A 45,673-nucleotide genomic window follows, 5' to 3' on the forward strand; every position below is an offset into this window, starting at 1 on the left:
CGGAAGAGCGGTCACGCTCCGCGCGTTTTCTCGACGCCCCGTGGCGCCGGCCGGCTCTGCTCGGCGCCGCGTGCGCGGCTTTTCTGCTGCTCTTCAGCACCTTCGTCATGCAGCCCTTCCTCATCCCCAGTGGCTCGATGCAGCCCACCCTGGAGATCGGCGACCGGGTGCTCGTCAACAAGTTGGCGTACCGTTTCGATTCCGTACCGCAGCGCGGTGATGTGGTCGTCTTCGACGGCACGGGGTCCTTCGTCCGAGAGGCGCCCGCCGGGAATCCGGTCACCGGGCTGGTGCGGTGGGCGGCCGCGGCCGTGGGACTGGCCGAGCCCGCCGAGACCGACTACATCAAGCGCGTGGTGGGCGTGGGGGGCGACCGGGTCGTGTGCTGCGACAAGCGGGGGAGGGCCGAGGTGAACGGCCGGCCGGTGGACGAGGAGTACCTGTATCCGGGCGACGCCCCGTCGCGGGTCCCGTTCGACGTCGTCGTACCGCAGGGGACGCTGTGGGTCATGGGTGACCACAGATCGCGCTCCCGCGACTCCCGGGACCATCTGGGTGAGCCGGGCGGAGGCATGGTGCCCGTCGAGAAGGTCGTGGGGCGGGCGGACTGGATCGGCTGGCCGGCGGGCCGCTGGGGCTCGCTGGAGCGGCCGGACGCCTATACGGACGTACGCGCGCCGGGGCCGGTCGGGTCCCATGGGTAACCGGGGGCGGGCACGGGCGAGCCACCGTGCGGACACCCGGCTGCCCACGGGTACGCGGCCGACGAGCGGGCCCGCGCTGCCGGGGCGGGCGGACCGGCGCAAGCTGGCGCGGCGGGTCAAGCGGCGGCGGCAGAGGTCGGCCGTCAAAGAGATACCGATCCTGATAACGGTGGCGCTGCTGATCGCGCTCGTACTCAAGACCTTCCTGGTGCAGGCCTTCGTGATCCCGTCGGGCTCGATGGAGCAGACGATCCGGATCGGCGACCGGGTGCTGGTCGACAAGTTGACACCGTGGTTCGGATCCAAGCCGGAGCGCGGTGATGTCGTGGTTTTCAAGGACCCCGGCGGCTGGCTGAAGGAAGAGAAGACCGACATCAAGGACGACCCGGTCGTCGTCAAGCAGATCAAGGACGGCCTGACCTTCATCGGGCTGCTGCCGTCCGAGGACGAACAGGACCTCATCAAGCGAGTGGTCGCGGTCGGTGGGGACACCGTCAAGTGCTGCGACAAGGACCGGCGGGTCACCGTCAACGGCGTACCGCTCGCGGAGCCGTATCTGAATCCGGGCGACCGTCCTTCTGACCTGGCGTTCGATGTGAAGGTGCCCGCCGGGCGGCTGTTCGTGATGGGGGACCACCGGTCGAACTCGGCCGATTCCCGTTTCCACTTGGACGAGAAGTTCGAGGGCACGGTCGGGGAGGAGGAGGTCGTCGGGCGGGCCGTCGTCATCGCGTGGCCGTTCAGCCACTGGCGGAAGCTGGAGGAGCCCGAGACGTACGCGAGCGTTCCTGATCCGCGCGGCGGGGCGACGTCCGCCACCGGCCCGTCGAATAGGGTGTCGTCCCAGGATCCGAACGCGATGATCCTGCTCCCGACCCCTGCGGAACTCCCGCTCGTTATGGGAGTGGTGGGCCTGCGTCAGGTTTGGCGTGGGCGGTGGAACGGAGTAAGGAGTGGATGTGGGGGATTTGGCGGTCGGCGCACGATCCGAACGCGACGAGCCCGAGGAACGACCGGAGTCACCCGCAGCCGTGAGCGATGACGTACGGGGTGAAGACCCGAGCAGCAGCGACAGCAGTGGCGAGGGCGCGGGGCCGAAGAAGCCGCGCTCGTTCTGGAAGGAGCTGCCGCTGCTGATCGGCATCGCGCTCCTGCTCGCGTTGCTGATCAAGACCTTCCTGGTGCAGGCGTTCTCGATCCCCTCGGACTCGATGCAGGACACCTTGCAGCGGGGCGACCGAGTGCTGGTCGACAAACTGACACCGTGGTTCGGCTCCGAGCCGGAGCGGGGCGAGGTCGTGGTGTTCCACGACCCGGGCGGCTGGCTCGAGACCACCGCGGCACCGGACCCGAACGTCGTACAGAAGTTCCTCAGCTTCATCGGCCTGATGCCGTCCGCGGAGGAGAAGGACCTGATCAAGCGGGTCATCGCGGTCGGCGGGGACACGGTCGAGTGCAAGAAGAACGGGCCGGTCAAGGTCAACGGGAAGGCGCTCGACGAGAAGTCGTACATCTTCCCCGGTGACACTCCGTGCAACGACGAGCCCTTCGGGCCGCTCAAGGTGCCGGACGGCCGGATCTGGGTGATGGGCGACCACCGCCAGAACTCGCTGGACTCGCGTTACCACCAGGAGCTGCCGGGTCACGGCACGGTCGCGAACGACGAGGTCGTCGGGCGCGCCATCGTGGTGGCGTGGCCGGTCAACCGCTGGTCCACGCTGCCGGTTCCGGGCACGTTCGACCAGCAGGGTCTCAACGCCGCCGGTGTCGCCATGGCGGCGCCCGGGGCGATGGGGCTCGCGGGAGCGGTGCCGCTGGTGCTGTGGCGCAGGCGGAGGCTGACCGGCGGGCGTACCGCCGGGTAGGGTGCCGCTCGGATCAGCGATTTTCGATCTCCGAGGTGGGGAGCGCTGCGATGGGCGGAACAGGACGTAGAGAAGGCGGCCGCGGCCGGCTCGGCAACGCGTTGTCCGGGCTGGCCGTGGCCGTCGGCTGTGTGCTCTTCCTCGGCGGCTTCGCCTGGGGAGCTGTGCAGTACAAGCCGTACACGGTGCCGACCGATTCGATGACGCCCTCCATCAAGGCGGGGGACCGGGTGCTCGCGCAGCGAATAGACGGCGGCGAGGTGCGGCGCGGAGACGTGGTGATCTTCACCGACTCCGTGTGGGGCGATCTGCCGATGGTCAAGCGCGTGGTCGGCATCGGCGGCGACAAGGTCGCCTGCTGCGGCAAGGACGGCCGGCTGACGCTGAACGGCAAGCCCCTCGATGAGCCGTACCTGGCGGGCGGGGAGCCGGCGTCGACCACTCCCTTCACCTCCGAGGTGCCCGAGGGGCATCTGTTCCTGCTGGGTGACGAGCGGCGTACGTCAGTGGACTCGCGGGGGCACATCGAGGACGCCGGGAAGGGAACGGTCCCGGTGGGCAAGGTGGACGCGCGCGTCGATGCCGTTGCCTGGCCGTGGGGCGGGATTCTCGACCGGCCGGACTCCTTTGAGGCACTGCCCGGCGGGGTTTCCCAGCCCGGACCGGTCGCTCAGGTGCTGGCGGCTGTCGCCGCCGGTGTGGTGCTGATCTTCGGCGGGGCGGCGTACGGACCTGTCGCGAAGCGGGTCGGGCGGCGGAAGGCGGGTACCGGTGGACGGTGAGGCGACTGTGGAATCGGAAACAGCGGCGCGGGAGCCGGTACAGCTTCGGAAGGTCGCGCGGGTGATCCTGCTCGACCCGGACGACCGCGTCCTGCTGATGCACGGGTACGAGCCGGAGGACCCTGCGGTGACCTGGTGGTTCACGCCGGGCGGCGGGCTGGAGGGCGACGAGACGCGCGCCGAGGCCGCGCTGCGCGAGCTCGCGGAGGAGACGGGGATCACAGAGGTCGAGCTCGGCCCGGTGATCTGGCAGCGGCACTGCTCGTTCGTGTTCGACGGGCGGCGCTGGGACCAGGACGAATGGTTCTACCTGGCCCGTACGACGCGGACCGAGACGGTGCTGGACGGGCTGACCGGACTGGAGCTGCGGAGCGTCGCGGGGCTGAGGTGGTGGACCTCCGCCGAACTGTCCGCGACGCGTGAGACGGTGTACCCCATCAAGCTCGCCGGGCTGCTGCGTACGCTGCTCGACGAGGGTCCTCCTGGTACGCCGATGGTCTTGGCCCCGGAAGTCGCATAGGGGCGCACGGGGCTGGCGCACAATAGGGGGACGCAAGGCTGAAGGGGAACATGCCATGAGCGCCGAGGACCTCGAGAAGTACGAGACCGAGATGGAGCTGAAGCTCTACCGGGAGTACCGCGATGTCGTCGGTCTGTTCAAATACGTGATCGAGACCGAGCGGCGTTTCTACCTCACGAATGACTACGAGATGCAGGTGCACTCGGTCCAGGGTGAGGTCTTCTTCGAAGTTTCCATGGCGGACGCCTGGGTCTGGGACATGTACAGGCCGGCCAGGTTCGTCAAGCAGGTGCGGGTACTGACGTTCAAGGACGTAAATATCGAGGAGCTCAACAAGAGCGATCTCGAGCTTCCGAGTGGCTGACTTGTCCACAACTGGCGGGTTGTCCACCAAGATCCACTAGTTGGCGGTGATCGCGGCACATTCGGTTCCGGAGGTGGAACCGATGAACGCGAAGAATGCCACAGGAGCACTCGGCCGGTACGGCGAGGATCTCGCGGTACGCAGGCTGGTCGAGGCCGGAATGACCGTCCTGGAGCGCAACTGGCGCTGCCGGGCGGGAGAGATCGACATCGTCGCCCGGGACGGCGATTCACTGGTCATCTGCGAGGTCAAGACCCGCAGAGCCGGACCGTTCGAGCACCCGATGCAGGCCGTCAGGACCACGAAGGCCGAGCGTCTGCGCCGCCTCGCCGAGCGCTGGACGCACGAGCACGGAGGACCGCCGCCGGGCGGGGTGCGTATCGACCTTGTCGGGGTGGTGCTGCCCCGGCGCGGGGCACCCGTCGTCGAGCATGCGCGGGGGGTGGCGTGATGGGGTTCGCGCGCACGTGCTCGGTGGCCCTGGTCGGGGTCGAGGGTGTGGTGGTGGAGGTCCAGGCGGACCTGGAGCCGGGAGTGGCCGCCTTCACGCTGGTGGGGCTGCCGGACAAAAGCCTGGTCGAGAGCCGGGACCGGGTGCGGGCGGCGGTGGTCAACTCCGGCGCCGACTGGCCGCAGAAGAAGCTCACTGTGGGGCTCAGCCCGGCCTTCGTACCCAAGAGCGGCAGCGGGTTTGATCTCGCCGTCGCCGTGGCCGTGCTGGGGGCGGCGGAGCGTATCGATCCCAGAGAGATCGCCGATCTGGTGATGATCGGGGAGCTGGGACTTGACGGGCGGGTCCGGCCGGTGCGCGGCATCCTGCCTGCCGTCCTCGCCGCGGCCGAAGCCGGGTACCGGCAGGTCGTCGTACCGGAACTGACGGCGGCGGAGGCCGGGTTGGTGCCCGGAGTCTCGGTTCTCGGCGTGCGGAGCCTGCGCCAGCTCATCGCCGTACTGACCGGGGCCGAAGTGCCGGAGGAGGCGGGGGACGAGGAAGGGCGGCCCGACGCCATGCTGGCGGGGCTGATGGTGCCGGGCGCCGGGGTGGGTACCGGGCTGGCCATCGGTGACCGAGGGGGCGGGGGTGACGGCGGCCCGGACCTCGCGGATGTCGCGGGGCAGCACGCGGCTCGTACCGCCCTTGAAGTCGCTGCCGCGGGAGGCCACCATCTGCTGCTCCACGGGCCGCCGGGCGCGGGCAAGACGATGCTGGCGGAGCGGATGCCGGCCGTCCTGCCGCCGCTGACCAGGCAGGAGTCGCTGGAGGTGACCGCCGTGCACTCGGTGGCGGGCATCCTGCCGCCCGGCGAGCCGCTGGTCAGGACAGCGCCGTACTGCGCCCCGCACCATTCGGCGACGATGCAGTCGCTGGTGGGCGGCGGCAACGGACTGCCGAGGCCGGGGGCCGTCTCGCTGGCGCACCGCGGGATTCTCTTTCTGGACGAGGCTCCAGAATTCAGCGGGCGGGCCCTGGACTCCTTGCGTCAGCCGCTGGAGTCCGGGCATGTGGTGGTGGCGCGCAGCGGGGGTGTGGTGCGGCTGCCCGCCCGGTTCCTCATGGTCCTGGCGGCCAATCCGTGCCCGTGCGGACGGCACACCCTGAACGGCTCGGGGTGCGAGTGCCCGCCGTCGGTGATCCGCAAGTACCAGGCGCGGCTGTCGGGGCCGCTGCTGGACCGGGTCGACCTGCGGGTGGGCGTGGAGCCGGTACAGCGGGCCGATCTGCTGGGCCAGGGCGGCCGGGGCGAGCCGACGGCGGTGGTCGCGGAACGGGTGCGGGAAGCGCGGGCGCGGGCGGCTGCGCGGCTGGAAGGCACCCCGTGGAACACCAACAGTGACGTGCCGGGGTATGAGCTGCGTACGCGCTGGCAGCCGGTGGCCGGCGCCCTCGGCGCGGCCGAGCGGGACATGGAGCGCGGGCTGCTGACGGCCCGTGGTCTCGACCGGGTGTTGCGGGTGGCCTGGACCGTCGCCGACCTGGCGGGCAGCGACCGGCCCGACGCACGCCATGTCGACCTGGCGCTGGAGCTGCGTACGGGGATCGCGCGGGGCGCGCCTGCGCTGATGGGAGGCGCGGGGTGAGCGGGGGCGCGGGCGAGCAGACGGTCGGGGAATCCGGTGCGGGAACGGTCGAGGGGGCGGTTGCTGGCGTGGGTCAGGGAGCCGGCCAGGCAGTGGGGGATCTGGAGCGGCTGGCGCGGGCGGCGTTGACGCGGGTCGTTGAGCCCGGGGACGAGGTCGGCGGGCGGTGGCTTCGGGAGTGTGGGCCGGTGGAGCTGATGCGCAGGCTCACCTCGCTCGATTTCGACGAAGCGGCCGAGGTGCTCACCGGCGTGACGGGGAAGCGGCTCGGCGGCTACCGGATGCGGGCGGCGGCCGCCGACCCCGCGCGTGACCTGGCGGCAGTGGCGGAGGTCGGCGGCCGCTTCGTCTGCCCCGGCGACGAGGAGTGGCCCGGGCAACTCGACGACCTGGGTGACGGCAGACCGGTCGGGCTGTGGGTGCGGGGGCGGCCGCATCTGCGGATGTGGGCGCTGCGGTCCGTCGCCCTCGTCGGGGCCCGGGCCTGCACGTCGTACGGCGCACACATGGCGGCGTCAATGGGCGCCGGGCTCGCGGAGCGCGGCTGGGTCGTGGTGTCCGGGGCGGCGTTCGGCGTTGACGGCGCCGCCCATCGGGGGGTGCTGGCCGCTGGGGGCGCCACCGTGGCGGTGCTGGCGTGCGGGGTCGACGTGGTGTATCCGCGCGGACATGCGGAGTTGATCGGGCGTATCGCGGAACAGGGCCTGGTGGTCGGGGAGTTGCCGCCCGGAGGGCATCCCACGCCCAGCCGGTTCATCCTCAGGAACCGGGTGATCGCGGCCCTTACCCGGGGCACCGTCGTCGTGGAGGCGGAGTACCGCAGTGGCTCGCTCGTCACGGCGCGCAGCGCGCAGCGGCTCGGGCGTTTCACGATGGGCGTGCCGGGCCCCGCCACCAGTGGACTCTCGGCGGGCGTGCACGAACTCCTGCGGGGCGAGGGCGTGCTGGTCACGGACGCCGCGGAGGTGGTGGAGCTGGTCGGTGACATCGGCGATCTGGCCCCGGCGCGCCGGGGGCCCGTACTGCCCAGGGATCTGCTGGATCCGGTCGCGGCACTCGTACTGGAGTCCCTGCCGGCCCGGGGCTCCGTCGACGCGCGCGGCGTCGCCCGGTCAGCGGGGACCACCCCCGACGACGCGCTCGGCAAGCTGTACGAACTGCACTCCTTGGGGTTCGTTGAACGGCGGGGTGACGGCTGGCAGTTGACGCCCGGAGCCATGCACCATGCGAATGTGGGGCGAGGCGGTACTTGACCAGCGGCATTCGGGTGAAAAGGTACTGCTCATGACCTTCTCAGCCCTCCCGGACCGCTTCCCGGGGCTGTCGTACACGTTGACGGCCCCGGGGAGGGGCGTGCCTGACGGCATTCAACTTGAAGGGGGGCATCCCATATCCTGCGCGGACTGCGACACCTCAGTCACGCTACGCTCACGAGGTTCCCGCCCAGACGCACCATTCCCCCGACGTCACAGCAGAACGGCTCAAGGCAACGCATGCCCCAGCACACCTCCGGGTCTGACCGCGCGGCAGTGCCACACGCGGCGCGTGGCAGCGTGCGGCCCGCCGCACCCTCGTCGGTCGACGAGTTGTGGCGGTCGTACAAGACCACGGGCGACGAGAGGCTGCGGGAGCAGCTGATCCTGCACTACTCGCCGCTGGTGAAGTACGTCGCGGGGCGGGTGAGCGTCGGGTTGCCGCCCAATGTCGAGCAGGCCGACTTCGTCTCCTCCGGAGTCTTCGGGCTCATCGACGCCATTGAGAAGTTCGACATCGAGCGGTCGATCAAGTTCGAGACGTACGCGATCACGCGCATCCGCGGCGCCATGATCGACGAACTGCGGGCGCTGGACTGGATCCCCCGTTCGGTGCGGCAGAAGGCCAAGGCGGTCGAGCGCGCTTACACGACGCTGGAGGCGCAGTTGCGCCGTACGCCCTCCGAGAGCGAAGTCGCCTCGGAGATGGGCATCCTGCTGGAAGAACTGCACGCTGTTTTCAGCCAGTTGTCGCTGGCGAACGTCGTCGCCCTGGAGGAGCTGCTGCACGCCGGGGGTGAGGGCGGTGACCGGCTGAGTCTCATGGACACGCTGGAGGACACGCACGCCGACAACCCGGTCGAGGTGGCCGAGGACCGTGAGTTGCGCCGGCTGCTGGCCCGGGCGATCAATACGCTGCCCGAGCGGGAGAAGACTGTGGTCACGCTGTACTACTACGAAGGCCTCACGCTGGCTGAGATCGGCAATGTGCTGGGCGTTACCGAGAGCCGGGTCAGCCAGATCCACACGAAATCGGTCCTCCAGCTGAGGGCGAAGCTGGCCGACGCGGGGCGTTGACTCCGGCGCTGAATCGTCCCTGCCGCGCTCGTTGAGTCGTCCGTTACGTCGTCGGTTACGTCGTCATCGCGGCGGCTCATCCGTAGAGTGGGACCGTGCCAAGGATTCGAGCGGCCTCGGTGGCCGAGCACCGGACAATGCAGCGCGGCGCCCTGCTGGACGCCGCCCGCTCCCTGCTGTCCGAAGGCGGTACGGAAGCGCTGACCTTCCCCGCCCTCGCTGAGCGCACCGGGCTCGCCCGGTCGTCCGTGTACGAGTACTTCCGATCGCGGGCCTCTGTGGTCGAGGAGCTGTGTGCGGTCGACTTCCCGGTTTGGGCTGCGGAGGTCGAGAACGCCATGGAGTCGGCGGATACGCCGGCGGGCAAGGTCGAGGCGTATGTGCGGGCGCAGCTGGTTCTGGTTGGCGACCGGCGTCACCGGGCCGTCGTCGCGATCTCGGCGAGTGAGCTCGATGCGGGTGCGCGGGAGAAGATCCGCGCTGCGCACGGTGGGCTGGTGACGATGATCGTCGCGGCGCTGGGGGAGCTGGGGCACGAGCAGCCTCGGCTGGCGGCGATGATGCTGCAGGGCGTTGTTGACGCTGCCGTGCGGCGTATTGAGCTTGGTGCGGCCGAGGATCCGGGCGTGATCGCGGATACGGCTGTGGCTATGGCGCTGCGGGGCGTCCAGGGCTGACCCTCGGCTCGCGTCCGCGGCCACCCCGCCCCTTCCCGCTGTGACATTTGCGGCTCCGCCGCGTGAGGGGCTCCGTCCCGGACCCCGGGCCCCGGGCGTCCTCCGGGTGTGTCCACAAACGCCGGACGGGCTGCTTTTGCCCGGCTGGCGCTGTCGTGTGCAGCTCATCAGTCGTTCCTGTGGCTTCCGGTACGCCGAAGACCGGCAGGAGGCGTGGCGGACCCCGGTGGAGCGAATGGGGTGGGAGCAGCGTCAATGGGTTCAGGTAGGTCTTGGCTCGGAGTAGGCCCCAGTGGAGGCAGGCGGACGGGCAGTGGAACGGGCCCGGCTGGAGTACGGCCACCACTTGGCCCGCGGTTACCTCGTCGCCCTTCGCCACCAGCGCGCGCACCGGTTCGTACGTCGTGCGCAGGGGTGGGTCGCCCGTGTCCGGCAGGGTGATGGACAGGACTCCGCGTCCGGCTACCGGCCCCGCGAACGAGACCCGGCCGGAGGATGACGCCCGTACCAGGTCCCCTGGTCCCGCCGCCAGGTCCGCGCCGCGGTGGCCTGCCGCGTACGGGGACGGGGGTGGCTCCCAGGCGCGTACGACCAAGGGGCGCTCGCCCACCGGCCACACCGCCGCCGCCGGGAGTCGGGTGGACATCGCGGTCATGAGGATCAGTACCAGCGCAGTCATGGGGTGCATGACCGAACCGTCGCGCGATGGGGCAATTCGTGGGGATCATGGCCCCGATCTGTGGATTGGCGGCTGGTTGTGGACATCGCCGTCACCCGGCACTGCGTAGGTCCCGTACACTTCTTGTGGCGATCCGGGTCACCGGGTCGACTTCGCACGCCCCGCCACCACACCCTCTCTGCGGTCGGTGGCCGCGCCGCTCGGTCCCTCGTGGCACGGCGCATGGGGCGTCAGGCGTGACCGCAATCCTGCGGTCGCGGCAAACCGAGTAACTCAAGGAGTACGGCCATGGCCGTCGTCACGATGCGGGAGCTGCTGGAAAGCGGCGTCCACTTCGGTCACCAGACCCGTCGTTGGAACCCGAAGATGAAGCGATTCATCTTCACGGAGCGCAACGGCATCTACATCATCGACCTGCTCCAGTCGCTGTCGTACATCGACCGCGCCTACGAGTTCGTCAAGGAGACCGTCGCCCACGGCGGCTCCATCATGTTCGTCGGCACCAAGAAGCAGGCGCAGGAAGCGATCGCCGAGCAGGCGACGCGCGTGGGCATGCCCTACGTCAACCAGCGCTGGCTCGGCGGCATGCTGACCAACTTCTCCACCGTCTACAAGCGCCTTCAGCGTCTGAAGGAGCTTGAGCAGATCGACTTCGAGGATGTGGCCGCGTCCGGCCTCACCAAGAAGGAGCTCCTGGTCCTCTCCCGCGAGAAGACCAAGCTGGAGAAGACCCTTGGCGGTATCCGCGAGATGTCCAAGGTGCCCAGCGCCGTCTGGATCGTGGACACCAAGAAGGAGCACATCGCCGTCGGTGAGGCGCGCAAGCTCCACATCCCGGTCGTCGCGATCCTCGACACCAACTGTGACCCCGACGAGGTCGACTACAAGATCCCGGGCAACGACGACGCGATCCGCTCCGTCACCCTGCTCACCCGCGTGATCGCCGACGCCGTCGCCGAGGGCCTCATCGCCCGTTCCGGCGCCGCGACCGGCGACCAGAAGCCGGGCGAGAAGGCCGCCGCCGAGCCGCTCGCCGAGTGGGAGCGCGACCTGCTCGAGGGCGACAAGAAGGCTGACGAGGCCGCTCCGGCCGCCGACGCCGCCGCCGCCGAGGCCCCGGCTGCCGCCGAGGCTGAGGCCGAGGAGAAGGCTGCCGCTCCGGCCGCCGACGCCGAGAAGGCCGACGAGGCTGCTGCCCCGGCCGCCGAGGCTGAGCAGGCCTGACACCCGTCACGGTTGACGACGGCGGGGGAGGGCGCGACGAGCGCCCGCCCCCGCCGCCACCCGTAGATCTTCGCTTCGACTTCGAGAGAGATTCACAGATCATGGCGAACTACACCGCCGCGGACGTCAAGAAGCTCCGTGAGCTCACCGGCGCCGGCATGATGGACTGCAAGAAGGCGCTCGACGAGGCCGAGGGCAACGTCGACGGGGCCGTGGAGGCCCTGCGTATCAAGGGTCAGAAGGGCGTCGCCAAGCGCGAAGGCCGTTCTGCCGAGAACGGTGCCGTTGTCTCCCTCATCTCCGAGGACAAGACCTCCGGCGTCCTGCTCGAGCTGAAGTGCGAGACGGACTTCGTCGCCAAGGGTGACAAGTTCCAGGCCGTCGCCAACGCGCTGGCCGCCCACGTCGCCAAGACGTCCCCGGCCGATGTCGAGGCGCTGCTCGCCTCCGAGATCGAGCCCGGCAAGACCGTCCAGGCGTACGTCGACGAGGCCAACGCCAACCTCGGCGAGAAGATCGTCCTGGACCGCTTCGTGCAGTTCACCGGCGGTTACGTGGCGGCGTACATGCACCGCACCATGCCCGACCTCCCGCCGCAGGTCGGCGTGCTGGTCGAGCTGGACAAGGCGGCCGACAACGCTGCCGAGATCGCGAAGGATGTCGCTCAGCACATCACCGCGTTCTCGCCGAAGTACCTGAACCGTGACGAGGTCCCGGCCGAGACGGTCGAGAACGAGCGTCGCGTCGCCGAGGCCACCTCGCGCGAGGAGGGCAAGCCCGAGGCGGCTCTGCCGAAGATCGTCGAAGGCCGTGTCAACGGCTTCTTCAAGGACGTCGTCGTGCTGGAGCAGCCGTTCGCCAAGGACAACAAGAAGTCCGTCCAGAAGGTTCTGGACGAGGCCGGCGTCACGCTGAAGCGCTTCGCGCGCATCCGCGTCGGCGGCTGAGTCCGTACGCGATCGACCCAAGACCCCGATAGGGTCTGACGCAGTCGTCCGCGTGCGCGCCGGACGACCGCAGATCTGACGAGGAGGCCATTGCCGTGAGGGAACCGCGAGGATCCACCGGCAATGGCCTTCTTCGTATGTGCACGAGGAGATCTCCATGAAACAGGGCGCGGACGCCAAACAGTCTGCCGACGACAAGATCGACAACGGCAAAAAGGTCGGCCGCTTCATGCTGAAGCTGTCCGGTGAGGCGTTCGCCGGCGGTGGAGGGCTCGGCGTCGACCCCGACGTCGTGCACAAGATGGCGCGCGAGATCGCCGCGGTCGTACGCGACGGCGCCGAGATCGCCGTCGTCATCGGCGGCGGCAACTTCTTCCGTGGTGCCGAGCTCCAGCAGCGCGGCATGGACCGGGCACGCTCGGACTACATGGGCATGCTCGGTACGGTCATGAACTGCCTCGCCCTCCAGGACTTCCTGGAGAAGGAGGGCATCGACTCCCGCGTCCAGACCGCCATCACCATGGGCCAGGTCGCGGAGCCGTACATCCCGCTGCGGGCCGTACGCCACCTGGAGAAGGGCCGCGTCGTCATCTTCGGCGCCGGTATGGGCATGCCGTACTTCTCCACGGACACCACCGCTGCGCAGCGCGCCCTGGAGATCGACGCCGAGGCCCTGCTCATGGGCAAGAACGGTGTGGACGGCGTCTACGACTCCGATCCCAAGAAGAACCCGGACGCGGTGAAGTTCGACGCGCTGGAGTACGGCGAGGTGCTCTCCCGCGACCTCAAGGTCGCAGACGCCACTGCCATTACCCTCTGCCGCGACAACGCGCTTCCGATCCTTGTCTTCGAGCTGCTGGCCGAGGGTAATATCGCGCGCGCCGTCAAGGGTGAGAAGATCGGCACTCTCGTGAGCGCTCAGGGCACCCGGAGCTGATCCGGCAGCGCCCTGTGAGGGGATAGACAAAGCCCTGGCGGTCGGACACCGTGCAGGACAAGACGCGGGTTACGCCGGGCCTGAATGCTGAGTTCCGGGCCCACTCAAGACATGCAGGAGCAGTGGTGATCGAAGAAATCCTCCTCGAGGCCGAGGAGAAAATGGAGAAGGCCGTCGTGGTGGCCAAGGAGGACTTCGCCGCGATCCGCACCGGCCGTGCGCACCCGGCGATGTTCAACAAGATCGTGGCCGACTACTACGGTGCGCTGACGCCGATCAACCAGCTGGCCTCGTTCTCGGTCCCCGAGGCGCGGATGGCGATCGTGACGCCGTTCGACAAGAGCGCGCTGCGCAACATCGAGCAGGCGATCCGCGATTCCGACCTGGGCGTCAACCCCAGCAACGACGGCAACATCATCCGGGTGACGTTCCCCGAGCTGACGCAGGACCGCCGCAAGGAGTTCATCAAGGTCGCCAAGACCAAGGCCGAGGACTCCAAGATCTCGATCCGCGCCGTCCGCCGCAAGGCCAAGGAGACCCTCGACAAGCTCGTCAAGGACAAGGAGTCCGGCGAGGACGAGGTCCGCCGTGCGGAGAAGGAGCTCGACGACACCACCGCGAAGTACGCCGCGCAGGTGGACGAGCTGCTGAAGCACAAGGAAGCCGAGCTGCTCGAGGTCTGATGAACGACTCTTCCTGGGGGGCCCCGGCGCGGGGCGGTTACGCCGCCGCGTGGGGACCCTCCGACCAGGGGCCTGCCCCGGCGGGTCCCGCCTACGATGCGCAGCAGGCCGAGCAGACTCGCCCCATGCCCATCGTGCCGCCCGAGGAGCCCATGCCCACCCCGCCGCAGCCCCCGCAGAAGAAGCGTGCGGGGCGTGATCTGCGTGCCGCCATAGGGGTGGGCGCGGGACTCGGCGTGGTGATCGTCGCGTCGCTGTTCATCTGGAAAGCCGCCTTCGTGGGCGTGATAACGGTCGCCGTGGTGGTCGGGCTGTGGGAGCTGACCTCGCGGCTGGAAGAGCGCAAGGGGATCAAGGCTCCGCTGGTGCCGCTCGCGGTCGGCGGCGCGGCGATGATCGTGGCCGGGTACGTCAGGGGCGCGGAGGGTGCGTGGGTCGCCATGGCGCTCACCGCGCTCGCGGTGCTGATCTGGCGGATGACCGAGTCTCCCGAGGGCTACCTCAAGGACGTTACGGCGGGCGTCTTCGCGGCGTTCTACGTGCCGTTCCTGGCGACTTTCGTCGCGATGATGCTGGCGGCCGACGACGGTGCGCAGCGGGTGCTCACCTTCCTGCTGCTGACGGTGGTCAGCGACACCGGGGCGTACGCCGTGGGCTGGCGCTTCGGCAGGCACAAGCTCGCGCCGCGCATCAGCCCCGGGAAGACCCGGGAAGGACTGGGCGGCGCGGTTGCCTTCGCGATGGCGGCGGGCGCGCTGTGCATGGAGTTCCTCGTGGACGGCGGGACGTGGTGGCAGGGACTGCTGATCGGTTTCGTGGTGGCCGCGAGTGCGACGCTCGGTGACCTCGGCGAGTCCATGATCAAGCGCGATCTCGGCATCAAGGACATGGGCACGCTGCTCCCGGGCCACGGCGGAATCATGGACCGGCTGGACTCACTGCTGCCCACGGCTCCGGTGGTCTGGCTGTTGCTGGTGATCTTCGTGGGTACGGGCTGACCTGCGTTTTGTTCATGTGAGGGGTCCGTCGTCCACTGGGCGGCGGACCCTTTGCGTATGTCTGCGGCACTGGTAGGGCCATGCCTCCGGGGCATGGCGGTTTTGGCGTTTCCGCTTGCTGTCGCCTACGAGTCGGCGGGGGACCTGGAGCGTGCCGTCCCGCTGTACGAGACCACCCTCGCCCGGCGTGAGCATGTGCTCGGCGAGACCCACCCCGACACCCTGACCAGTCGCAGCAACCTCGCCGGGGCCTACGAGTCGGCGGGGGACCTGGAGCGTGCCGTCCCGCTGTACGAGACCACCCTCGCCCAGCGTGAGCGGGTCCTCGGCGACACCCACCCCCACACCCTGGCCAGCCGCGACAACCTCGCCCATGCGCGCCGTGCCGCCCAAGCCGTACAGCAACCAAGTACAAAGGCTTGGAAGCGACCGGTATGACCGCCACCGGCCCTGGCGCGGGTGGGATGCGTCACTGATGCACGCGCCGCGGGGGCTGTCGGTGGCCCTTCAGCAGGCGACGACCGTGAGTACCCCAGGCCGTCTGCCACACTGGAAGAACCATGCCTGTACCTGGAGAACTCACTTTCGTCGCGCCGCGCGGAGCCAAGAAGCCCCCGCGGCACCTCGCCGACCTCACGCCCGCCGAGCGCCGCGAGGCCGTGGCCGCGATCGGTGAGAAGCCGTTCCGCGCCAAGCAGCTTTCGCAGCACTACTTCGCGCGGTACGCGCACGACCCGGCGGAGTGGACCGACATCCCCGCCGGCTCGCGCGAGAAGCTCCAGGCGGAGCTGCTGCCCGAGCTGATGAGCGTGCTGCGGCACGTCAGCTGCGACGACGACACCACCCGCAAGACCCTGTGGAAGATGCACGACGGGACGCTCGTCGAGTCCGTCCTGATGCGTTACCCGGACCGGGTCACGATGTGCATCTCGTCGCAGGCCGGGTGCGGCATGAACTGTCCGTTCTGCGCGACCGGGCAGGCCGGTCTCGACCGCAATCTGTCGACCGCCGAGATCGTGCACCAGATCGTGGACGGCATGCGCGCCCTGCGCGACGGCGAAGTGCCCGGCGGCCCCGCGCGGCTGTCCAACATCGTCTTCATGGGCATGGGTGAGCCGCTCGCCAACTACAAGCGTGTGGTCGGTGCGATTCGCCGGCTGACCGACCCGGAGCCGGACGGGCTCGGGCTGTCGCAGCGCGGCATCACCGTGTCGACCGTGGGCCTGGTGCCGGCGATGCTGCGGTTCGCCGACGAGGGCTTCAAGTGCCGCCTCGCCGTCTCGCTGCACGCGCCCGACGACGAGCTGCGCGACACCCTCGTGCCGGTCAACACGCGCTGGAAGGTGCGGGAGGTCCTGGACGCGGCGTGGGAGTACGCCGAGAAGTCCGGCCGCCGGATCTCCATCGAGTACGCCCTGATCCGCGACATCAACGACCAGGCGTGGCGCGGTGACCTGCTGGGCCGCCTCCTCAAGGGCAAGCGGGTGCACGTCAACCTGATCCCGCTGAACCCGACCCCGGGTTCGAAGTGGACCGCGTCCCGTCCCGAGGACGAGAAGGCGTTCGTCGAGGCGATCGCAGCTCATGGCGTGCCCGTGACCGTACGGGACACCCGTGGTCAGGAGATCGACGGAGCGTGCGGGCAGCTGGCGGCCACCGAGCGATAGGCCGGTGAGAGGGCCCGTGTAACGTGGGCCGCACATTTACATATTCCGACAGGGGAGCGCCACAGCGCTGAGAGTGCGGTACGCCGCAGACCCTCTGAACCTTGCCCAGGTCATTCTGGGTAGGAAGTTCGGTCACTACTCGAGCTGTTGCGCCCTGCCCGTTTTCTGCGGGCAGGGCCGCGTCTCTTCCTGGATGTGCCATCCCAGGAGGAATTCAGTGAGCACCACCAAGAAGTTCGCGGTCACCGCGCTGGCCGCCGCCCTCGGCGTCTCGACGCTCGCCGCGTGCGGGGGCAAGGACGAATCCGGGTCCGGCGACGGGCAGCAGAAGTCCAAGACCGTGACGCTCGTCAGCCACGACTCCTTCAACGCCTCCGACGCCGTACTGAAGGCGTTCACCAAGGAGACCGGCTACACGGTCAAGGTCCTCAAGAGCGGGGACGCGGGCGCCGCCCTCAACCAGGAGATCCTGACCAAGGGTTCCCCGCGGGGCGACGTCTTCTTCGGCGTCGACAACACGCTGCTCTCACGCGCCCTCGACAACGGCATCTTCACGCCGTACGAGGCCAAGGGGCTCGACGCGGTACCGGAAGATGTTCAGCTCGACGGCGACAAGCACCGCGTCACGCCCGTCGACACCGGCGACATCTGCGTCAACTACGACAAGAAGTACTTCGCCGACAAGAAGCTCGCGCCGCCGAAGTCCTTCGACGACCTGATCAAGCCGGCGTACAAGAACCTCCTCGTCACCGAGAACGCCGCGACCTCGTCGCCCGGCCTCGGTTTCCTGCTCGGCACGGTCGGTCAGTACGGCGACGACGGCTGGCAGGGCTACTGGAAGAAGCTCAGGGCGAATGGCGTCAAGGTCGTCGACGGCTGGGAGCAGGCCTACAACGAGGAGTTCTCCGGCTCCGCCGGCGGCAAGAAGGCCAAGGCGGACCGGCCGCTCGTCGTCTCGTACGCCTCCAGCCCGCCCGTCGAGGTGCTGTACGCCGAGCCGCAGCCCAAGGAGGCGCCGACCGGCGTCGCGACCGGCACCTGCTTCCGGCAGACCGAGTTCGCCGGACTGCTGACCGGGGCGAAGAACGAGGAGGGCGGCAAGGCGCTCATCGACTTCCTCATCGGGAAGAAGTTCCAGGAGGACATGCCGCTGAACATGTTCGTGAACCCGGTGGTCAAGGACGCGAAGCTGCCCGAGCTGTTCACGAAGCACGGTGTGGTCGTCGACAAGCCGCAGACCGTGGCCCCGGACAAGATCGCCGACAACCGTGAGCAGTGGGTCAAGTCGTGGTCCTCGCTCGTCCTGAAGTAACAAAGGCGACCAGGAACGTGCGCGGGAGCGCGGTGCGGCTCGGTCTCCTGACCCTGCCCGTCGCGTTCTTCGCGGCCTTCTTCGCCTATCCCGTGGCCGCGATCGTCGGCCGCGGGCTCAAGGTGGACGGCGTCTGGCAGTTCGGCCGGATCGGTGAGGTGCTCGGCGATCCGGACATCACCGATGTCCTGTGGTTCACCACCTGGCAGGCGCTCGCCTCGACGGGGCTGACGCTGCTGATCGCGCTTCCGGCGGCATACGTCTTCGCCCGGCTCGACTTCCCCGGCAAGCAGCTGCTGCGCGCTGTGATCACTGTGCCGTTCGTGCTGCCGACGGTCGTCGTCGGCACCGCGTTCCTGGCGCTGCTCGGGCGGGGCGGGCTGCTGGACGAGCTGTGGGGCGTACGGCTCGACACGACCGTATGGGCGATCCTCCTCGCCCACGTCTTCTTCAACTACGCGGTGGTCGTACGGACCGTGGGCGGCCTGTGGTCGCAGCTCGACCCGCGCCAGGAGGAAGCGGCGCGGGTGCTCGGCGCGGGGCGGTTCGCCGCCTGGCGGCGGGTGACGCTGCCGGCGCTCGTACCGGCCGTGGCGGCCGCCGCGCTGATGGTCTTCCTGTTTACGTTCACCTCCTTCGGAACCGTGCAGATCCTCGGCGGGCCCGCCTACTCCACCCTGGAGGTGGAGATCTACCGGCAGACCGCGCAGTTCCTGGACCTGCCGACCGCTGCCGTGCTCACGCTGGTGCAGTTCGCCGCGGTGGGCGCGATCCTTGCCGTACACGCGTGGACCGTACGGCGCAGGGAGAGCGCGCTGAAGCTGGTCGACGCGGCGCAGACCTCGCGGCCGCCGCGCGGGGCCGGGCAGTGGGCGCTGCTCGGCGGAGTCCTGGCGACGGTGGTGCTCCTGATACTGGTGCCGCTCGGGGTGCTCGTCGAGCGGTCGGTGGACGGGCCCGACGGGTACGGGTTCGGGTACTACCGGGCGCTTCAGTCGGCGGCCGCGAGCGGGGGCACCTTTCTCGTACCGCCGCTGGAGGCGGTGTGGAATTCGCTCCAGTACGCCCTGGCGGCCACCGCCATCGCGCTGGTCGTCGGCGGGCTCGCGGCGGCGGCCCTGACCCGGCGGGCGGGGCGGCTGGTGCGCGGTTTCGACGCGCTGCTGATGCTGCCGCTGGGGGTGTCGGCGGTGACGGTGGGCTTCGGCTTCCTCATCACGCTCGACCGGCCGCCGCTGGATCTGCGTACGTCGTGGATTCTGGTGCCGCTGGCTCAGGCGCTGGTGGGTGTGCCGTTCGTCGTACGGACGATGCTGCCCGTACTGCGGGCGGTCGACGCGCGGCTGCGCGAGGCGGCGGCGGTGCTCGGGGCTTCACCGCTGCGGGCGTGGCGGGAGGTCGACCTGCCGATGGTGCGGCGGGCGCTGCTGGTCGCCGCCGGGTTCGCCTTCGCCGTATCGCTGGGCGAGTTCGGGGCGACCGTCTTCATCGCGCGGCCCGACAATCCGACGCTGCCGGTGGCTGTGGCGCGGCTGCTGGGGCGGGCGGGGGATTTGAACTACGGGCAGGCGATGGCCCTGAGCACGATTTTGATGGTGGTGTGCGCGGTGTCGCTGCTGGTGCTTGAGCGGATGCGGCCCGACCGATCCGGATCCGGGGAGTTCTGATTCAGATGTTGCGGCTGGACGGGGCGACCGTGCGGTTCGGGAAGCGGGCGGTGCTCGACTCCGTGGACCTGGAGGTCGCCGACCACGAGATCGTGTGCGTGCTCGGGCCGAGCGGCAGCGGGAAGTCCACGCTGCTGCGGGTGGTCGCCGGGCTCCAGGCGGCGGACGCCGGGCGGGTGCTGCTCGACGGGCGCGACCAGCACGGGGTGCCGGTGCACCGGCGGGGTGTCGGCCTGATGTTCCAGGATCATCAGCTCTTCCCGCAGCGGGACGTCGGCGGGAACGTCGCCTTCGGGCTTCGGATGCGGGGGCAGGGGAAGGCGGAACAGGCACGCCGGGTCGGTGAGCTGCTGGAGATGGTCGGCCTGCCGGGCGCCGGGCGGCGTGCGATCAGCACGCTGTCGGGCGGTGAGCAGCAGCGGGTCGCGCTGGCGCGGGCGCTCGCTCCGGAGCCGAAGCTGCTGATGCTGGACGAGCCGCTGGGGCAGTTGGACCGTGGCTTGCGTGAGCGGCTTGTCGTGGAGCTGCGTCAGCTCTTCGGGCGGCTGGGTACGACCGTGCTGGCCGTCACGCACGACCAGGGCGAGGCGTTCGCGCTCGCCGACCGGGTGGTGGTCATGCGGGAGGGGCGGATCGCGCAGACCGGTACGCCGCTGGAGGTCTGGCAGCGGCCGGCCTCCGAGTTCGTCGCGCGCTTTCTGGGCTTCGACAATGTCGTGGCGGCGACGGTCAGTGGCGAGGCGGCCGACACGGTGTGGGGCAAGGTCCCTGTCCCGGCGGGGACGGCGCAGGGGGAGGCGCGTCTCCTGGTCCGGCCGGCGGGCGTCAGGATGGTTCCGGCCGAGGACGGGCTGCCGTGCGTGGTGACGGGGCGCACTTTCCGGGGCAACCATGTCGCCGTACTGCTGCAGCCGGTGGGCGCGCCGCTGCTGGAGGCGGAGTGCGCGTTGCGGGATGCGCCGGAGGAGGGGGCGCAGGTGGGGGTGGCCTTCGCGGCGGAGGAGGTGGTGGTGCTGGTGGGGTCCTCCGCCGGTGACGATCACGGTGAGCTGCTCAAGGCCGATGGTCGCGCCTGACCGTGCGACCGCGGGGAGCGGGCGGGCCGTACCGGAACCCGTAGCCCGGTGACCCACCCCGTGGCCCGTAACAGGCGGCGGTCACAGCGAACAGCTCAAGGCGGACGGGCTTCGGATCGTCGGATCCCGGGACGGACGGGCGGGCCGGGCCGGGCTACTTGGTCGACAGACGGGCGAGCGCCGCCGGGGCCTCTTCGACGGTGTCGACCAGGGCGATGCGGGATTCCATCGGGCGGCCCTTGGCCAGGGACTGGAGGAGGTGCCAGGTGGGGAGCTTCTGGGTCCAGTGGGCGCGGTTGACGAGGACCATGGGGGTGGGTTCGCCGCGCGACTCGTAGTAGTTGGGCGTCGCGTTGTCGAAGATCTCCTGGACCGTGCCGGCCGCGCCGGGGAGGAAGACGACACCGCCGTTGCAGCGTGCCAGGAGGCCGTCCTCGCGGGTGGCGTTCGCGAAGTACTTGGCGATGTGGCCGGCGAAGGCATTCGGGGGCTCGTGGCCGTAGAACCAGGTGGGGAGGCCGATGGAGTCGCCGCCGGCCGGCCAGCGGTCACGTACGTCGAAGGCGGCGCGGGCCCAGTCGGTGATCGAGGGGGTGAAGGACGGGACCTTGGCGAGGAGTTCGAGGGCCTCGTCGAGTGCGGCGTCGTCCTGGAAGGGGGCCATGTACGCGCCGAAGTTCGCGGCCTCCATCGCGCCGGGGCCGCCACCGGTGGCGACGGTCAGGCCGCTGCGGGCGAGCGTACGGCCGAGGCGGGCGGCGCCGGCGTAGGCGCTGGTGCCGCGGGCCATGGCGTGGCCGCCCATGACGCCGACGACGCGCGCGCCGGCGAGGTGTTCATCGAGGGCGTCGGAGACGGCGTCGTCGTGGATGGAGCGGAGCATCGAGGCGAATATGTCGCCGTCGGCCTTGGTGCGCTGGAACCAGGCGTAGGCGAGGGCGTCGGGCGTGGCGTCGTACCCCGCGTCCAGGTGCTCGAAGAGGGCGCCGGGCGTGTAGAGGAGCCCGCGGTACGGGTCGAAGGGCAGGTCGGGGACGGGCGGGAAGACGAGCGCGCCGTCGGCCCGGACCTTTGCGAGGCCGTCGGGGTGCATGGGGCAGCCGAGGAATACGGCGCCGGCGGTGTCGACGGCGAGGAGGTCGGGCGTACGGGCCGTCAGGTCGACGGCCTGGACCCGGGAGCCGCCGAGCGAGCCGCGCGCGACGGCTTCGTCGAACTCGGCGAGGGTTTCGATCTCGCGATCGTGGGCGGGGTCCTGGGCGTCGTGGTCCGTGAGTTGAGGCACGCGGAAGATGCTAGGGGGTGGGTGGCGCGGGACAGTGGCCCGGGGGCTGGGCCAGGTGGTCACGTGGCCAGGCGGTCAGGGGGGGGCAGGGGGTCACGTGGTCAAGGGGAAGGCTGCCAGGGCTGCCAGGGCGATGGTTACCGGCGTGAAGATCGTGAGGATGGCTGCCGCGCGCAGGGCTGCTGCCGTGCGGAGGGTCTGGGCCGGGGTGCCCAGGCCGGTCAGCGCTTCGGTTGTCGCGGTGCGGGATTGTTTCGCCTCCAGGGTCGCCGTCAGCAGCGTGGCGACCGTGCAGCCCATCACCAGCGCCGCGCCCAGGCCGGCCAGCGGGCCCAAGGGGGGCGGGGCGGCCCCGTGCAGGCTTGCCCCCGCGATCGCCGCGGATGCCACCGCGCACACCACGCCCAGCGGCCGGCCGATGCGGCGGGCTTCGGCCATCAGGACGCGGCCCGCCAGGAGCCGCACCGCACCGGGGCGTACGGACTGCAGAACGCGGCCGGAGAGGTACGTCAGGCCCGGGCCCGCCATGGCCAGGCCGAGGGCGGTGAGGGCCCAGCCGGCCAGGACGCCGGTCGGGACCAACTCCAGGCGGCCCGGCAGCAGGAGGGCGGCCCCGGGCGTGCCGCGGCTCGCGTACGTCTCGACCGCGAGGCCCGCAGCGACCAGGGCCACGCCCCACGGCAGGCCGGTGGGGGCAAGGGGGCCTGAGGGCTGGTCGTCCGGGTGCTTCGGGGTGCGCGGGCGCAGCGACAGGGCGCTCGCCCCCGCCGCCGCGACCGGCACCACGCTCAGCAGGGTGAGCGCGGCGGCCAGCGGCAACGGCTGCCCCGCGGCCAGCAGCTCCGCCTGCGCACCGTCGAACGGCAGGCCGGAGAGGTCGCCGCGCAGGTGGAGGAAGAAGAGGAGGGCGAGCGCGCTGCCCAGGGTGCAGGTGACCGCCGTGGACACGGCCGCGAGCGCCGCCAGGCGGACCGGGCCGAGGCCCACCCCGGAGAGCCCCGCGCGCGCCGGTTTCGTACTCGGGTCGGTACGGGCCACCGCCACCGCGAAGTACACCGTGGCCGCCAGCGGGGGCAGGCACCAGAGCAGGCGCCGCACCGAAGCCGTCGACTGTTCGGGGTGGCCCATGGCGTAACCCAGGGTGCACAGGAGCAGGAAACCCACGCCGCCCGACGCCGCCGCGACCAGCAGACGCCGCAGCAGGACCAGCGGGTGGCTGCCGCGGGCTAGACGGAGAGCGAGCACGCGGCCCGGCCTTCCGCACCGTCGGTGCCGTCCAGTTGTACGGAATTGACGCGGCGCCCGTCGAGCAGCGACACCGTACGGTCCGCGAGCGCCGCCACCTCCGCGTCGTGCGTCGCGAGGAGGACCGTGATGTCGTGCGAGCGGGCCGCGGTGGTGAGCGTACGCAGGACCTGGGCGCGGTCGGTGCGGTGCAGCGACGCCGTCGGCTCATCCGCGAACAGCACCGACGGGGCGCTGACCAGCGCCCGCGCGACGGCGATCCGCTGGCGCTGCGACTGGAGGAGCGCGGCCGGGCGCTTGCGCGCGACCATGCCGATGTCGAGCCGCTCCAGCCACTCCATGGCGGCCTTCTTCGCGGCGCGGTGGGAGGTGCCGTGCAGGAGGAGCGGGAGGGCCGCGTTCTCCCAGGCGTTCAGTTCCGGTACGAGCCCCGGTTCGGGGTCGATCCAGCCGAAGCGGTCGCGGCGCAGGCGCTCGCGCAGGGCCGGGCTCATGGTGTGCACGGGCGCGCTGTTGAACCACACCTCGCCCTGCTGCGGGACCAGCTGCCCGGAGAGGCATCGCAGGAGGGTTGTCTTACCGCAGCCGCGCGGACCGCTGACGGCGAGGATCTCGCCTTCGCGCACTCCCAGCGAGACGCCGGTGAGGGCGGGGGATCCGCCGTGGGAGTAGTGCAGGGAGCGTGCCCACAGCACATCGTTGTCGGGCGGGGCCACCATGGCGTACACCTCACGTCGTCTTGAGTGTCACAGCACGTCTGAGTGTCAGCAGATATCCCGTCCCCCGTATGGGGGAACGAAGACGGGGCCGATCGGTCACTGCACCGTAAGGACGCGAGGCGTGGTGGCGTGGCAAGCGCGCGGCCCGGAGGCATCCGTTCTCACTCGAACGGGCGCATCCGGGCCGCGACTGGGTCATACGATCAGAGCAAGCGGCAGGCCCGCTCCGGCTCCGGGATCAGAGCTTGGTCCAGGCCTCCGTGAGCACCTGACGCAGGATCCCCTCGATCTCGTCGAAGGTCTCCTGGTTGGAGATCAGCGGCGGCGCGAGCTGGACGACCGGGTCGCCACGGTCGTCGGCGCGGCAGTACAGACCGTTGTCGTACAGCGCCTTGGAGAGGAAACCGTAGAGCACGCGCTCGGTCTCCTCGTCCGTGAAGGACTCCTTGGTGACCTTGTCCTTCACGAGCTCGATGCCGTAGAAGAAGCCGTTGCCGCGTACGTCGCCGACGATCGGCAGGTCGTGCAGCTTCTGCAGCGTGCTGAGGAACGCACCCTCGGTGTCGAGGACGTGCTGGTTGAGGCCCTCACGCTCGAACAGATCGAGGTTGGCGATACCGACGGCCGCGGAGACCGGGTGGCCACCGAAGGTGTAGCCGTGCAGGAAGGTGTTGTCACCCTTGTAGAACGGCTCCGCCAGGCGGTCGGAGATGATGCAGGCGCCGATCGGGGAGTAGCCCGACGTCATGCCCTTGGCGCAGGTGATCATGTCCGGCACGTAGTCGAACTTGTCACAGGCGAACATCGTGCCGAGGCGGCCGAAGGCGCAGATCGTCTCGTCCGAGACGAGCAGCACGTTGTACTGGTCGCAGATCTCGCGGACCCGCTGGAAGTACCCGGGCGGCGGCGGGAAGCAGCCACCGGCGTTCTGCACCGGCTCCAGGAAGACGGCGGCGACGGTCTCCGGGCCCTCGAACAGGATCTCCTGCTCGATCTGGTCGGCGCACCAGCGGCCGTAGGCCTCCGGGTCGTCGCCGAAGATCGGGGCGCGGTAGATGTTGGTGTTCGGCACCTTGTGAGCGCCCGGGACGAGCGGCTCGAAGGGGGCCTTCAGGGCCGGCAGACCGGTGATCGACAGGGCGCCCTGCGGGGTGCCGTGGTAGGCGACCGCACGGGAGATGACCTTGTACTTGGTCGGCTCGCCGGTGAGCTTGAAGTACTGCTTGGCGAGCTTCCAGGCGGTCTCGACGGCCTCGCCACCACCGGTGGTGAAGAAGACCTTGTTGAGGTCGCCCGGCGCGTAATTCGCGAGACGCTCGGCCAGCTCGACGGCCTTCGGGTGGGCGTACGACCACACCGGGAAGAAGGCGAGTTCCTGAGCCTGCTTGTACGCGGTCTCGGCGAGCTCGTGACGGCCGTGGCCGGCGTTCACCACGAACAGGCCGGAGAGGCCGTCGAGGTACTTCTTGCCCTTGTCGTCGTAGATGTAGGTGCCCTCACCACGCACGATGGTGGGCACGGGTGCGTTCTCGTAGGACGACATGCGGGTGAAATGCATCCACAGGTGGTCGTACGCGGTCTTGGAGAGGTCCTGGCTCACGACTATCGGGTTCCCCACATATAGGTCTGCTTCTTCAGCTTGAGGTAGACGAAGCTCTCGGTGGATCGCACGCCGGGGAGCGCACGGATCCTTTTGTTGATCACTTCGAGCAGGTGGTCGTCGTCCTCACAGACGATCTCCACCATGAGGTCGAAGGAGCCCGCGGTCATCACCACGTACTCGCATTCGGCCATGGCTGTCAGCGCTTCGGCGACGGGATCGAGGTCGCCCTCGACATTGATGCCGACCATGGCCTGCCGCCGCAGGCCCACGGTGAGCGGGTCGGTGACGGCGACGATCTGCATGACGCCCTGGTCGAGCAGCTTCTGTACGCGCTGGCGTACCGCCGCTTCGGAAAGGCCCACGGCCTTGCCGATGGAGGCGTAAGGACGGCGCCCGTCCTCCTGGAGCTGCTCGATGATCGCCAGAGACACGGCATCGACCGTTGGGGACGAGCCGTTCCCGATTCTGGAATCTGCGCTTCTACTGGCCACGTCTTCACTGTGCACGACGTCTCCGCTGTTCCGCAACCCCAAACCGATGAAATTCGTTGTTTGGGGCATTGGATCTCACTGAATCCGAAGTTCGCGGCGTGCGGGTATGTCGAAAGCGATACCCGAGCGACTAGGGTGGGGATCTCAGTAACCGGACATCTGACAAGGGAGGGGTGGCTGTGACCACCGAACTGCGCCGCCTGCGCAACTACATCGACGGAGAGTTCCGCGAAGCCGCCGACGGGCGGACCATCGACGTGGTCAACCCGGCCACAGGCGACGTGTACGCCACCTCGCCGCTCTCCGGCCAGGAGGACGTCGACGCCGCCATGGCGGCCGCCGCCGCGGCCTTCCCGGCCTGGCGCGACACCACGCCCGCGGAGCGTCAGAAGGCGCTGCTCAAGATCGCGGACGCTTTCGAGGAGCGGGCGGAGGAACTGATCGCGGCCGAGTCCGAGAACACCGGCAAGCCGCTCGGCCTCACGCGTACCGAAGAACTCCCGCCCATGGTCGACCAGATCCGCTTCTTCGCGGGTGCGGCCCGGCTGCTCGAAGGCCGCTCGGCCGGCGAGTACATGGAGGGTCTGACCTCCATCATCCGCCGCGAGCCGGTCGGCGTCTGCGCCCAGGTCGCGCCGTGGAACTACCCGATGATGATGGCCGTGTGGAAGTTCGCCCCGGCGCTCGCCGCGGGCAACACGGTCGTGCTGAAGCCGTCGGACACGACGCCCGCGTCGACTGTTCTGATGGCCGAGATCATCGGTTCGATCGTCCCCAAGGGCGTCTTCAACGTCGTCTGCGGCGACCGTGAGACCGGCCGCGCGATGGTCGAGCACCCGGTCCCGGCGATGGCCTCCATCACCGGTTCCGTACGCGCCGGCATGCAGGTCGCCGAGTCCGCCGCCAAGGACGTCAAGCGCGTCCACCTGGAGCTCGGTGGCAAGGCGCCGGTCGTCGTCTTCGACGACACCGACATCGCCAAGGCCGTCGAGGACATCTCGGTCGCGGGCTTCTTCAACGCCGGCCAGGACTGCACCGCCGCGACGCGCGTGCTCGTACAGGAGTCGATCCACGACGAGTTCGTGACCGCGCTGGCGAAGGCCGCCGCCGACACGAAGACCGGGCAGCCGGACGACGAGGACGTGCTCTACGGTCCGCTGAACAACGCCAACCAGCTCAAGCAGGTCAGCGGCTTCATCGAGCGGCTGCCGGCGCACGCCAAGGTCGAGTCGGGCGGCGAGCGGGTCGGCGACAAGGGCTACTTCTACGCCCCGACCGTCGTCTCCGGCCTCAAGCAGGACGACGAGATCATCCAGAACGAGGTCTTCGGCCCCGTCATCACCGTCCAGTCCTTCACGGACGAGGCGCAGGCCCTGGAGTGGGCCAACGGCGTCGAGTACGCGCTGGCGTCCTCGGTGTGGACCAAGGACCACGCGCGGGCGATGCGCATGTCCAAGAACCTCGACTTCGGCTGTGTGTGGATCAACACCCACATCCCGCTGGTCGCCGAGATGCCGCACGGTGGCTTCAAGAAGTCCGGTTACGGCAAGGACCTTTCGGCGTACGGCTTCGAGGACTACACGCGCATCAAGCACGTGATGACCTCGATCGAGGGCTGATCGGAACCGGCTGATCAGGACGCTGTTCCTGGAGGGCGGGCGATAGACAGACTGTCTATTGCCCGCCCTTCGCGCATGGGACGAGAGTGGGCGACATGAGTGATCTTGGTCGTGTCTCGCGTCGTACGCTGCTCCGCGGATTCCCGGCGGCAGGCGCGCTGGCCGCGCTCACCGGGTGCGGGGTGCCGGCGGCGTACGTCGAACCGGGGGACCGGGCCGCCGCCGACGACCGGTCGGACCGGGACCACAGTCTCCAGTTCGCCAACTGGCCGCTGTACATCGACACCGACGACGAGAACGAGTCGCGGCGGCCCACGCTCGACGCCTTCACCGAGCGGACCGGGATATCCGTCCGCTACACCGAAGAGATCAACGACAACGACGAGTTCTTCGGGAAGATCAGCCCCGCTCTGATGAACCACCAGGAGACCGGCCGCGATCTGATCGTCATCAGCGACTGGATGGCCGCCCGGTTCGTACGGCTCGGCTGGGTCCAGGAGATGGACCGGGCCAAGCAGCCGAACGTCGCCAAGTACCTCGACCCGCAGCTGCGTACGCCCGCCTTCAACGAGGGGCGGCGGCACTCCGTGCCCTGGCAGTCCGGGATCACCGGCATCGCGTACAACCGGAGGAAACTCGGCCACGAGATCCGCTCCACCGCTCAGCTGTGGGCCGACGATCTGCGCGGCAAGTTGACCCTTTTCTCGGGGCTCGACGAGAGCTTCGCGCTGCTGATGCAGGGCAACGGCGCTGATGTCACGCGGTGGACAGCCGACGACTTCCACGCGATGTGTGAGCACGTGGAGAAGCTGGTGCGGCGCAAGCACATCAGGCGCTTCACCGGCAACGACTACATCAAGGACCTGGCGAGCGGCGACGTACTGGCGTGCCAGGCGTACTCGGGCGACGTCATCCAGCTCAAGGCCGACAACCCCGACATCGAGTTCGTGGTGCCGGAGGAAGGGGCGGAGCTCTGGGCGGAGAGCCTGATGATCCCCAACCTCGCCCGCCACAAGCGCAACGCGGAGAAGCTCGTCGACCACTACTACGAGCCCGGGGTCGCGGCGGAGCTTGCGGCCTGGGTCAACTACGTCTGCCCGGTGCCGGCGGCGCGCGACATCCTGGCCTCGGCCAAGGACGAGGAGACCGCCGCACTCGCCGAGGACCCGCTGATCTTTCCCGACGACGCGATGCGCGAGCGGCTGGCGATCGCGCGGGACATCACGGCGGACGAGCGCGTGGGGTTCGCGTAAACCTGGAACTCGATCGTGGGGCTCTAGCAGAATCACGATCATGAGTGATGACCGCGATGGCCTCAACTCCCTGGTGACGTACGGACTGTTCGCCGCCTGGGCCCTGCACGACATCGAGGAGCTCGCGACGCTGCCCGTGTGGATGCGCGAGAACGTGCCACGGCTGCGCAAGCGGTTCCCGCAGGTCCCCGAGCGTATATGGCGGGCCATGGAGTCTGCGGACGAGCGCGAATTCGCCGTCGCCGTTGGCGTGATGGGAACGATCGTCGCCTCGGCCGCCGTCGCCGGCCACCGCTCCGGCGGCCGCTCAGGCTTCTACCAGTCCACGCTGTACGGCTTCGGCCTGCACGGCCTGCTCCACATGGCCCAGGCCGCCGCCGTGCGCGGCTACACCCCCGGCGTCGCCACCTCGCCGCTGCTCGTGGTGCCCTTCTCGTTCTGGGCGCGCGGGCGGCTGCGCCGGGCCGGTGTGCTGCGGCCGACGCGAGCCCGGGACGCCGTACAGGGCCTGGCCCTCGCCGGAGCCGCTACGGCGCTGTCGCACGTCGTGGCGCGGCGAGTGCTCGGGAGGCGGGGGCGGCCGGGGGCGCCGGGGCCGGTGTAAAGAGCAGGTAAATGCGGGCGTACGCTGCGGGCATGAACGAGGCGAACGTCCTTTTGCGGCGCATACGCGTGTGGCTGGTCTTCTTCATCGTCGCTCTCGTGCTGAGCGGTCTGACGGCCTTCCCGCTCGTCACCGAACTCCACTGGCTGGAGAGCCTGCTGAAGAACTCGGCCTCCCCGGTGGCCGAGTTCTTCCCCGGTCTGATGGAGTGGATCGAGCGCGTACGGGCGGGCCTCGACGCCACCGACGCCAAGTACCCCTTCGTCCTGTACGGGACGGACTGGCTGGCCTTCGCGCACCTCGTCATCGCCGTCGCGTTCTACGGTCCGTACCGCGATCCGGTACGCAACATCTGGGTCATCGAGTTCGGGATGATCGCGTGCGCCGGGATCATCCCGCTCGCGCTGATCTGCGGCCCGATCCGGGGCATCCCCTTCTGGTGGTCGGTCATCGACATGTTCTTCGGAATCTTCGGCATCATCCCTCTGTACGTCGTACGCCGGAAGATCAAGCAGCTGGAGGCGCTCACCGCGCCGGTGCGGTTCGCGGTGCCGGCGGCGGTCTGAGCAACCGCTGCGGTCCGATTCAGCGGCGCAGGGCCAGCACCGTGCCGCGCGTAACGGCCTCCTTGAAGCGGGCCGAGGCGCGGCCGGTGAGGACGGCGCCCACCGGGCTGTCGTCGGCGCGGGTGAACTGGGTGAGGCCGTCTCGGCGGCCGAGGCTGATGTTCTGCCAGACGTAGCGCAGCCGCAGCGGCTCAGGGGTGCGGCCGGTGAGTGCGGCGGTCGCGCTGCCCGCGACGTACATACCCATAGGCAGTCCGGTCTGGCAGGACATGCGCGATGCGCTGCCGTCGGGTCCGTACGCCGCCGCCGCGTCGCCCGCCGCGAAGACCTCCGGGTGGGAGACCGAGCGCAGCGTCCCGTCGACCTTGATCAGCCCCCGCGCGTCGACCGCGAAACCGGCCTCGCGCGCCAGATCCGGTACGCGGAAGCCCGCCGCCCAGACGACGGCGTCGGCCGGGATCTCGCCCCCGTCGGCGAGGACCAGGCCGTGCGCGGCGACCTCGCGGACCCGGGCGTGCTCGCGCAGCTCGACCCCGCGCAGCTCCAGCGCGCGGCGGAGATGGCGCCGGCCGCGCTCCGAGAGGCTGGCGCCGAGCTCGCCACCGGTGACCATCCGCACTTTCAGCCCCGGGTAGCTCTCGGCCAGCTCGGTGGCGGCTTCGATGCCGGTCAGGCCCGCTCCGGCGACGGCCACGGCCGCGGCCGACGAGCCGTGGGCCCCGGCCGTCCGCTCGCGCAGGCGCACCGCGTCCTCGTAGGTGGCGACCGGCGTCGCGTGCTCGGCGGCTCCGGGGACGGCGGCGGTGTCGGCGGCGCTGCCCAGGGCGTAGACGAGGGTGTCGTATCCGATGGCGTACGGAGCGGAGTCGACCCGGACCGTACGGCTGGCGGCGTCGATGCCGGTCACCCGGGCGACGACCAGCTCGATGCCCGTACCGGCGAGGAGCCTGCTCAGGGGCAGGTCCCTCAGCCGCTGGCCGGCGGCCAGCTGGTGCAGCCGTACCCGCTCGACGAAATGGCCGGCGGCGTTGACGAGTGTGACGCGTGCGCCGCCGTGGTGGCGCAGCTTGCGGGCCGCGCCCTTTGCGGCGGCCAGTCCGGCGTACCCGGCTCCGAGGACCACGATGTGATGTGTCATGCGCCTTGAACCGGCGAGCGGGCGGTTCCGTGACAGCTCAGGGTGTGAAGCGGATCACCTGAGCTGGGCGGCGGCGAAGGCGAGCTTGGCGGGACTGATGACCGTACGGACACCGCTGACCAGACCGTCGGCGATCTCCGGCACCACGATCGCGAGCAGCGTCTCGCCGACGAAAACGGCCACCGCCGGCTCGCCGTTCGCCTCGACGGACTCGGCTCTGACGTGCGCCGCTTCCGGGCGGGCGCCCAGACCCAGCAGATAACGGAGCACCTTCTCCCGTCCGACGATCGGCCGGCGCGCCGCCGACACCTGACCTCCGCCGTCGGCCCAGGCGACCACGTCGTCGGCCAGCAGCCGCTCAAGTCCGGCCACATCGCCTTCGAGGGTGGCGGCGAAGAAGCTCTCGACGATCTCCCGGCGCCGGTCGTCGTCGACGGAGAACCGGCGCCGCGGACGGCCCAGTTGTGCGCGGGCGCGGCGGTGCAGCTGCCGCGAGTGGGCCTCCTCGATGCCGAGGACTTCGGCGATCTCCCGGTGGCTGTGCCCGAACGCCTCACGCAGGACGAACACGGCGCGTTCGGCCGGGGTGAGGCGCTCCATCAGCGTGAGCAGCGCGAGCGACACGGACTCACGCTGCTCGGCGGACTCCAGCGGTCCGAGGCTGGTGCCCCTGTGGGTGAAGACCGGCTCCGGGAGCCAGGGGCCGACGTACAGCTCGCGCTTGGCGCGGGCGGAGGTGAGCTGGTTGAGGCAGAGATTCGTCATGACCTTGGTCAGCCAGGCGGCCGGTGTGCGGACGGCGCCCCGGTCGGCAGCGCTCCAGCGCAGATACGTGTCCTGCACGACGTCCTCGGCCTCACTCGCAGAACCGAGCATCCGGTACGCGAGCGAGAAGAGCCGAGTGCGGTGCGTTTCGAACTCTGCGGCGGGATCCGCGGCGGGCTCCGTGGTCATGTCCGCAGCATGCCAGGCGGGCCGGTTGGCGGGTCAGGTGGTGGATCGCGAGTCCCGCCGAAGACGATCAGCGAGAAGATCAGCTCGCGCGCCTCGCCCGTGTTCAGCGCCGCCGAGGGGAAGACGACCGCGAACGCCGGCGCGGCGACGGTGTAGAGGGCATGTCGTGCGGATTCTGTCCATCCGGTCATCACGCCGGAACGCTCAACCAGCCTACGTGCGGAGCTTCTTGGCGGCGGCGGTGGCGGCGGTGGTGGTGAGTGCGTGCAGTACGTCGATGCGGTTGGTGGTGATGGAGTCGACGCCGCGGCCGATGAGGCGGCGCATCGTACGCCCGGTGTCGGCGGTCCACGCTGAGACCAGCAGTCCGTCCCTGTGCACGCGGTCCGTGAGGTCGCGGCTGACCAGACCGAAGCGGTAGTTGAGCCAGTGGGGCTTCACCGCGTCGAGCAGCGCCGCGCCCGGCGGGGTGAGGGTCGTCCACGTCATGGCGATCTCGGCGCCCGGGTCGGCGGCGCGCACGGCCAGCATGGCGGAGGTGCCCCCGCAGTAGTACGCGCGCTCGCCCGCCCCGCACTCGTGGACGACGCCGGCCACGGTGCGTACCGACTCGGCGGTGGCGCCCGGCAGGTCGATCATGACGCGGTGGGAGTCGATGGCGCTCAGCGCCTCGCGCAGGGTGGGGACGCCGCCGTGGGTGAGCTCGCGCAGGTCGTGCTCGGTGAGGCGGGCGAGCAGCCGCTCGTGGCCCCAGAGCCGCTTGAGCGAGTCGTCGTGGAGGAGGACGGGGACGCCGTCGCGGGTCAGGCGTACGTCGATCTCCACTGCGTCCGCGCCCCGCTCCACCGCTGAGCGGAGCGAGGCGAGGGTGTTCTCGCGGACTCGGTACGGGTCGCCGCGGTGGGCCACGGCAGTGACGGTGCGCATGGGTATGAGCATGGCCCCATTGTCCGGCGTGCCGATGCGTTACCGCGCGAGCCAGGCCGCTGTGTACGTGCCGATCTCGGCGGCGATCCGGGCCTTGCCCGCCGGGTCGAGGAAGGAGGCCTCCACGGCGTTCTTCGCGAGGTCGGCGACTCCGCGCTCGTCGAGGTTCAGGAGGCGGGCGGCCACGCCGTACTCGCTGTTCAGGTCCGTGCCGAACATCGGTGGGTCGTCGCTGTTGATCGTGACCAGGACGCCTGCCTCCACCATCTCCCTGATCGGGTGCTCGTCCAGCGTGGCCACCGCGCGGGTCGCGATGTTGGACGTCGGGCAGACCTCCAGCGGGATCCGGTGCTCGGCCAGGTGAGCGAGCAGCCGCGGGTCCTGGACGGCGCTGGTGCCGTGGCCGATGCGCTCCGCGCGCAGGTCGTTCAGCGCGTCCCAGATGGTCTCGGGACCGGTCGTCTCACCGGCGTGCGGCACGGAACGCAGCCCCGCCGCGATCGCGCGGTCGAAGTACGGCTTGAACTGCGGGCGCGGTACGCCGATCTCGGGGCCGCCGAGTCCGAACGACACCAGGCCCTCCGGCCGCAGGTCCACGGCCAGCCGCGCCGTCTCCTCCGCCGCCTCCAGACCGGCCTCGCCCGGAATGTCGAAGCACCAGCGCAGTACGGTGCCGAGCTCGGCTTCCGCGGCCTTGCGGGCGTCCTCGATCGCCTCCATGAAGGCCTTCTCGTCGATGCCGCGACGGGTCGAGCTGAATGGCGTGACGGTCAGCTCGGCGTACCGGATGTTCTGCCTGGCCATGTCGCGGGCGACCTCGAAGGTCAGCAGCCGGACGTCCTCCGGGGTGCGGATCAGGTCGACGACGGAGAGGTACACGTCGATGAAGTGCGCGAAGTCGGTGAACGAGAAGTAGTCCGCGAGCGCCTCGGGGTCGGTCGGGACCTTGGAGTCGGGGTGGCGGGCGGCCAGCTCGGCGACGATGCGGGGCGAGGCGGATCCGACGTGGTGCACATGCAGTTCGGCCTTGGGCAGCCCTGCGATGAAGGGGTGCAGATCGGTCATCGGATCCTCCGGTGTACGGGCATTTGGAGCGGCTTCAGGGATCATCGTAGGCGGGCGGTACGGGCCGGAAGCCAGGCCGTAGCATGGCGGAACCACGATGGGGGAGCACATGTCGGACAACGCAAACCACCCTTCGGGCCCGCCGCCCGAGCAGTCGCGGGACCCCTGGGCTCCGCCGGACCAGTCGGCGCAGAAGGTGCCGCTGGACAAGCCGCCGGCCGGGTCTCCCCCGGTGCACGACCAGCAGACGGTCACCTCGATGCCGGCCGCGGATCCGGTACCGGGCTTCGGTCCCACTGCTCCCGGGCAGGGCGCGGTGCCGCCGCCTCCGGCCGCACCGGTGGGTCCGGCGCAGGCGACGCCCGGCCAGTACGGCTACCCGGCGGCGTACGCGACCCCGTCGGCATCGGCTCCGTACAACACCGGCGGCTACCCCGGATATCCCGGGTACGGCGGCCCGGCCGCCTGGACCGGGCAGCATGGTCCCGCGCCGGCGAATGGTTTCGGCATCACCGCGATGGTGCTCGGCATCATCTCCGTGACGTTCTTCTGCGCCTACGGTCTTGGCATCATCCTCGGCATCCTGGCGCTGATCTTCGGCATCCTGGGCCGCAAGCGGGTTACGCGCGGCGAGGCGACGAACAGTGGCATGGCGCTGGCCGGGATCATCCTCGGGGTCATCGGCTTCGTGCTGAGCGCGGCGTTCATCGGGTTCATCGTCTGGGCGGTTGTCCAGGGGGAGAACGGGAGGGACGACCTCGACTCGGAGGAGTACGACCCGTACGCGAACTCGTCGCTGGTGGTCGACGCGGCCGTCCGCGACTAGGGGACGCGGCTCCGCCCCGTTTCTTCTTCCCCCACCCTCCCGAAACTGAGGTGCTGCCCCAGAGCCCGCGGGGTCCGGGGCTTGCCCCGGTTCGGGAAGGGGCGGGGTGGGGGAATGCGCCGCAGGCACCGGTCGCAACGGTCACGTCGGCCGCACCCACCCGCACCCGCCCCCACCTGCGCTTTCGTCCCGCAGCCCCGCCATGCCACGCCGCTTCGAGCCGCGCCACGGACACTCCGTACCGTATTTCCGTCCTGCCTCGACACAGGTCGACCGATTCCGTCGCGTAACCAAAAGGCAACAACGGAATCCCTTGTTGGTGATGGACCACTCTGCCAGGATCGGCACTCAAATCCAGCTGGAGCTACGGAGTGCGTCATGGTCAACCGCTTCCCGGTGCAGGACCGATTCGCGGACGGTGCGCAGTACATCGGCGGACAGCTGCGGGCAGGCACCTCGGGACGTACCCACGCCGTCGTGGATCCCGCGACCGGCGAGAAGGTGTATGAGTACGAACTCGCTTCCACCGCCGACGTCGACGACGCTGTCGCCGCTGCGCGCGACGCTTTCCCCGGCTGGGCCGCCACCACCCCCGGCGAGCGCTCCGACGCGATGCACCGCTTCGCCGCCGTACTCGCCGAGCAGGCCGACGACTTCGCGTACGTCGAGTCGCTCCAGTGCGGCAAGCCGATCAAGTTGTCCACCGAGTTCGACGTGCCGGGCAGCATCGACAACACCGCCTTCTTCGCGGGCGCGGCCCGCCACCTCGAAGGCAAGTCGGCCGGCGAGTACTCCGGCGACCACACCTCGTACGTACGCCGCGAGCCGATCGGTGTCGTAGGGTCCATCGCACCCTGGAACTACCCGCTCCAGATGGCGGCCTGGAAGGTCCTGCCGGCGATCGCGGCGGGCAACACCATCGTCCTGAAGCCCGCCGAGATCACGCCGCTGACGTCGATCATGTTCGCGCAGGCGGCGAAGGAGGCCGGCATCCCGGACGGTGTCGTGAACATCGTCACCGGGGCCGGCAAGGACGCCGGTGAGCACCTCGTCGGGCACCCCGACGTGGTCATGACCTCCTTCACCGGGTCGACCGCCGTCGGCAAGCGCGTCGCCGAGATCGCCACCTCCACCGTCAAGCGCATCCACCTCGAACTCGGCGGCAAAGCACCCTTCGTGGTCTTCGACGACGCCGATCTCGAAGCGGCCGTGAACGGCGCGGTCGCCGGCTCGCTCATCAACACCGGGCAGGACTGCACGGCCGCGACCCGCGCCTACGTCCAGCGCCCGCTGTACGACGCCTTCGTCGCCGGGGTCGCCGAACTGATGGACAGCGTGCGGCTCGGTGACCCCTTTGACCCGTCCACCGACATCGGGCCGCTCATCAGCCACGCCCAGCGCGACCGGGTCGCCGGTTTCGTCGAGCGGGCCCGTGCGTACGCGCGCGTCGTGGCCGGCGGCGAAGCGCCTGGCGGAGACCTCGCCAAGGGCGCGTACTACCGGCCCACCCTCATCGCCGACGCCCCCCAGGACAGCGAGATCGTCCAGGCCGAGATCTTCGGCCCCGTCCTCGTCGTGCTGCCCTTCGACACCGACGAGGAAGGGATCGCGCTCGCCAACGACACCCCGTACGGACTCGCCGCCTCCGCCTGGACCCGCGACGTGTTCCGCGCGAACCGCGCCACCCGCGAGATCAAGGCGGGCTGTGTATGGGTGAACGACCACATTCCGATCATCAGCGAGATGCCGCACGGCGGTTACAAGGCCAGCGGCTACGGCAAGGACATGTCGTCGTACTCCCACGAGGAGTACACGCAGGTCAAGCATGTGATGTACGACAACACCGCGGTCGCCCGCAAGGACTGGCACCGCACGATCTTCGGGGACCGATAAGTACGCCGCACGACCAGCGGCCACACCCACCCGAAAGGGCACTTGCGCATGGAGCAGTACCAGCCCGACAGCCTCTCCGCGGCCCAACTGGCCGCCATGCGACGCAGCATGACCAGCGGCAGGGGTGCCCTCACCCGCCGTTCCATGCTGCGTGCGTCAGGCATCGGCGCGCTCGCGGTCGGCGGTCTCGGCACGCTGAGCGCCTGCGGCATCCCGCCGGCCAAGCGGGAAGGCGACGCGCCGGCCTCCGACGACCACTCGGCCGAGGAGAAGCGGATCAGCTTCTCCAACTGGACCGAGTACATGGACGTCAGCGAGGACGAGAAGAGCCGGCCCACCCTGGAGGCGTTCAGGAAGCGCACCGGGATCACGGTCAAGTACACCGAGGACATCAACGACAACGTCGAGTTCTTCGGGAAGATCAAACCGCAGCTCGCGGCGGGCCAGGACACCGGGCGCGACCTCATCAACGTCACCGACTGGCTGGCCGCCCGGCTCATCAGGCTCGGCTGGGCGCAGAAGCTCGACCCGGCGAACCTGCCGCACGCGTACGCCAACCTGTCGTCGCAGTTCCGGTCCCCCGACTGGGACCCGGGGCGCGCCTACTCGTACCCCTGGACCGGCATCTCCACCGTCATCGCGTACAACAAGAAGGCGACCGGCGGCAGGAAGATCGAGAGCGTCAGCCAGCTCCTCGAGGACCCCAAGCTCAAGGGCAAGGTCGGCTTCCTCTCCGAGATGCGCGACTCCATCGGCATGACCCTCATCGACATGGGCAAGGACCCGGGGAAGTTCACCGACGACGACTTCGACGCGACCGTCGCCCGGATCCAGAAGGCCGTCGACAAGAAGCAGATCCGCCGCTTCACCGGCAACGACTACACCTCCGACCTGAGCAAGGGCGACCTCGCGGCCTGCCTCGCCTGGGCCGGTGACGTCATCCAGCTCCAGGCCGACAACCCGGACATCGAGTTCGTCATCCCGGAGGCCGGCTACATCACCTCCACCGACAACCTGCTGGTCCCCGCCAAGGCGCGGCACAAGGCCAACGCCGAGAAGCTCATCGACTACTACTACGAGCCGCCCGTCGCCGCCCAGCTCGCCGCGTACATCAACTACGTGTGCCCCGTCGAGGGTGTCCGCGAGGAACTGGCGAAGATCGACAAGTCGATGGCCTCCAACACGCTGATCCTCCCCGACAAGGCGATGGCCGCGAAGTCCCGCGCCTTCCGCTCGCTCAGCAGCAAGGAAGAGACGGCGTACGAAGAGAAGTTCGCCAAGCTCATCGGCGCCTGAGCCGCTGTCCGCTTCCGCCCCTCTCACCACCCTGGGACCACACCCCATGACGCAGAAGACAGAAGGCGGCGACGTCCGCCTCTCCGGGATCAGCAAGACCTACGGCTCGTTCACGGCCGTACACCCGCTCGACCTGACCATTCCGCAGGGCTCCTTCTTCGCCCTGCTCGGCGCGTCCGGCTGCGGCAAGACCACGACCCTGCGGATGATCGCGGGGCTTGAGGAGCCGACCACCGGCACGGTCTTCCTCGGCGACAAGGACGTCACCGACCTCCAGCCGTACAAACGCCCGGTCAACACCGTCTTCCAGAGCTACGCGCTCTTCCCGCACCTCAACGTCTCGGAGAACATCGCCTTCGGCCTGCGCCGGCGCGGCATCAAGTCGGTCAAGAAGCAGGTCGACGACATGCTGGACCTCGTCCAGCTCGGCGCCTTCGCCGGACGCAAGCCGCACCAGCTCTCCGGCGGCCAGCAGCAGCGCGTAGCCGTCGCGCGGGCGCTCATCAACCACCCGCAGGTGCTGCTTCTCGACGAGCCGCTCGGCGCGCTCGATCTCAAGCTGCGCCGCCAGATGCAGCTTGAGCTCAAGCGCATCCAGACCGAGGTCGGCATCACCTTCGTGCACGTCACCCACGACCAGGAGGAGGCCATGACCATGGCCGACCAGGTCGCGGTGATGAACGGCGGCCGCGTCGAACAGCTCGGCGCCCCCGCCGACCTCTACGAGAACCCGAAGACGACGTTCGTCGCCAACTTCCTCGGTACGTCGAACCTCATCGAGGCCGAGGTCGTCGAGACGGCGGGCGAGGACACGGTCGTCACCTGCGGTGGCTCCAAGCTCCGCGTCCCGGGCGAGCGTTGTGCGTCACAGCCCCGCACCGGCGGCAAGCTGCTCGTCGGCGTACGCCCGGAGAAGGTCTCGGTCGCGCACGCCGACGACGCGGGCAGCGTCGCGATCGGCCGCAACAAGATCACCGGCCGGATCGTCGCCTCCAGCTTCATCGGTGTCTCGACGCAGTACATCGTCGACAGCCCGGCCTGTTCCGACTTCGAGGTGTACGTCCAGAACATCGAGCGCGACGCGCGGCTGACGCCCGGCGCCGAGGTCGTCATGCACTGGAACCCGGAGCACACCTTCGGTCTGGACGCCGACCAGGACATCGACGCGGGCGTGGAGACGGTGGAGGAGAGCGCGTGAGCGTCACCGACGCGCCGCCCCTGGCGCCCGCACCGGCGGAGGAACCGCCCGCCCCGCGCAAGGCCTCCACCCGCAAGCGGCTCGTACCGTACTGGCTGCTGCTGCCCGGCATCCTGTGGCTGATCGTCTTCTTCGCGCTGCCGATGGTCTACCAGGCGTCGACCTCGGTGCAGACCGGCTCGCTGGAGAAGGGCTTCGAGGTCACCTGGCACTTCCAGACGTACTGGGACGCTCTGAAGGACTACTACCCCCAGTTCATACGGTCGTTGCTGTACGCCGGCACCGCCACCCTGCTGTGCCTGCTGCTCGGCTACCCGCTCGCGTACATGATCGCCTTCAAGGCGGGCCGCTGGCGCAATCTGGTCCTGGTGCTGGTCATCGCGCCGTTCTTCACCAGCTTCCTGATCCGTACGCTCGCCTGGAAGACGATCCTCGCGGACGGCGGCCCGGTGGTCGACGTACTGAACACCCTGCATGTCCTGGACATCACCAGCCTGCTCGGCTGGACCGAGGGCGACCGGGTGCTGGCCACGCCGATGGCCGTGGTCTGCGGCCTGACGTACAACTTCCTGCCCTTCATGATCCTGCCGCTCTACACCTCCCTGGAGCGCATCGACGGCAGGCTCCACGAGGCGGCCGGCGACCTGTACGCCACCCCGGCGACCACCTTCCGCAAGGTGACCTTCCCGCTCTCCATGCCGGGTGTCGTCTCGGGCACACTGCTGACTTTCATTCCGGCGAGCGGCGATTACGTCAACGCCGAACTGCTCGGCTCGACCGACACGAAAATGGTCGGCAGCGTCATCCAGTCGCAATTCCTGCGGGTGCTCGACTATCCGACGGCGGCCGCGCTGTCCTTCATCCTGATGGCGATCGTGCTGGCCATGGTCACCGTGTACATCCGCAAGTCCGGGACGGAGGATCTGGTCTGATGTCTTTGATTCGCTGGATACGACGCAATCTCGTCGTCATCGCCGGGCTGCTGACGCTCGCTTACATGATCCTGCCCAACATCGTCGTGATGGTGTTCTCCTTCAACAACCCGAAGGGGCGCTTCAACTACGCCTGGCAGGAATTCTCCCTGGACGCGTGGAAGGACCCGTGCGGCGTCGCCGACCTGTGCGGCTCGCTCTCCCTCTCGCTCCAGATCGCCGCCTGGGCGACGGTCGGCGCGACCGTACTCGGCACGATGATCGCCTTCGCGCTGGTCCGCTACCGCTTCCGGGCGCGTGGCGCGATCAACTCGCTGATCTTCCTCCCGATGGCCATGCCCGAGGTCGTCATGGCCGCCTCGCTGCTGACGCTCTTCCTCAACATGGGCGCCCAGCTGGGCTTCTGGACCGTCCTCATCGCGCACATCATGTTCTGCCTGAGCTTCGTGGTGACGGCGGTCAAGGCGCGCGTGATGTCGATGGACCCGCGCCTGGAAGAGGCGGCGCGCGATCTCTACGCAGGTCCCGTGCAGACGTTCGTACGGGTGACCCTGCCGATCGCCGCGCCCGGAATCGCCGCGGGAGCGCTGCTCGCCTTCGCGCTTTCCTTCGACGATTTCATCATCACCAATTTCAATGCGGGCTCGACCGTCACCTTCCCCATGTTCGTGTGGGGATCGGCGCAGCGTGGCACGCCCGTACAGATCAACGTCATTGGTACGGCTATGTTCGTCATCGCCGTGCTGATAGTTCTCGGCGGTCAGCTTCTCGCGAGCCGGCGAAAGAACAACGCACAGCCCCAGTAAGTCCTGAAGGAGTTGGAAACCATGGCCCCAGTTGCCATGCGTAGTGCTGCACAATCCCTTTCCGGCGTAAAGCCGGTGTCGTTCTGGCTGGACGACCCCGAAAAGCCCGCACCACAGCCCGCCCTCACCGGCGACGAGCGCTGCGATCTGCTCGTCATCGGCGGCGGATACAGCGGACTGTGGACCGCGCTCCTCGCCAAGGAACGCGATCCCGAGCGGGATGTCGTACTGATCGAGGGGCACGAGGTGGGCTGGGCCGCCTCGGGCCGCAACGGCGGATTCTGCGCCGCCTCCCTCACGCACGGCCTGAGCAACGGCATCTCGCGCTGGCCGGGCGAGCTGGCCAAGCTGGAGGAGCTCGGCGAGCGCAACCTCGACGCGATCGAGGCGGCGGTGGCGGCGTACGGCATCGACTGCGACTTCGAGCGCACCGGTGAGATCGACGTCGCCACCGAGCCGCACCAGCTCGAAGAGCTGCGGGAGATGTACGAAGAGGCACACAGGCTCGGCTTCGGCGACCATCTCGAACTCCTCGACCAGGACGCCGTCCGGGCCGAGGTCGACTCGCCGACCTTCGTCGGCGGGCTGCTCGACCGGCGCGGCGTCGCGATGCTGAATCCGGCGAAGCTGGCGTGGGGGCTGAAGCAGGCGTGCCTCGGTCTGGGCGTACGGATGTACGAGCACACGCGGGGACTGGACCTGGTCTCCGCAGGCGCCGGGATGGCGGTACGCACGCCGTACGGACGGGTCTTCGCCCGCCGGGTGGCGCTGGGCACCAACATCTTCCCGTCGCTGGTCAAGCGCATCCGCCCGTACACCGTCCCGGTCTACGACTACGCGCTGATGACCGAGCCGCTCACCGACGAGCAGCTCGCCTCGGTCGGCTGGAAGAACCGGCAGGGGCTGGGCGACAGCGCGAATCAATTCCACTACTTCAGGCTGAGCGCCGACAACCGCATCCTGTGGGGCGGTTACGACGCCATCTACCCCTTCGGCGGCAAGCTGAGCGCCGAGTTGGACCACCGTCCGCAGACGTACCTCAAGCTGGCCGGGCACTTCTTCCGCTGCTTCCCGCAGCTGGAGGGCGTGCGCTTCAGCCACGCGTGGGGCGGCGCGATCGACACCTGCTCGCGGTTCTCGGCCTTCTTCGGAACGGCGCACGCGGGGAAGGTCGCGTACGCCGCCGGGTACACCGGCCTCGGTGTCGGATCGACCCGGTTCGGCGCGGACGTCATGCTCGACCTGCTCTCGGGCGAGCGGACCGAGCGTACCGAGCTGGAGATGGTGCGCGGCAAGCCGATGCCGTTCCCGCCGGAGCCCTTCGCGTGGGCCGGCATCGGCATCACCAAGTGGTCGCTCGCCCGGTCGGACGACAACGGCGGCCACCGCAACCTGTGGCTGAAGGCCATGGACAAGCTGGGGCTCGGCTTCGACAGCTGAGCGCGCCCGCGCACAACCGCACTTGTGGTGTGAATCCGTTCACCACCACGAGATGGCCCAACCCGCGTAATGATCCCGGCCCAGCCCCCTCTCCCTCGTGAACGCACTGGCTGCGCACACGAATGGAGGCGGGGACACAATGGCCGGCTCGGGGCCCAAGACCGCGGTGGAATGGCTCGTATCGGTGGCACCGGACCCTGACGCCTGCCGGTGGGAATGGGAGCGAAACCCCCTGGGGGTCGCTCTCCTTCCCGCCGGCAGGCGCTGGGACGTCCTGATCCTGCCGGGCGAGCTCGGCTACCCCACGCTCGACATCCTGGCGCGTCTCATCGACCGCCCGGGGCCCGTCCTCGCCGACTTCGGCGATTCCCGCATGGGCTTCTTCGTGCCGCCGGGCACGGTCGGCCGCTGGATCGGTACGGGCGTACGCGGCGCGGGCCGTGGCACCTGGATCGTCGTCCCCTATCCCGGCCGGGCGGCCGGCGGAGTCCGCTGGCTCGTCCTGCCGGACGGCACGGGCACGCTCACTGATCCGGCGCTGCTGGAGCTCGCGATGCACGAGGCGGCGGCCGGTATCGCGCGGGAAGGCGATGGCTGACCAGAACCAGCGAGGGCAGGCAAAGACACCAGCTGCCCACAACGTCCAGCGGCCAGTGGTAGCCGCGCAGGATCAGGCCGGCGCCGGTGGCGAGCGTAAGGACGAGCGCGAGAAGGGGCGGCCACCAGCGGTGGTGGCGTACGTACACCGAGACGAGCAGGGCCGCGCCGCAGTAGGCGACGGCCGCTGTCGCCGCGTGCCCGGACGGGTAGTAGCCGGTCTCCTGCGTGAGCGGCCCGGGGCGGGCGATCCAGGACTTGACCGGGGCCACGAGGGCGGGCACCGCCGCCATGGAGGGCACGGCGGCAGCAGCGGGGGCGCGGCCGCCGCGCCACAGCGTGTACGCGACAGCCGCGGCCAGTACCGGCAGCGCGACGGCCATATTGCCGAGATCGGCGAGGAATTCCGTGAGACCGGTCGGGCCATGGCCCACAACAGCCCGGCCGATGCGCTCGTCAGCGCGGCGCAGGGGGCCGTGGGCCGCGACCTGCCAGGTGATCAGCGCGAAGAGAAGCCCGAAGAGGGCGAGGGGGGCGAAGGCGGCGAAGAGGAAAGCCGGCTGCCCCGGAACAGGGGGGGTAGTTCCGGGGCAGCCGCCCGGACCGGTGTGCCGCGCGCCCCGGGGGGTGTGGGACGGGCGGCGATCCGATCGGTGAGGAGTTCCGGAGCCCGAAGCTCCGGTGGTGTGCGCGACGGCACGACCAGGGCGGGGCAGGGGGTGCCTCGACCTGGAACCGCCCGCAGTCCCCTGCGAGCGGGGTGTTTCTCTCATCTGCAGAAACCGTACGGCAGAGGGTGGGGGACCGACAGGCGGATCGTCATCCCGCCATTGGCCCCCCACCCTTTCTTCACAGGTCACACCCCGGTCACACGCCGGCGAAAGCCGCCTCGATGATGTCCAGACCCTCGTTGAGCAGGTCCTCGCCGATGACGATCGGGGGCAGGAAGCGGAGCACGTTGCCGTACGTACCGCAGGTGAGGACCAGCAGACCCTCGGCGTGGCACGCCTTGGCGAGCGCGCCGGCGGCGGCCGCGTTCGGCTCCTTGGTGTCGCGGTCCGTGACGAGCTCGATGGCGATCATGGCGCCGCGACCACGGATGTCGCCGATGATGTCGAACTTCTCGGCCATGGTGGCGAGGCGCCCCTTCATGACCTCTTCGATCCGCTTCGCCTTCGCGTTGAGGTCGAGCTCCTTCATCGTCTCGATGGAGCCGAGCGCACCGGCGCAGGCCACCGGGTTTCCGCCGTACGTGCCGCCCAGGCCGCCACCGTGCGGGGCGTCCATGATCTCGGCGCGGCCGGTCACGGCGGCGAGCGGCAGACCGCCCGCGATGCCCTTGGCGGTCGTGATCAGGTCGGGGACGATGCCCTCGTCCTCGCACGCGAACCACTGGCCGGTGCGGCAGAAGCCGGACTGGATCTCGTCGGCGACGAAGACGATGCCGTTGTCGTTGGCGAACTTCACGATCGCCGGCAGGAAGCCCTTGGCCGGCTCGATGAAGCCGCCCTCGCCGAGCACCGGCTCGATGATGATCGCGGCGACGTTGTCGGCCCCGACCTGCTTCGTGATCTGGTCGATGGCCTGGGCCGCGGCCTCGGGGCCACAGTTCTCGGCGCCGGTGGGCCAGCGGTAGCCGTAGGCGACCGGGACGCGGTAGACCTCGGGGGCGAACGGGCCGAAGCCGTTCTTGTACGGCATGTTCTTGGAGGTCAGCGCCATCGTGAGGTTCGTACGGCCGTGGTAGCCGTGGTCGAACACGACGACGGCCTGGCGCTTGGTGTACGCACGGGCGATCTTGACGGCGTTCTCGACGGCCTCGGCGCCGGAGTTGAACAGCGCGGACTTCTTGGCGTGGTCGCCCGGGGTCAGCTCGGCGAGCGCCTCACAGACCTCGACGTAGCCCTCGTACGGCGTGACCATGAAACAGGTGTGCGTGAAGTTCTGCAGCTGCGCGGAGGCGCGGCGTACGACGGCCTCGGCGGAGGCGCCGACGGAGGTCACGGCGATGCCGGAGCCGAAGTCGATCAGGCGGTTGCCGTCGACGTCCTCGATGATGCCGCCGTCCGCGCGCGCGGTGAAGACGGGCAGCACGGAGCCCACGCCACCGGCGACCGTGGCGGTGCGCCGGGCCTGAAGCTCGGCCGACTTCGGGCCGGGAATCGCGGTGACGACGCGGCGCTCCTGCGGGATTGCGGTCATGGTGGGGCTCCTGGGGGTATTCCGGACGCTTCTTTACTTCGCAGGCTAGGGGTGGGGGGTGGTACGTGGCATGTTCCGTTCGGGAGAAGTGGAGGCGTGTCGTTGTCCGCGGCGGACATAGAGCGGGCGGGGGCGTGGGCGGCGGCGGTGCCCTGCGGGGCTTTTCCCTACCCCGCCCTTCCCGATTTGCCGCTCAGCGGCAATTTCCCGCTCCACGGCACCCTCCAGCCCCTCCGGCGATTGAGGAGCGGCGCCCGGGGTGGAGCCCCAGTCCGGGAAGGGGCGGGTAGGGGAACAGCCCCGCAGGGCCGGGCGCGTGGGCGGTGAACTGCCCAGCCCGGGGCACTAGATTGAGGCCCTGCGCACACGCTGGTCAGGGGACGAGGGGCAGGGCACCGCATGGACACCGAGGGCACCGGCACACCAGACGCACGCACCACCCACGCCACCTCCGTACCGCGCCCGGCCGGCCCGCCCCCCGCCCCACCCCCCCCCCTACCCCC

46 protein-coding genes and 1 riboswitch are annotated in these 45,673 nt (G+C 69.6%); of the genes, 33 read left to right on the forward strand and 13 right to left on the reverse strand.

All coding sequences use genetic code 11. The features are described 5' to 3' along the window. From lepB (J7E89_RS25345) to J7E89_RS25395, 11 genes are all read left to right on the forward strand, one after another. Window positions 1-704, forward strand: a 704-nt coding sequence (gene lepB, locus J7E89_RS25345; RefSeq protein ID WP_251061062.1) for a signal peptidase I, incomplete at its 5' end; no start/stop codon positions are given. Next, window positions 697-1,746, forward strand: coding sequence for a signal peptidase I (gene lepB / locus J7E89_RS25350; protein WP_214976749.1), 1,050 nt, complete (start codon window positions 697-699; stop codon window positions 1,744-1,746). The genes lepB (J7E89_RS25345) and lepB (J7E89_RS25350), both read left to right, overlap by 8 nt. Next, window positions 1,673-2,569 (forward strand): signal peptidase I, encoded by an 897-nt coding sequence (gene lepB / locus J7E89_RS25355; protein ID WP_214976788.1) that lies wholly within the window; start codon window positions 1,673-1,675, stop codon window positions 2,567-2,569. Before lepB (J7E89_RS25350) ends, lepB (J7E89_RS25355) begins: the two co-directional genes overlap by 74 nt. 50 nt (window positions 2,570-2,619) lie before the next feature. Continuing rightward, window positions 2,620-3,351 carry a signal peptidase I gene (gene lepB / locus J7E89_RS25360; protein ID WP_214976750.1) on the forward strand — a complete coding sequence of 244 codons (732 nt, stop codon included), beginning with the start codon at window positions 2,620-2,622 and terminating at the stop codon, window positions 3,349-3,351. 7 nt (window positions 3,352-3,358) lie between these two features. Further along, the gene (locus J7E89_RS25365) at window positions 3,359-3,871 is read left to right on the forward strand and encodes an NUDIX hydrolase (protein WP_214976751.1); all 513 of its coding nucleotides are present in this window, start codon (window positions 3,359-3,361) and stop codon (window positions 3,869-3,871) included. Window positions 3,872-3,926: 55 nt separating this feature from the next. Continuing rightward, window positions 3,927-4,235, forward strand: coding sequence for a DUF2469 domain-containing protein (locus J7E89_RS25370; RefSeq protein ID WP_003993268.1), 309 nt, complete (start codon window positions 3,927-3,929; stop codon window positions 4,233-4,235). 82 nt (window positions 4,236-4,317) lie between these two features. Continuing rightward, entirely contained in the window at window positions 4,318-4,686 is a 369-nt protein-coding gene (locus J7E89_RS25375; RefSeq protein WP_214976752.1) for a YraN family protein, read from the forward strand. Then, the gene (locus J7E89_RS25380) at window positions 4,686-6,314 is read left to right on the forward strand and encodes a YifB family Mg chelatase-like AAA ATPase (protein WP_214976753.1); all 1,629 of its coding nucleotides are present in this window, start codon (window positions 4,686-4,688) and stop codon (window positions 6,312-6,314) included. Before J7E89_RS25375 ends, J7E89_RS25380 begins: the two co-directional genes overlap by 1 nt. After that, window positions 6,311-7,567 (forward strand): DNA-processing protein DprA, encoded by a 1,257-nt coding sequence (gene dprA / locus J7E89_RS25385; protein WP_374196880.1) that lies wholly within the window; start codon window positions 6,311-6,313, stop codon window positions 7,565-7,567. Before J7E89_RS25380 ends, dprA begins: the two co-directional genes overlap by 4 nt. Window positions 7,568-7,807: 240 nt before the next feature. Then, the gene (gene whiG, locus J7E89_RS25390; protein WP_214976754.1) at window positions 7,808-8,644 is read left to right on the forward strand and encodes an RNA polymerase sigma factor WhiG; all 837 of its coding nucleotides are present in this window, start codon (window positions 7,808-7,810) and stop codon (window positions 8,642-8,644) included. A gap of 119 nt (window positions 8,645-8,763) precedes the next feature. After that, window positions 8,764-9,321 carry a TetR/AcrR family transcriptional regulator gene (locus tag J7E89_RS25395; protein ID WP_214976790.1) on the forward strand — a complete coding sequence of 186 codons (558 nt, stop codon included), beginning with the start codon at window positions 8,764-8,766 and terminating at the stop codon, window positions 9,319-9,321. On the opposite strand, the gene J7E89_RS42080 is transcribed toward J7E89_RS25395, so the two are convergent. Beyond that, window positions 9,293-10,009: a M23 family metallopeptidase gene (locus tag J7E89_RS42080; protein ID WP_214976755.1), complete on the reverse strand. Its 717-nt coding sequence runs from the start codon at window positions 10,007-10,009 to the stop codon at window positions 9,293-9,295. The genes J7E89_RS25395 and J7E89_RS42080 overlap by 29 nt on opposite strands. A gap of 279 nt (window positions 10,010-10,288) precedes the next feature. Between J7E89_RS42080 and rpsB the strand changes: the two genes are divergently transcribed. The 10 genes from rpsB to J7E89_RS25450 all read left to right on the forward strand — a co-directional run bounded on the left by rpsB (window position 10,289) and on the right by J7E89_RS25450 (window position 20,511). Beyond that, complete coding sequence (gene rpsB, locus J7E89_RS25405; protein WP_214976756.1) at window positions 10,289-11,224, forward strand: 30S ribosomal protein S2; 936 nt, start codon at window positions 10,289-10,291, stop codon at window positions 11,222-11,224. Between the two features lie 101 nt (window positions 11,225-11,325). After that, window positions 11,326-12,171, forward strand: coding sequence for a translation elongation factor Ts (gene tsf / locus J7E89_RS25410; RefSeq protein WP_214976757.1), 846 nt, complete (start codon window positions 11,326-11,328; stop codon window positions 12,169-12,171). A 157-nt stretch (window positions 12,172-12,328) separates the two neighbouring features. Next, window positions 12,329-13,108 carry a UMP kinase gene (gene pyrH / locus J7E89_RS25415; protein ID WP_214976758.1) on the forward strand — a complete coding sequence of 260 codons (780 nt, stop codon included), beginning with the start codon at window positions 12,329-12,331 and terminating at the stop codon, window positions 13,106-13,108. Window positions 13,109-13,233: 125 nt separating this feature from the next. Next, window positions 13,234-13,791 (forward strand): ribosome recycling factor, encoded by a 558-nt coding sequence (frr, locus tag J7E89_RS25420; RefSeq protein WP_214909381.1) that lies wholly within the window; start codon window positions 13,234-13,236, stop codon window positions 13,789-13,791. Continuing rightward, complete coding sequence (locus tag J7E89_RS25425) at window positions 13,791-14,789, forward strand: phosphatidate cytidylyltransferase (RefSeq protein WP_214976759.1); 999 nt, start codon at window positions 13,791-13,793, stop codon at window positions 14,787-14,789. Before frr ends, J7E89_RS25425 begins: the two co-directional genes overlap by 1 nt. A 93-nt stretch (window positions 14,790-14,882) precedes the next feature. Beyond that, window positions 14,883-15,227 (forward strand): tetratricopeptide repeat protein, encoded by a 345-nt coding sequence (locus tag J7E89_RS25430; protein ID WP_251061063.1) that lies wholly within the window; start codon window positions 14,883-14,885, stop codon window positions 15,225-15,227. A gap of 122 nt (window positions 15,228-15,349) precedes the next feature. Then, window positions 15,350-16,456 carry a 23S rRNA (adenine(2503)-C(2))-methyltransferase RlmN gene (gene rlmN, locus J7E89_RS25435; protein ID WP_214976761.1) on the forward strand — a complete coding sequence of 369 codons (1,107 nt, stop codon included), beginning with the start codon at window positions 15,350-15,352 and terminating at the stop codon, window positions 16,454-16,456. A 40-nt stretch (window positions 16,457-16,496) separates the two neighbouring features. Further along, window positions 16,497-16,600, forward strand: a riboswitch (TPP riboswitch). Between the two features lie 73 nt (window positions 16,601-16,673). Further along, window positions 16,674-17,768, forward strand: coding sequence for a thiamine ABC transporter substrate binding subunit (locus J7E89_RS25440; protein WP_214976762.1), 1,095 nt, complete (start codon window positions 16,674-16,676; stop codon window positions 17,766-17,768). 32 nt (window positions 17,769-17,800) lie between these two features. Next, window positions 17,801-19,435 carry an iron ABC transporter permease gene (locus J7E89_RS25445; RefSeq protein ID WP_214976791.1) on the forward strand — a complete coding sequence of 545 codons (1,635 nt, stop codon included), beginning with the start codon at window positions 17,801-17,803 and terminating at the stop codon, window positions 19,433-19,435. 5 nt (window positions 19,436-19,440) lie between these two features. Then, complete coding sequence (locus J7E89_RS25450; protein WP_214976763.1) at window positions 19,441-20,511, forward strand: ABC transporter ATP-binding protein; 1,071 nt, start codon at window positions 19,441-19,443, stop codon at window positions 20,509-20,511. Window positions 20,512-20,665: 154 nt separating this feature from the next. On the opposite strand, the gene J7E89_RS25455 is transcribed toward J7E89_RS25450, so the two are convergent. From J7E89_RS25455 to J7E89_RS25475, 5 genes are all read right to left on the reverse strand, one after another. Beyond that, window positions 20,666-21,796 carry an LOG family protein gene (locus tag J7E89_RS25455; RefSeq protein ID WP_214976764.1) on the reverse strand — a complete coding sequence of 377 codons (1,131 nt, stop codon included), beginning with the start codon at window positions 21,794-21,796 and terminating at the stop codon, window positions 20,666-20,668. Between the two features lie 93 nt (window positions 21,797-21,889). Further along, the gene (locus tag J7E89_RS25460) at window positions 21,890-23,041 is read right to left on the reverse strand and encodes a hypothetical protein (RefSeq protein ID WP_214976765.1); all 1,152 of its coding nucleotides are present in this window, start codon (window positions 23,039-23,041) and stop codon (window positions 21,890-21,892) included. Beyond that, window positions 23,023-23,760 carry an ABC transporter ATP-binding protein gene (locus J7E89_RS25465; RefSeq protein ID WP_214976766.1) on the reverse strand — a complete coding sequence of 246 codons (738 nt, stop codon included), beginning with the start codon at window positions 23,758-23,760 and terminating at the stop codon, window positions 23,023-23,025. Before J7E89_RS25465 ends, J7E89_RS25460 begins: the two co-directional genes overlap by 19 nt. A 238-nt stretch (window positions 23,761-23,998) precedes the next feature. Further along, complete coding sequence (locus tag J7E89_RS25470) at window positions 23,999-25,378, reverse strand: aspartate aminotransferase family protein (protein WP_214976767.1); 1,380 nt, start codon at window positions 25,376-25,378, stop codon at window positions 23,999-24,001. Next, window positions 25,363-25,869 carry an Lrp/AsnC family transcriptional regulator gene (locus tag J7E89_RS25475; protein WP_214976768.1) on the reverse strand — a complete coding sequence of 169 codons (507 nt, stop codon included), beginning with the start codon at window positions 25,867-25,869 and terminating at the stop codon, window positions 25,363-25,365. Before J7E89_RS25475 ends, J7E89_RS25470 begins: the two co-directional genes overlap by 16 nt. Window positions 25,870-26,033: 164 nt before the next feature. Here J7E89_RS25475 and J7E89_RS25480 point away from each other — a divergent pair, with 164 nt between their 5' ends. The 4 genes from J7E89_RS25480 to J7E89_RS25495 all read left to right on the forward strand — a co-directional run bounded on the left by J7E89_RS25480 (window position 26,034) and on the right by J7E89_RS25495 (window position 29,896). Next, a complete protein-coding gene (locus tag J7E89_RS25480; protein WP_214976769.1) occupies window positions 26,034-27,473 on the forward strand; it encodes a gamma-aminobutyraldehyde dehydrogenase in 1,440 nt (479 codons plus the stop codon). A 95-nt stretch (window positions 27,474-27,568) separates the two neighbouring features. Beyond that, on the forward strand, window positions 27,569-28,726 hold the full coding sequence (locus tag J7E89_RS25485) for a spermidine/putrescine ABC transporter substrate-binding protein (protein WP_214976770.1): 1,158 nt from the start codon (window positions 27,569-27,571) through the stop codon (window positions 28,724-28,726). A 40-nt stretch (window positions 28,727-28,766) separates the two neighbouring features. Then, complete coding sequence (locus tag J7E89_RS25490; RefSeq protein ID WP_214976771.1) at window positions 28,767-29,330, forward strand: HXXEE domain-containing protein; 564 nt, start codon at window positions 28,767-28,769, stop codon at window positions 29,328-29,330. A 32-nt stretch (window positions 29,331-29,362) separates the two neighbouring features. Continuing rightward, window positions 29,363-29,896 (forward strand): hypothetical protein, encoded by a 534-nt coding sequence (locus tag J7E89_RS25495; RefSeq protein WP_214976772.1) that lies wholly within the window; start codon window positions 29,363-29,365, stop codon window positions 29,894-29,896. A gap of 19 nt (window positions 29,897-29,915) precedes the next feature. Here J7E89_RS25495 and J7E89_RS25500 read toward each other — a convergent pair whose 3' ends face one another. Genes J7E89_RS25500 through J7E89_RS25520 form a run of 5 tightly spaced genes read right to left on the reverse strand, consistent with a single transcriptional unit; the run spans window position 29,916 to window position 33,980 of the window. Then, window positions 29,916-31,034: an NAD(P)/FAD-dependent oxidoreductase gene (locus J7E89_RS25500; protein WP_214976773.1), complete on the reverse strand. Its 1,119-nt coding sequence runs from the start codon at window positions 31,032-31,034 to the stop codon at window positions 29,916-29,918. Between the two features lie 54 nt (window positions 31,035-31,088). Then, window positions 31,089-31,988 carry an RNA polymerase sigma-70 factor gene (locus tag J7E89_RS25505; protein ID WP_214976774.1) on the reverse strand — a complete coding sequence of 300 codons (900 nt, stop codon included), beginning with the start codon at window positions 31,986-31,988 and terminating at the stop codon, window positions 31,089-31,091. Then, window positions 31,985-32,179 (reverse strand): hypothetical protein, encoded by a 195-nt coding sequence (locus J7E89_RS25510; RefSeq protein ID WP_214976775.1) that lies wholly within the window; start codon window positions 32,177-32,179, stop codon window positions 31,985-31,987. The genes J7E89_RS25505 and J7E89_RS25510 overlap by 4 nt, the downstream gene beginning before the upstream one ends. A 22-nt stretch (window positions 32,180-32,201) precedes the next feature. Continuing rightward, a complete protein-coding gene (locus J7E89_RS25515; protein ID WP_214976776.1) occupies window positions 32,202-32,915 on the reverse strand; it encodes a glycerophosphodiester phosphodiesterase in 714 nt (237 codons plus the stop codon). Between the two features lie 39 nt (window positions 32,916-32,954). Beyond that, on the reverse strand, window positions 32,955-33,980 hold the full coding sequence (locus J7E89_RS25520) for an adenosine deaminase (RefSeq protein ID WP_214976777.1): 1,026 nt from the start codon (window positions 33,978-33,980) through the stop codon (window positions 32,955-32,957). A 109-nt stretch (window positions 33,981-34,089) separates the two neighbouring features. On the opposite strand from J7E89_RS25520, the gene J7E89_RS25525 reads away from it, so the two are divergent. From J7E89_RS25525 to J7E89_RS25560, 8 genes are all read left to right on the forward strand, one after another. Further along, window positions 34,090-34,806: a DUF4190 domain-containing protein gene (locus J7E89_RS25525; protein WP_214976778.1), complete on the forward strand. Its 717-nt coding sequence runs from the start codon at window positions 34,090-34,092 to the stop codon at window positions 34,804-34,806. 378 nt (window positions 34,807-35,184) lie between these two features. Then, window positions 35,185-36,699, forward strand: coding sequence for a gamma-aminobutyraldehyde dehydrogenase (locus tag J7E89_RS25530; protein ID WP_214976779.1), 1,515 nt, complete (start codon window positions 35,185-35,187; stop codon window positions 36,697-36,699). Between the two features lie 48 nt (window positions 36,700-36,747). Next, entirely contained in the window at window positions 36,748-37,995 is a 1,248-nt protein-coding gene (locus J7E89_RS25535) for a spermidine/putrescine ABC transporter substrate-binding protein (protein ID WP_214976780.1), read from the forward strand. Between the two features lie 46 nt (window positions 37,996-38,041). After that, complete coding sequence (locus tag J7E89_RS25540) at window positions 38,042-39,193, forward strand: ABC transporter ATP-binding protein (RefSeq protein ID WP_214976781.1); 1,152 nt, start codon at window positions 38,042-38,044, stop codon at window positions 39,191-39,193. Then, the gene (locus J7E89_RS25545; protein ID WP_214976782.1) at window positions 39,190-40,125 is read left to right on the forward strand and encodes an ABC transporter permease; all 936 of its coding nucleotides are present in this window, start codon (window positions 39,190-39,192) and stop codon (window positions 40,123-40,125) included. The genes J7E89_RS25540 and J7E89_RS25545 overlap by 4 nt, the downstream gene beginning before the upstream one ends. After that, window positions 40,125-40,931, forward strand: a complete 807-nt coding sequence (locus J7E89_RS25550; protein ID WP_214976783.1) for an ABC transporter permease — start codon at window positions 40,125-40,127, stop codon at window positions 40,929-40,931. Before J7E89_RS25545 ends, J7E89_RS25550 begins: the two co-directional genes overlap by 1 nt. 21 nt (window positions 40,932-40,952) lie before the next feature. Beyond that, window positions 40,953-42,371, forward strand: a complete 1,419-nt coding sequence (locus tag J7E89_RS25555; RefSeq protein ID WP_214976784.1) for an FAD-binding oxidoreductase — start codon at window positions 40,953-40,955, stop codon at window positions 42,369-42,371. A 139-nt stretch (window positions 42,372-42,510) separates the two neighbouring features. Beyond that, entirely contained in the window at window positions 42,511-42,969 is a 459-nt protein-coding gene (locus J7E89_RS25560) for a hypothetical protein (RefSeq protein WP_214976785.1), read from the forward strand. Here J7E89_RS25560 and J7E89_RS25565 read toward each other — a convergent pair. Then, window positions 42,896-43,741, reverse strand: a complete 846-nt coding sequence (locus tag J7E89_RS25565) for a phosphatase PAP2 family protein (RefSeq protein ID WP_214976786.1) — start codon at window positions 43,739-43,741, stop codon at window positions 42,896-42,898. The two genes, J7E89_RS25560 and J7E89_RS25565, sit on opposite strands and share 74 nt — an antisense overlap. A 94-nt stretch (window positions 43,742-43,835) precedes the next feature. Next, a complete protein-coding gene (gene gabT / locus J7E89_RS25570; RefSeq protein ID WP_214909415.1) occupies window positions 43,836-45,170 on the reverse strand; it encodes a 4-aminobutyrate--2-oxoglutarate transaminase in 1,335 nt (444 codons plus the stop codon). Window positions 45,171-45,673: the final 503 nt, after the last annotated feature.

This window comes from Streptomyces sp. ISL-100 (assembly GCF_018614615.1).
GTDB lineage: Bacteria > Actinomycetota > Actinomycetes > Streptomycetales > Streptomycetaceae > Streptomyces.

Bases quoted from the DNA above. Each gene is read 5' to 3' on its own strand.
- rlmN (WP_214976761.1), top strand. From the start codon at position 15,350: ATGCCTGTACCTGGAGAACTCACTTTCGTCGCGCCGCGCGGAGCCAAG.
- gabT (WP_214909415.1), bottom strand. From the start codon at position 45,170: ATGACCGCAATCCCGCAGGAGCGCCGCGTCGTCACCGCGATTCCCGGC.
- J7E89_RS25560 (WP_214976785.1), top strand. From the start codon at position 42,511: ATGGCCGGCTCGGGGCCCAAGACCGCGGTGGAATGGCTCGTATCGGTG.
- pyrH (WP_214976758.1), top strand. From the start codon at position 12,329: ATGAAACAGGGCGCGGACGCCAAACAGTCTGCCGACGACAAGATCGAC.
- J7E89_RS25550 (WP_214976783.1), top strand. From the start codon at position 40,125: ATGTCTTTGATTCGCTGGATACGACGCAATCTCGTCGTCATCGCCGGG.
- J7E89_RS25450 (WP_214976763.1), top strand. From the start codon at position 19,441: ATGTTGCGGCTGGACGGGGCGACCGTGCGGTTCGGGAAGCGGGCGGTG.
- J7E89_RS25505 (WP_214976774.1), bottom strand. From the start codon at position 31,988: ATGACCACGGAGCCCGCCGCGGATCCCGCCGCAGAGTTCGAAACGCAC.
- tsf (WP_214976757.1), top strand. From the start codon at position 11,326: ATGGCGAACTACACCGCCGCGGACGTCAAGAAGCTCCGTGAGCTCACC.
- J7E89_RS25380 (WP_214976753.1), top strand. From the start codon at position 4,686: ATGGGGTTCGCGCGCACGTGCTCGGTGGCCCTGGTCGGGGTCGAGGGT.
- J7E89_RS25425 (WP_214976759.1), top strand. From the start codon at position 13,791: ATGAACGACTCTTCCTGGGGGGCCCCGGCGCGGGGCGGTTACGCCGCC.
- lepB (WP_214976750.1), top strand. From the start codon at position 2,620: ATGGGCGGAACAGGACGTAGAGAAGGCGGCCGCGGCCGGCTCGGCAAC.
- J7E89_RS25375 (WP_214976752.1), top strand. From the start codon at position 4,318: ATGAACGCGAAGAATGCCACAGGAGCACTCGGCCGGTACGGCGAGGAT.
- J7E89_RS25485 (WP_214976770.1), top strand. From the start codon at position 27,569: ATGAGTGATCTTGGTCGTGTCTCGCGTCGTACGCTGCTCCGCGGATTC.
- J7E89_RS25540 (WP_214976781.1), top strand. From the start codon at position 38,042: ATGACGCAGAAGACAGAAGGCGGCGACGTCCGCCTCTCCGGGATCAGC.
- J7E89_RS25465 (WP_214976766.1), bottom strand. From the start codon at position 23,760: ATGGTGGCCCCGCCCGACAACGATGTGCTGTGGGCACGCTCCCTGCAC.
- J7E89_RS25370 (WP_003993268.1), top strand. From the start codon at position 3,927: ATGAGCGCCGAGGACCTCGAGAAGTACGAGACCGAGATGGAGCTGAAG.
- J7E89_RS25525 (WP_214976778.1), top strand. From the start codon at position 34,090: ATGTCGGACAACGCAAACCACCCTTCGGGCCCGCCGCCCGAGCAGTCG.
- J7E89_RS25495 (WP_214976772.1), top strand. From the start codon at position 29,363: ATGAACGAGGCGAACGTCCTTTTGCGGCGCATACGCGTGTGGCTGGTC.
- J7E89_RS25530 (WP_214976779.1), top strand. From the start codon at position 35,185: ATGGTCAACCGCTTCCCGGTGCAGGACCGATTCGCGGACGGTGCGCAG.
- J7E89_RS25490 (WP_214976771.1), top strand. From the start codon at position 28,767: ATGAGTGATGACCGCGATGGCCTCAACTCCCTGGTGACGTACGGACTG.
- rpsB (WP_214976756.1), top strand. From the start codon at position 10,289: ATGGCCGTCGTCACGATGCGGGAGCTGCTGGAAAGCGGCGTCCACTTC.
- J7E89_RS25565 (WP_214976786.1), bottom strand. From the start codon at position 43,741: ATGAGAGAAACACCCCGCTCGCAGGGGACTGCGGGCGGTTCCAGGTCG.
- whiG (WP_214976754.1), top strand. From the start codon at position 7,808: ATGCCCCAGCACACCTCCGGGTCTGACCGCGCGGCAGTGCCACACGCG.
- J7E89_RS25430 (WP_251061063.1), top strand. From the start codon at position 14,883: ATGGCGGTTTTGGCGTTTCCGCTTGCTGTCGCCTACGAGTCGGCGGGG.
- J7E89_RS25535 (WP_214976780.1), top strand. From the start codon at position 36,748: ATGGAGCAGTACCAGCCCGACAGCCTCTCCGCGGCCCAACTGGCCGCC.
- lepB (WP_214976749.1), top strand. From the start codon at position 697: ATGGGTAACCGGGGGCGGGCACGGGCGAGCCACCGTGCGGACACCCGG.
- J7E89_RS42080 (WP_214976755.1), bottom strand. From the start codon at position 10,009: ATGCACCCCATGACTGCGCTGGTACTGATCCTCATGACCGCGATGTCC.
- J7E89_RS25500 (WP_214976773.1), bottom strand. From the start codon at position 31,034: ATGACACATCACATCGTGGTCCTCGGAGCCGGGTACGCCGGACTGGCC.
- J7E89_RS25555 (WP_214976784.1), top strand. From the start codon at position 40,953: ATGGCCCCAGTTGCCATGCGTAGTGCTGCACAATCCCTTTCCGGCGTA.
- J7E89_RS25515 (WP_214976776.1), bottom strand. From the start codon at position 32,915: ATGCGCACCGTCACTGCCGTGGCCCACCGCGGCGACCCGTACCGAGTC.
- J7E89_RS25510 (WP_214976775.1), bottom strand. From the start codon at position 32,179: ATGACCGGATGGACAGAATCCGCACGACATGCCCTCTACACCGTCGCC.
- J7E89_RS25520 (WP_214976777.1), bottom strand. From the start codon at position 33,980: ATGACCGATCTGCACCCCTTCATCGCAGGGCTGCCCAAGGCCGAACTG.